The sequence below is a fragment of the Nissabacter archeti genome (genome assembly GCF_018257325.1).
Taxonomy (GTDB): domain Bacteria; phylum Pseudomonadota; class Gammaproteobacteria; order Enterobacterales; family Enterobacteriaceae; genus Chimaeribacter; species Chimaeribacter arupi.
In genome coordinates this window covers 1-57,671 of the sequence record NZ_JAERKB010000020.1, presented here as the reverse complement: position 1 = coordinate 57,671, position 57,671 = coordinate 1, and the positions used below count along the sequence as shown (strand labels likewise).

The following is a 57,671-nucleotide window of genomic DNA, read 5'->3' as shown; positions in this document are numbered from 1 at the left end:
CTCTTTGCGGATCACTTCCTGCGCCATAAACTGCCGTTCGCTGTCGTCCAGGAAAGTCTCGGTCGGCCGCAGGCCGATGCCGTCATGGCTGGCGAGGAAGTTGAAGAAGGTGGTCTCCGGGTAACGCGCTTCGGCGCTCAGCCCGTGCGCCCATTTGGTCAGCACGGTGGTGTCCTGGCGCAGGAAGGCGTGCAGCGTCAGCGGCGGCAGCGGGAACTGGTACACCATGTGCGCTTCGTCGCCGTGGCCGAAATAGCTGATGTTTTCATGGTGCGGCACGTTGGTTTCGGTAATCAGCCGGGTGCCGGGGATGGCGTAATCCAGCACCGTGCGCCACACCTTGATGATGTTATGCACCTGCGGCAGGTGGATGCAGCGCGTGCCCGGCTCTTTCCAGATGTAGCCGATGGCGTCGAGGCGAATCGACTGCCCGCCGCTGGCGGCGTATTGCAGCAGGATGTCGAGGCTCTCCAGCAGCACCTGCGGGTTATGGAAGTTGATGTCGATCTGGTCGTCGCTGAAGGTCGTCCAGAGGTAGACCATTTCGCCGTTGGCTTTGGTCATCGGCGTCAGCAGGCGGGAGGAGCGGGGGCGCACCACGCGGCTGTAATCCAGTGCCGGGTTGGCAGCAATCAGGTAACCAGCATAGTTCGGGTCATCATGCATAAAACCGCGCACCCACTCGCTGGAGCGGGAGACGTGGTTGATCACGCAGTCAAACATCAGGTTAAACCCTTTCGACAGGGTTTTCAGGTCGCCCCAGCCGCCCAGATGCTCATCGATCAGGCGGTAGTCGATCACACTGAAACCATCATCCGAGCTGTAGGGGTACATCGGCAGGATATGGATGTCAGTGATGATTTCGTCAAAGTATTTGTGGGCGAACTGGTTCAGCGTCGCCAAAGGCTTCTCATCGGCATGGTGGATGCTGTCACCATAGGTGATCAGATACACGGTGTTGCCGTCCACCCAGTGCGGATTGGGGTGTTTACCGTATTGCCATTTGGCGACCAACCGGAAGATTTGCCGCAACACATCGCCGATGTGTTCACGCGGGTAGACGTAGCCAAGCAGTTTCTCTAACCGTTGCGCAAATTCCAGTTTGTTGGCGCTCATAACCCTTCCTTTTTTCGGCTGGTATCAAAAAAAGGGTAGTCGAAAAATAAGCGCAGCGGCGGCAAAAGCAGCGGAAAAGTGCAAGCTGATGTGAAGGGCGGCGGCATAAAAAGTGCCGCCGCCGGGGGGATTACGCGTCAGGTGAGAGGGTGGCCACCATCACCGCTTTGATGGTGTGCAGGCGGTTTTCCGCCTGGTCAAACACCACGCTGTGCGCCGATTCAAACACCTCATCGGTGACTTCCATGCCGCCGTGCAAACCATACTGCGCCGCCATCTGTTTGCCGAGCACGGTCTGGTCATCATGGAAGGCCGGCAGGCAGTGCAGGAATTTCACCTGCGGGTTACCGGTTTGCTTCACCAGCGCCATGTTGACCTGGTAATCACGCAGCAGGGCGATGCGTTCCGGCCAGCTCTCTTTTGGTTCGCCCATCGACACCCAGACGTCAGTGTAGAGGAAATCCGCCTGTGCCACCCCGGCCTCGCACGATTCCGTGAGGGTGATGTCGCCGCCGTTCTGCTGCGCCAGCGTTTTGCACTGGGCCACCAGCGCGGCATCCGGCCAGCAGGCGGTCGGGGCCACCAGCCGCAAGTCCAGCCCGACCAGCGCCGCCGCTTCCAGCAGCGAGTTGCCCATGTTGTTACGCGCATCACCGAGATACGCCAGCTTCACCCCCTGTAACGGCCGCCCCGGCAGATGCTCCCGGATGGTCAGCAAATCCGCCAGTAACTGGGTCGGGTGGAACTCGTCGGTCAGGCCGTTCCACACCGGCACCCCGGCCTGTTGTGCCAGCGTGGTGACAATCGCCTGGCCGTAGCCGCGGTACTGGATGCCGTCATACATGCGGCCCAGCACGCGCGCCGTGTCCTTGATCGACTCTTTGTGGCCGATCTGGCTGCCGCTGGGGCCGAGGTAAGTCACCCGTGCGCCCTGGTCAAACGCGGCAACTTCGAAAGAGCATCGGGTACGGGTCGAGTCTTTTTCGAAGATGAGCGCGATATTTTTGCCGGTGAGGCGGGGCGTTTCAGTCCCTTGTTTTTTCTGGGCTTTCAGGGAGGCCGCGAGATCCAGCAGGGTGGTAATCTCGGCCGGGGTAAAATCCAGTAATCTGAGGAAATGACGTTTATAGAAGGCGCTCATCGCACGGTTCTCCTGGCATTCAATCGGTTTAAGGTGAATTAAAATTCACATTATATGTATGAATATGCAATTGCAACCCTGCCTGACAAATCTTTCATGTTTGTTGTGGAGGCGATGGCGGTGCTGTGGGAGAATGCGCACAGATACGCCCACTGACTGAGGACTTAGGCATGGCAAACCGCGAATTGCTGGACGAACAGCGTGAAGAAACCCGTCTGATCATCGAAGAACTGCTGGATGATGGCAGCGATCCCGATGCGCTTTACACTATTGAACACCATCTCTCGGCAGAGAAGTTTGAGGTGCTGGAGCAGGCCGCCGTTGAAGCCTTCAAGCTGGGTTATGAAGTGACCGACGCCGAAGAGCTGGAAATTGAAGACGGCACCAAGCTGATGTGCTGTGACGTGGTCAGCGAAGTGGCGCTGAAGCCGGAAATCATTGACGCGCAGGTTGAGCAGCTGGTGGCGCTGGCCGAGCGCTGCAACGTGAATTACGACGGCTGGGGCACCTACTTTGAAGACCCGGACGGCGAAGAGGGCGATGAGTACGATGAAGACGACGACATCATCGACGAAGATGATGACGGCAAACGTCATTAATTGCTGAGCCGCACAAAAAAGCCCCGTAAAGGGGCTTTTTTTATGGCCGCGCGGTTACAGCGTGTCGCCGTTGCTGGCGATCACCTGTTTGTACCAGTCAAAGCTGGCTTTGCGGGAACGTGCCAGGGTGCCGGTGCCGTCGTCATGTTTGTCGACGTAGATAAAGCCGTAACGCTTGCTGTACTGGCCGGTGGTGAAGGAGACGCAGTCGATGCAGCCCCACGGCGTGTAGCCCATCAGTTCGACGCCATCTTCCGTGACCGCTTTCATCATCTGTTCAATGTGCGATTTCAGGTAAGCGATGCGGTAATCATCGTTGATGCTGCCGTCGGCCTGCGGTTTGTCGATGGCGCCGAAGCCGTTCTCCACAATAAACAGCGGTTTCTGGTAGCGCTCATAGAGCAGGTTCAGCGAGTAGCGCAGGCCCACCGGGTCAATCTGCCAGCCCCAGTCAGACGCCTTGACGTGCGGGTTCGGCACGCTGCCGGGGAAGCTGACGATGCTCTGGCTTTCACTGCTGATCTGGGTGGAGACGGCGTTGCTCATGTAGTAGCTCAGGCCGATGTAGTCGGTGCAGCCTTCACGCAGGGTTTGCTCGTCGCCCGGTTCCATCTGGATGGTGAAGCCGCGGCGTTCCCACTCTTTCAGGATGTAAGACGGGTAGTAGCCGCGTACCTGCACATCGGTAAACAGGAAGCGTTCACGCATCGCCTCTACCGAGTAGATCATGTCATCCGGGTGGCAGGAGTAGGGGTAGACCGGCACGCAGGCCAGCATACAGCCAATCTGGAACGCCGGGTTAATCGCGTGGCCCAGTTTCACCACCTGGGCGCTGGCGACAAACTGGTGGTGCAGCACCTGGTACATCGTCTCTTCCGGGTTTTCATGCTCGGTGAACACTACGCCGGAACAGCAGTAGCCAAACAACGGGTAACGCCAGTCACGCTGGTTGTTGATCTCGTTGAAGGTCATCCAGTATTTCACTTTGTGCTGGTAACGCTGCATCACCACTTCGCTGAAGCGCACAAAGAAATCCACCACTTTGCGGTTTTTCCAGCCGCCGTACTCTTTCACCAGATGCCACGGCATCTCGAAGTGCGACAGGGTAATCACCGGCTCGATGCCGTATTTCAGCAGCTCGTCGAACAGGTCATCATAGAATTGCAGGCCGGCTTCGTTCGGCTGGGCGTCGTCCCCGTTCGGGAAGATGCGCGTCCAGGCGATCGAGGTGCGGAAGCACTTGAAGCCCATCTCCGCAAACAGCGCCACGTCCTCTTTGTAGCGGCCGTAGAAATCCACCGCCTCGTGGTTCGGGTAGGAATAGCCTTCCTGAATGCCGTCCGTCATCACGCGATCTACGCCGTGCGCGCCGCCGGAGAGCACATCCGCGATGCTCACGCCTTTGCCGCCCTGATCCCAGCCGCCTTCAACCTGATGCGCCGCTACCGCGCCGCCCCACAGGAAGTTACCCGGTAAACCTTGCTTTGCCATGATGCTCTGCTCCCTTTCGGTAAATAAAAGTGAGTCTGGCAAAGCAGGCAAATAAAGTCACGTTATAACACCGCGCACGCCGCGTGATATGTCACCGGGAAATAACAGGCTGTTTTTCCGGGCGGCGCGGCGGGAATATTATAACGCGGGGATCTGGCGGGCCAGTTTCTTGCCCAGGGTCTCGAGGATATAGAGAACCGGGATCTGCGTGGTGATATTGTGATTGCCCGGCAGCAACACATACGGCATATGGTAAGGGATATTCAGGTCCGCCAGCCGCGCCAGCGACGAGTTGTCGCCGTTGGTTATGCTGATGATTTTGCACTGGTGCAGGTTAAACTGGCTGGCAATCCGCAGAATCTCCTGCGTCTCGCCGGAAACGGACAGGATAATCGCCACCGCTTTCCGGTACATGTCGCTGTTGACCGGATAATAAGGGTCATCAATATGGGTACTGAATTTCCCGACATTGGAAAAGAAACGCGCACCATATTTCCCCAGCGTGCCGGACGTCCCGGCGCCGACAAAAATAATCCGCTCGTTTTCGGCAATAATCGTCGCCGCGGCATTTAATTGCTGGTCAAACGCATCATTATTAATGCTGTGGAAATAGTGGATGATCTCACTGATGCCGAATTCCGGCACGGACGCCTGCGCCTGTTGCAAAAACAACTTGTAACGCACACGGAATTCCGAATATCCGGCATAGCCCATTTTTTTGCAGAACCGCAGCACGGTGGTGGTCGAGACGCCCACTTCCTCCGCCAGTTCGCGGATGGTCATGTAGATCACCTGTTGCCGGTGCTTCAGCACGTAATGGTAGACCAGCAGTTCCAGCTCGTTCAGGTGGGTAATTTCTTGGTAACTAAACATCACGGGCTTCCGGGGTGAAGGAGGGGGGGCGCACAGCCGCGCCCACGGGTTACAGCGTTTTCAGCATGGTGACTTCGCAGTCTACATGCCCAGTGTTGCCCAGCGGCCCGCTGATGTGCTCAAAGCCCAGGCGTTCATACAGCGCCACGGCCTGCGTCAGGCTGGCGGTGGTTTCCAGGTAGCAACGGGCAAAGCCCTGTTCGCGGGCGAACGCCATCGCCTGCAACGCCAGCTTTTTCGCCAGCCCCTGGCCGCGCAGGATCGGCAGGAAATACATTTTTTGCAGCTCACAGAGGTCAGCGTCTGCCCCTGCCAGCGGGGCGATGCCGCCGCCGCCGGCGATCGCGCCGTCGGCCTCGATCACCCAGTAGGCGCTGCGCGGCTGGCTGTAGAGATCATAGAGGTGGTCAAGGTTCGGGTCAGAAACGGTGTACCCTTTGTCTGCCGTCAGGCCAAATTCTGCGGAAACCCGGCGAATCACCTGCGCGATGGCGGCGTTGTCTGCGGCGGTCAGGGGGCGGATAACGACACGTGACGGCGTTGCAATGGTCATGATGGTGTACTCAGGCTGTTAAACGAAGCAATGGCGTGTGCCGCCGCGCACTGACGGTGCCGGGGTGGGCGGCCACAGGATCCGGTTACTATTACGCACTCTGTCACAAATGCAAAATAAAAAAGCCAGCCCGGAGGCTGGCTTTAGCGGCAGAACGTCGTGGTTACAGCGCGGCGATGGTCGCCTGCTGCTCCAGCAGTTTCACCTTGGCCTGAGCGCAGGCGTCGAGGCGCTCACGCTCTTTCGCCACCACGGCTTCCGGCGCGCGCGCCACAAAGCCTTCGTTAGAGAGCTTGGCTTCAATGCGGCTCACTTCCGCATCCAGCTTCGCCACTTCCTTCGCCAGACGATCCAGCTCGGCGGCTTTGTCCACCAGGCCGGCCATCGGGATCAGCAGTTCAGCGCCTTCCACCAGCTTGGTCACCGACACCGGGCCTTTGTCGCCGTCGGCCAGCAGCGTGATGCTGTCGAGGCGCGCCAGTGATTTGATGAAGCTCAGGTTTTCGGTCACGCGGCGTTGCGCGTTGGCGTCCGCCCCGCGCAGCAGCACGTCGAGCGGTTTGCCCGGCGCGATGTTCATCTCAGCGCGGATGTTACGCACCGCGATGATCGCCTGCTTGATCCACTCCAGATCGGCCAGCGCCTGCGCGTCAACCTGCTCTGCGTCATACGCCGGGAACGGCTGAAGCATGATGGTGTCGGCAGTGATGCCTTTCAGGGTTTTCACGCGCTGCCAGATGGTTTCCGTGATAAACGGAATGATCGGGTGCGCCAGGCGCAGCAGCGCTTCCAGCACCGTCACCAGCGTGTGGCGGGTGCCGCGCAGTTCAGCCTCGGTGCCGCCGTTCATCACCGGCTTGGCGAGTTCCAGGTACCAGTCACAGAACTGGTTCCAGGTGAACTCATAGAGGATACCGGCGGCCAGGTCGAAGCGGTAGCTGTCCAGCGCTTCACGGTAGGCTTTCACCGTCTGGTTGAACTCCGCCAGGATCCAGCGATCCGCCAGCGAGAGTTGCATCTCGCCGCCGTTCTGGCCGCAATCCTGATCTTCGGTGTTCATCAGCACAAAGCGGCTGGCGTTCCACAGCTTGTTACAGAAGTTGCGGTAGCCTTCCAGGCGCTTCATGTCCCAGTTGATGTCGCGGCCGGTGGAGGCCAGCGCCGCCAGCGTGAAGCGCAGGGCGTCGGTGCCGTGCGGTTCGATGCCGTTCGGGAACTGCTTCTCGGTACGCTTGCGGATCTTCTCTGCCAGCTGCGGCTGCATCATGTTGCCGGTGCGCTTCTCCAGCAGGTCTTCCAGCGAGATGCCGTCGATCATGTCCAGCGGGTCAATCACGTTGCCCTTGGACTTGGACATCTTCTGACCTTCGTCGTCACGGATAAGGCCGGTCATGTAGACGGTATGGAACGGCACCTGCGGCTTGCCGTTTTCGTCTTTCACGAAGTGCATGGTCATCATGATCATGCGGGCGATCCAGAAGAAGATGATGTCGAAGCCGCTCACCACCACGCTGGAGGGGTGGAACGCTTTCAGGTCAGCGGTCTGATCCGGCCAGCCCAGGGTAGAGAAGGTCCACAGCCCGGAGGAGAACCAGGTGTCCAGCACGTCTTCGTCCTGGCTCAGCGCCACGGTGGCGTCAAGGTTGTTCTCGCGGCGCACTTCTTCTTCGTCACGGCCGACGTAGACGTTACCCGCCTCGTCATACCAGGCCGGGATGCGGTGGCCCCACCAGAGCTGGCGGGAGATGCACCAGTCCTGGATGTCACGCATCCAGCTGAAGTACATGTTTTCGTACTGCTTCGGCACGAACTGGATTTCGCCCTGTTCCACCGCTTCCACTGCCACTTTCGCCAGCGGGGCAGTGCGCACGTACCACTGGTCGGTGAGCATCGGCTCAATCACCACGCCGCCGCGGTCGCCATACGGCACCGTCAGGTCATGCGGTTTGATTTCGTCCAGCAGGCCCTGCGCGTCGAAGGCAGCCACCACGGCTTTACGCGCGGCAAAGCGCTCCAGGCCCTGGAATTCCGCCGGGATGGCGTTGCTCCACTCGCTGCTTTCACGGCCGTTGGTGTCGAACACTTCCGCCACGTTGCGCACGTCGCCGTCGAAGGTCAGGATGTTGATCATCGGCAGGCCGTGGCGCTTACCGACCTCATAGTCGTTGAAGTCGTGCGCCGGGGTGATTTTCACGCAACCGGTGCCTTTCTCCATATCAGCATGTTCGTCGCCGACGATCGGGATGCGGCGGCCTACCAGCGGCAGGATGATCTCTTTGCCGATCAGGTCTTTGTAGCGCGGGTCTTCCGGGTTCACCGCCACGCCGGTATCACCCAGCACGGTTTCCGGGCGGGTGGTGGCGACCACCAGGTAGTCTTTGCCTTCGGCGGTTTTCGCGCCGTCGGCCAGCGGGTAGCGCAGGTGCCACATGGAGCCTTTGGACTCGCGGTTCTCCACTTCCAGGTCAGAAATCGCGGTGCGCAGTTTCGGGTCCCAGTTCACCAGGCGTTTGCCGCGGTAGATCAGGTCTTCCTTATAGAGGCGGACAAACACCTCTTTCACGGCCAGCGACAGGTTCTCGTCCATGGTGAAGCGCTCGCGCTCCCAGTCCACGGAGTCACCGAGGCGGCGCATCTGGCGGGTGATGGTGCCGCCTGATTCCGCTTTCCACTGCCAGATTTTGTCGATGAAGGCATCACGGCCGTAGTCGTGGCGGGTTTTGCCCTCTTCGGCGGCAATTTTGCGCTCTACCACCATCTGCGTGGCGATACCGGCATGGTCGGTGCCCGCCTGCCACAGGGTGTTTTTCCCCTGCATACGCTGGTAGCGGATCATGGTGTCCATGATGGTTTGCTGGAAGGCGTGACCCATGTGCAAGCTGCCGGTGACATTCGGCGGCGGGATCATGATGCAGTAGCTCTCCTGGCTCTCGTCGCCGTTCGGCTTGAAGTAGCCCTGCTGTTCCCAGTGCTCGTAGAGCGGCTGTTCGATGTCTTGCGGGTTGTATGTTTTTTCCATTTCGCTTTGATATCAGTAAGTTGGCGGCTTGGCCGTGGTCAGATGAAAGCCGACGCTGCGATAGGCTTTATAGCGGTCGCGCGCCAACTGTTTCAGGGTGTCCGGGTAAGGGACGAAGTCTATCACTTCATGGAAAGCAGTGGCAAAATCTGCGAACTGCGGCAGCAGGCTTATCAGCAGGTCACGCGGGGCGTTGCCGCGTTTGCCGGGCCAGCAGATCTCCACCGGCGCGCCGTACCGCGGCCCTTCACCTGCCAGATTGTGCGGCACGAACGCGTCGGGTTCGCGCTGCCACAGCGCATCATCCAGCCGTTGCGCCTGCTGTTGATCCTCACAGGCGATCAGCACCCGTTTACCGGCCCGCCAGCGGGCAGCGGCCAGATCACAGGCCAGGGCTTCATGGGCGATCATCCCGTTCGCGTCGGTGTCACTCTCCAGAAGGTAGAACGTTGCGTTTTTCATAGAAGTGCCATTGGTCAATCGATAAAGCGGGTGCCGGAATAGCGAGGGCGGCCGCAGCCGCCCCGGTACGCCGCACTGCCGCCGGGAAAGGTGCCCCGGCGGCGGGAAGGGCGGTTACTCGTCGCCGCTCATGCCGGCGCGGTTCAGCAGGAACTGGGTCAGCAGCGCCACCGGGCGGCCGGTCGCGCCTTTGGCCTTGCCGGAGCGCCAGCCGGTGCCGGCGATGTCCAGGTGCGCCCACGAATATTTGCGGGTAAAGCGGGACAGGAAGCACCCGGCGGTGATGGCGCCACCGGCACGGCCGCCGATGTTGGCCATGTCCGCGAAGTTGGAGTCCAGCAGCTCCTGGTACTCCTCATGCAGCGGCAAACGCCAGGCACGGTCGCCCGCCTGTTCAGAGGCGCTGATCAGCTCATGCGCCAGCGGGTTATGGTTGGACATCAGCCCGGTCAGCTGATGGCCGAGGGCCACCACGCAGGCACCGGTCAGCGTCGCCACGTCAATCACCAGCTCCGGGTCGAAACGCTCAACGTAGGTCAGTGCGTCACACAATACCAGGCGGCCTTCGGCATCGGTGTTCAGCACTTCCACCGTCTGGCCGGACATGGTGGTCAGGATGTCGCCCGGCCGGAACGCGCGCCCGCCCGGCATGTTTTCACAGCCTGCCAGCACGCCGACCACGTTCAGCGGCAGGTTCAGCTCTGCCACCACGCGCATCACGCCATACACGGAGGCCGCGCCGCACATGTCATATTTCATCTCGTCCATGCTGTCGGCAGGCTTGATGGAGATACCGCCGGAGTCAAAGGTCAGCCCTTTGCCGACCAGCACAATCGGCTTAGCGTCGGGGTTTGGATTGCCTTTATATTCCATCACTGACATCAATGATTCGTTCTGCGAACCCTGGCCCACCGCCAGATAGGCGTTCATGCCCAGCTCTTTCATCTGCTGTTCGCCGATGACGCGGGTGGTGATGTTGGTGCTGAAGGCGTCAGCCAGCTGGCGCGCCTGCGAGGCGAGGTAAGCGGCGTTACAGATGTTCGGCGGCATGTTGCCGAGGTCTTTGGCGGCCTTCACCCCGGCGGCAATGGCCAGCCCGTGCTGGATGGCGCGCTCGCCGCTGGTCAGCTCACGGCGGGTCGGCACGTTGAACACCATTTTGCGCAGCGGGCGGCGCGGCTCAACTTTGTTACTTTTGAGCTGGTCGAAGGTGTAGAGCGACTCTTTGGCTGTTTCCACTGCCTGGCGCACTTTCCAGTAAGTATTGCGGCCTTTGACGTGCAGCTCGGTTAAAAAGCAGACCGCTTCCATCGACCCGGTATCGTTCAGGGTATTGATGGTCTTCTGGATCACCTGCTTGTACTGGCGTTCATCAAGCTCGCGCTCTTTGCCGCAGCCGATAAGCAGGATCCGCTCGGAGAGGATATTCGGCACATGGTGCAGCAATAACGTCTGGCCTACTTTGCCTTCCAGTTCGCCGCGGCGGAGCAGGGCACTGATGTAGCCATCGCTGATTTTATCGAGTTGCTCGGCAATCGGCGACAGGCGGCGAGGTTCGAAAACCCCGACTACAATACAGGCGCTGCGCTGCTTTTCCGGGCTACCGCTTTTTACACTGAACTCCATGCACTCTCCTGAATCTTAAAGACAACGACGGGAGCTGCGGCTAGAATGACGCACTCCGCAACAAACCTTCGTCATTGTGTTAACTGCGGATGTTAACCTGAACGGCGTAATTTATTCTGTTTTCGGCGGCTATAGGCATGTTCCTATAGGGCACCCTAACACGAGATGTTTTAATGCTATTTTAGCTATGAAGGTGGCCATATGATGAGAATAAATGGCGCATTAGCGAAGAAACTAGCGATTTTCCTGCAAAAAGACAAGTTTTCACAGGCGTATTAAGCGTGATCATCATTAGATATCTGGTACGGGAAACCTTCAAAAGCCAGGTTGCGATTCTGTTCATCCTGCTGCTGATCTTCTTCTGTCAGAAGCTGGTCAGGGTACTGGGCGCAGCCGTCGATGGCGATATCCCAACAAATCTGGTCCTCTCCCTGATGGGGCTGGGCGTGCCTGAAATGGCACAACTCATTTTGCCGCTCAGCCTGTTCCTTGGGTTGTTGATGACGTTCGGCAAACTCTATACGGAAAGTGAAATCACCGTGATGCACGCCTGTGGGCTGGGCAAGAAAGTGCTGATTGTCTCTGCGCTGCTGCTGGCGTTGCTGACGGCGGTGATGGCGGCGGGCAACGCGTTCTGGCTTGGGCCGTGGTCATCAAAACATCAGGACGAAGTGCTGGCGGAGGCCAAGGCCAACCCGAGCATGGCGGCGCTGGTGGAAGGGCAGTTCCAGCCCTCGCAGGACGGCAACGCGGTGCTGTTTGTCGGCAGTGTGAAGGGCAAGGAGTTCCATAATGTCTTCCTGGCGCAGTTACGGCCGAACGGCAACCAGCGCCCGTCAGTGGTGGTGGCGGATCGCGGCCACATGGAGCAGCGCGCGGACGGCTCGCAGACCGTGACCTTAAACCAGGGCACGCGTTACGAAGGCACCGCGATGCTGCGTGATTTCCGGGTGACGGATTTCAACAACTACCTGGCGGTGGTCGGCCACCAGACCGTGAGCCTGGACAACACCACCGAAGCGGAGCAGATGAGCATGGGCCAGCTGTGGCAGGCGACCACGCCGGACGCGCGCGCCGAGTTCCACTGGCGGCTGACGCTGGTGTTCTCCGTGCTGCTGATGGCGCTGATGGTGGTGCCGCTCAGCGTGGTGAACCCGCGCCAGGGCCGGGTGCTGAGTATGCTGCCGGCGATGCTGCTTTACCTGATCTTCTTCCTGCTGCAAAGCTCGCTGCGCTCCAACGGCGCAAAAGGCAAGTTCGACCCGATGGTGTGGATGTGGGCGACCAACGCCGCCTACTTCGTGCTGGCGCTGGTGCTGAACGCCTGGGATACGGTGCCGGTGCGCCGCCTGCGCGCGCGTTTTAAAGGAGCCGCGTAATGTTTGGCGTATTGGATCGCTATATCGGGAAAACCATCTTTAACACCATCATGATGACGCTGTTCATGCTGGTGTCGCTGTCCGGCATTATCAAGTTTGTCGATCAGTTGCGCAAAGTGGGGCAGGGTGCCTACTCCGCCACCGGCGCGGGGCTGTACACGCTGCTCAGCGTGCCGAAAGACATCGAGATTTTCTTCCCGATGGCGGCGCTGCTGGGTGCGCTGCTGGGGCTGGGCGCACTGGCGACCCGCAGCGAGCTGGTGGTGATGCAGGCTTCCGGCTTTACGCGGATGCAGATTGCCGCGTCAGTGATGAAGACCGCGATCCCGTTGGTGCTGCTGACGATGGCGATTGGCGAGTGGGTCGCGCCGCAGGGCGAGCAGATGGCGCGTAACTACCGGGCGCAGATGATGTACGGCGGTTCGCTGCTTTCGACCCAGAGCGGCCTGTGGGCGAAAGATGGCCCGGACTTTATCTTTATTGAGCGCCTGTCCGGCGAGAATGAGCTGTCCGGCGTCAATATTTACCACTTTGACAAAGAGAACCATTTGTTGTCAGTACGTTACGCGGCCAGCGCCACTTTTGATGCTGACGCGCGCGAGTGGAAGCTGTCGCAGGTAGACGAATCCGGTCTGGGCGGGAAATTTATCACCGGCCACCAGACGCTGAACGGCGTATGGAAAACCAACCTGACGCCGGACAAGCTGGGCGTGGTGGCGCTCGACCCGGATGCGTTGTCGATCAGCGGCCTGCGCAATTACATCAAATACCTGAGCCAGAGCGGGCAGGAGTCGAACCGTTACCAGCTGAACATGTGGAGTAAGATTTTCTCCCCATTGTCAGTGGCGGTGATGATGCTGATGGCGCTGTCGTTCATTTTCGGCCCGCTGCGCAGTGTGCCGATGGGCGTGCGGGTGGTGACCGGGATCTGTTTCGGTTTCCTGTTCTACGTACTGGATCAGATTTTTGGGCCGTTAAGCCTGGTGTATAACATTCCGCCGGTTCTCGGCGCATTGTTGCCGAGTTTGCTGTTTTTGCTGATAAGTGTGTTTTTGTTATTGAAGCGGAGATAGTTTTTTTCTGCCAAAGTAGAAAGAAGCCCCAATATGGGGCTTTTTTGTTTTTATGGGGGAGGTATGTTGCGTTGGCAGACGCCTGCCGTCTTTCTGCGGCTTCGTGGCCGCCACCGGGCGTGAAGTGGCTTGTTTCGGTTGCTCATGTGTAATTGTCTACCCGGCTCCCCGAGCCTCAACCGAGCAGGGCCTGCCGGCGCGCCGGCCCTGCACCCGCGCGCTGTCGGTGCCCTGGCTGAATCATTGCACGCTCCCGCGTGTCCCCTCATTTCGCCTACGGGCTAATCGGGCCGCCGCAGACACGCTCCCGGCGTGGCTGCGACTCTCGCACACATCCTTGTGTGCTCGCCCGGCCCTGCGGCTCCACTCGGCAATGATTTTTACGCCCCCACCGCCCTGCAAATCAAAGGGTATGTAAGGAAATAGTAGGTGGAGGATTATTGGATGGTCGGTGTGTTCGCCCGGCCCTGCGGCTCCATTCGGCAATGATTTTTACGCCCCCACCACTTTTGCAAACTAATAAGTCTGTGAGGAAATAATAGGGGGAGGTTTTAAGTCGCTCGGCGTGTTTGCTCTCATACCGAATTTTCATGCGGCAACGTGTCTGCATTCTTCACAAATTTTAAAAAAGCCTTATCTACTCTTTCCTTACATAGCCAAGAATTTGCAGTCTGGTGGGGGCATTAAATTATTGCCGACGAGGACGCAGGGCCGGGTGAGCGGGCAGGACGCCCGCGAGAGGGACAGCCACGCTGGGAGCGTGTCTGTCCCGGCCCGATTAGCCCGGAGGCCGAAGGAGGGAACCCGCTACGCGGGCAATAATTCTGCCGGATCACCCAAGGCGCGGGGATGCAAGGGGCGCGCGCTTACGCGCCCCTTGCGCGGTGGCGGCAGCGGAGCCGCAGAAGGAATGCAGGCGTTTGCCAACGCAACACACCTCGATCAAAAAGAACTCATCCACCGCACATAAACAACCGAAACAAGCCACCTTATCAACAACCGAAACAATCCACTTCACACCCAGTGGCGGCAGCAGGGCCGCCTTAGCCCTGCCGCGAAAACACCGCTATCACCGCATCGAGGTGCGCTTTCATCGCCCGCCGCGCCCCCGCGGCATCCCCCGCCTCGATGGCGTCGAGGATCGCCCGGTGCTCCTGCTCGGAGCGGTGCGGCATATCCTCCGGCGTGTAATTACGCTGCAACACCCGGAACATGCTGCCGTAACGGTGGCCGAGCAAGTGGCCGATGATAAACGCGTAAGCCGGGTTGCCGCTGGCCTGGGCAATGCGGATGTGGAACAGCCGGTCACCGGGGTGGGTTTCCGAGCCGGCGCGGTTATCCTCGCAGTTGCGCAGGTAAGCAGCGCGGATGGCGGCGCGCTCGTCTGCACTGGCGTAACGCGCGGCCAGCGCGGCAGTTTCCGGCTCGATCAGGCGGCGGGTCTGTAACAGCGAAAAAGGCGGCAGCTCGCTGTTCAGGTCGAGGTCAATCCCCAGCTCCTCGTCCAGCTCGCCCCACTGGCCGCGCCCGGCCTGCGCCATCACCGGCTCCGGTGAGGCCGCCACCGGCGGGTGGCGCACGATCACGCCGTTGCCGACCTTCACATCCACCAGCCCCACCACTTCCAGCGCAATCAGCGCCTCCCGCACCGAGGCGCGGCTCACCTGCATTTGCGCCGCCAGATCGCGCTCCGACGGCAACCGGCTGCCGGGCGGAAATTCCCCTTTCTCAATCAACCCGCGCAACTGATCGGCTATCTGCCGGTAAAGCCGCGGGTTTTCCAGTCTGGTAATCGGCATGGTGGCCCGTCTCCCTGTGGTCGGTTAAGCGATTCAGCCACCAATTCCCGGTTGTCGCCCTTGAGGAATTGTTATCGGCGTGTAAAAACTGAATCCGCGTTGATGATGTTTTGTGCAGCCGGTGCCCATTTTAGCAAACCCCGCCGCCGGGTAAGCAATAACATTTCCAACCAAATTGGCCTGACCTTCAGGCTCTTTTTAGCCGGTCAGTGGCCTGACCATTAGACCTGAAAGCGAGGCACCCATGACCCAGTTTACCGCCCTGCGCGTTGAAGATATCCGCTTTCCCACCTCGCAGGCGCTGGATGGCTCCGACGCCATGAACCCGGACCCGGACTACTCCGCCGCCTATGTGATTCTGGAAACCGATGACCCAACGCTGAGCGGCCACGGCCTGACGTTTACCATCGGCCGCGGCAATGAGATCTGCTGTGCCGCCATCCGGGCGCTGGAGCACCAGATCGTCGGGCAGTCTCTGGAGGCGATCACGGCGGACATGGGCGCGTTCTGGCGGCGTTTCACCAGTGACAGCCAGCTGCGCTGGATCGGGCCGGACAAGGGCGCGATCCATCTGGCGACCGGCGCGGTGATCAACGCCGTGTGGGATGCATGGGCGAAATCCTGCGGCAAGCCGCTGTGGCAACTGGTGGCGGATATGTCGCCGGAGGAGCTGGTGCGCTGCATCGATTTCCGTTACCTCACCGACTGCATCACGCCGGAGCAGGCGCTGCGTCTGCTGACCGAGCGCGCCGAAGGACAGGCGCAACGGCGCGAAACGTTGCTGGCGGAAGGTTACCCCTGTTACACCACCTCGGCGGGCTGGCTCGGCTACCCGGATGAGAAGCTGCGCCGCCTCTGCCAACAGGCGGTGGACGCCGGCTTCTCCTTCCTCAAACTCAAGGTCGGGCGCGACCTGGAGGATGACATCCGCCGGGTGCGCATCGCCCGTGAGGTGATTGGCCCCGACCGACAGTTGATGATTGACGCCAACCAGGTGTGGGAAGTGGATGAGGCGATCGACTGGGTCAACAAGCTGGCGTTCGCCCGGCCGTGGTTTATTGAGGAGCCGACCAGCCCGGATGACATCGAAGGCCACCGCAAAATCCGTGAGGCCGTCGCGCCGGTGAAAGTGGCGACCGGCGAGATGTGCCAGAACCGCATTATGTTCAAGCAGTTCATCATGCGCGGCGCGATTGACGTGGTGCAGATCGACGCCTGCCGGATGGGGGGCGTGAATGAGGTGCTGGCGGTGATGCTGATGGCCGCGCGCTATAACCTGCCGGTCTGCCCCCATGCGGGCGGCGTCGGGCTGTGCGAGTACGTGCAGCACCTGTCGATGATCGACTACCTCTGCATCGCCGGGACGCATGAAGGGCGGGTGATTGAGTATGTGGATCACCTGCATGAGCATTTCGTCACGCCGTGCGAGATCCGTGGCGCAGCCTATATGCCGCCGCACGCGCCGGGCTTCTCGATTGAGATGCACGCCGCCTCCCTCGACCAGTACCGCTTCCGGGGGTAACGATGCGCATCGACGCCCACCAGCACTTCTGGCGCTACCAGCCGCAGGAGTATGGCTGGATCAGTGACCAGATGGCCGTGCTGCAACGCGATTTCCTGCCCGGCGATCTGTTGCCGCTGCTGCAACAGCAGCGGATCGACGGCTGCATCGCGGTGCAGGCGCGCCAGAGCCTCGACGAGACGCTGAGCCTGCTGGCGATGGCCGACGCCAACCCGTTTATCCGGGGCGTGGTGGGCTGGCTGCCGCTCACCTCACCGGCGCTGGCCGAGGTGCTGGCCCCGTTGCAGGATCGCCCGGCGCTGCGCGGGGTGCGGCACCTGGTGCAGGATGAATCCGATCCGGCCGCGTGGCTGCAACAGCCGGCGCTGGCGGGCGGGATGCAGCGGATTCAGTCACGCGGCTATGTGTATGAGCTGCTGGTGACGCATCGCCACCTGGCGGACGCCACCACCTTTGCGGCGCGTCATGACGATCACTGGCTGGTGCTGGACCACCTCGGCAAACCAGACATCGCCCGCGGCGCGGCGCACTGGGCGCGGCAGATTGCGCCGCTGGCCGCGTTGCCGCATGTCGCCTGCAAGCTCTCCGGCCTGATTACCGAAGCGCCCGGTTTCCGCTGGACGCCCGCGCTGCTGCAGCCGTTTATCGACGCAGCGCTGGAAGCGTTCGGCCCGGATCGGTTGCTGGCCGGGTCAGACTGGCCGGTCTGTTTGCTGGCCGGTGAGTATGCAGACGTCACTGATCTTTGCGAACAGGCGCTCACCACCCTCAGCGACGCCGAGCGCGCCGCCATCCTTGGCGGCAATGCCTGCCGCCTCTACGGCTTACAGGAGCCAGACTATGCACCTCAACCTCACTGATCAGGTCGTGATCGTTACCGGCGGCGGCTCCGGCATCGGCGCGGCGATCTCCACCACGCTGGCTGACGAAGGGGCGATCCCGGTGATCGTCACCAATACGCCGCCGGAGCCGGGCTTTCTGGCCCAGCTTCAGCAACAGCAACCGGCCGCCTGCGTGATCCTCGCCGATCTCTGCCAGGAAGCGGAGTGCCGCCGCGCGGTGGCAGAGGCGCTGGCCCGTTTCGGCCGCCTTGACGGGCTGATCAATAACGCCGGGGTAAATGACGGCGTCAGCCTGGAGGCGGGGCGCGAGGCGTTTGTGGCCTCGCTGGAGAAGAACCTCGTCCACTACTACCTGATGGCGCACTTCTGCCTGGACGCCCTGCGCGCCAGCCGCGGCAGCATCGTCAATATCAGCTCCAAAACCGCGCTGACCGGGCAGGGCAACACCAGTGGCTACACCGCCGCCAAAGGGGGCGTGCTGTCCCTGACGCGGGAGTGGGCGGTCTCGCTGCTGGAGGACGGCATCCGCGTGAACGCAGTGATCCCCGCCGAGGTGATGACGCCGCAGTATGAACGCTGGATCGACACCTTCGACCAGCCGCAACGCAAGCGCGACAGCATCACCGCGCGCATTCCGCTCGGCAAACGCATGACCACGCCGCAGGAGATCGCCGACACCGTGGTGTTCGCGCTCTCGCCGCGCTCGTCGCACACCACCGGCCAGTGGCTCTCGGTGGATGGCGGCTACACCCACCTCGACCGGGCAATCACATGAGGATCTGTCAGGCGCTCGATCTGGTCGACTCCCCGGCGCTGATTGCCGAGTATCAGGCGCACCACCAGCACATCTGGCCGGAAGTGGCGGCGCATTTACGGCAGCACGGCATCCTCGACATGGAGATTTACCGCCTCGGCACGCGGCTGTTTATGGTGATGGAGGTGAGTGACGCCTTCGACCCGGCCACGTTTGCTGAGGCAAGCAACGCTAACCCGCACATTCAGCGCTGGGAGGCGCTGATGTGGCAGTACCAGCTTCCCACCCCGTGGACGCCACCGGGTGATAAATGGGTGACGATGGACCGCCTGTTTTCCCTTGCGGATCAACCCGCAGCGCAGTAACCCGGCGCGCCGGACGCGCCAATGATGCGTTATCCAACCTGGATCAAGGAGTTAACATGCTAGTCAATAAAAGTGCGTCACTGTCGGCCAATACCGGCCAACTGGCCACCAGCGGGCGCTGGGCGCTGATGCTGGTCACCAGTCTGTTCTTTATGTGGGGGTTGTCGTATGGGCTGCTGGATGTGTTGAACAAACACTTTCAGGAGACGTTGCACGTCACCAAGGCGCAGTCCGGCCTGTTGCAGGCGGCCTATTTCGGTGCCTATTTCCTGGTGGCGCTGCCCGCCGGGCTGTTTATGGACCGCAAAGGCTATAAAGCGGGGATTCTGGTCGGGCTGTGCCTGTATGCCGTGGGCGCCCTGCTGTTTGTGCCTGCTGCGTCCGCCAACAGTTTTGCACTGTTCCTGCTGGCGTTGTTTGTGATCGCCAGCGGCCTGGGCTGTCTGGAGACGGCGGCGAACCCGTACGCCACGGTGCTGGGTGACCCGGCCGGGGCGGAGCGGCGGCTGAACCTGGCGCAGTCGTTTAACGGGCTGGGGCAGTTTATCGGCCCGATGATCGGCGGCACGCTGTTTTTCTCCGCCACCCAGGCGCAGGGCAGCGGGCAGGAGTCGGTGAAGATTACCTATGTGGCGATTGCCGGGCTGGTGTTGGTGATCGCCTTCCTGTTCAGCCGCACCCGGCTGCCGGACATCCGTGAGAGCGGCGACGCACCGGGGGAAGCACCGCGCGGCCTGTGGCAGCACCGGCACTTCGTCGGCGGCGTGGTGGCGCAGTTCTTCTACGTGGCGGCGCAGGTTGGCGTTGGGGCGTTCTTTATCAACTACGCAACCGAGCACTGGCATAACGTCTCGAACCAGAGCGCCTCATATCTGCTGTCGGTGGCGATGATCAGCTTTATGGTCGGGCGGTTCTTCAGCACCTGGCTGATGGGGCGCGTGGCGGCCACCACGTTGCTGATGCTGTATGCGCTGGTGAATATCGTGCTGTGCGGGCTGGTGGTGCTGAGTATTGAGAACGTGTCAGTGATTGCGCTGGTGGCGGTGTTCTTCTTTATGTCGATTATGTTCCCGACCATTTTCGCTTTGGGCGTGAAGAACATGGGCGTCCACACCAAGCGCGCCAGTTCGTTTATGATCATGGCGATTGTCGGCGGCGCGATTATGCCGTACTTCATGGGCGCGCTGGCGGACCATTACCACACGGCGATCTCCTACCTGCTGCCGATGGCCTGTTTCGCCGTGGTGTTTGTCTACGGGCTGAGCCAGCGCCGGGCGCAGAAGGCGGGGCATTAACCGGCACGACCTGCTGCCAGCTCAGCGATACCTGGGGCGTGATGGGGTGCTGTGGATGGCGTCGCGGTAAGTCTGGAGACTCACGGGGCGACCAGCGGGCGAGGCATCCCTCCGGGAACCTCGTCCACTGTTTCCCCTGTTATTGGGCGTTGTGCGTTGCTGTGAGAGATGTCGCGACAGGGCTGAAGTTTCACGAGACGTTATGGGCGCTGTGAATAACGTTGCGATAAGTTCTGAGACTCACGGGGCGACCAGCGGGCGAGGCGTCCTTCCGGGAACCTCGTCCACTGTTTCCCCTGTTATTGGGCGTTGCGAGTTGCTGTGAGAGATGTCGCGACAGGGCTGAGGTTTCACAGGGCGTTATGGGCGCTGTTTCCCCCGTTAATGAGCGTTGTGGGTAGCTGTAAAAGGTGTCGTGACAGGGTTGAAGTTTCACGGGGCGTTATGGGCGCTGTGAATGACGTTGCGATAAGTTCTGAGACTGACGGGGCGACCAGCGGGCGAGGCGTCCCTCCGGGAACCTCGTCCGCTGTTTCCCCTGTTAATGGGCGTTGTGAGTTGCTGTCAGAAGCGTTTGTGACTGTCAGTCATGGCTGTTGTTATTCACCAGCGCTGTGACCAGATCATTTACCCCGTCACTCATATTGGTGAAGCGCGTCAGTTCGGTGCGCGTCACCACCACGAACACGCCGATATTCTTCTTCGGCACCATCGCCATATAGGTAATGAACCCGCCACCGCCGCCGGTTTTCTGGATAATGGTCGGGCGGCCGTTTTTCGCGGCCATCGTCACCCAGCCTAGCCCGAGCGCATCCGCCTGGCCCGGCACGTCCATACCTTTCAATGAGACCAGTTCACTGCGGCGGAAGTACATGGTCTGGTCACGCGTAGCAACAACCGACGGCGCACGGCCGTTGGAGGCTAAGAACTGCTGCATCCAGCGTTGCATATCTTCCGGCGTGGAGTAGACGCCGCCACTGCCCGCCGCCGCGACGGTGCTGCGGCAGGCGCTGCTGCCTTTGCCGACCATCAGCCGGGCGCATTGTGCCGCCGTGGGCGTGAAGGTGGTGTTGACCATGCCGAGCGGGCCGGTGACTTTCTCACGCAGCAGCGTGGGGTAGGGCTTACCGGTGGCGTTGGAGAGCGCATCGGCCAGCAGGTCATACCCCAGGTTTGAGTAAGCGGCATGGACGCCCGGCGGTACGGTGATTTTGGCAGAGCGCAGGTATTGCCAGCGGTTGGCCTCGGTCGGCCAGGTGAACACCGTGCGCCCGGCCTTTCCGCCCGGCTGCTCACGCGGCAGGCCGCTGGTGTGGGTGGCGAGGTTCAGCAGGGTAATCGGCTGGCGCGCATTATAGGCGGGCACCCGGGCGCCGGGTGGTGCATATTTTTTCAGCGGATCCACCAGCCGGACTTTACCTTCGGCGGCCAGTTTCACCATCACTTCGCCGGTCATCAGCTTGGTCAGCGAGGCGATGCGGATCATCGTGTCCGGCCGCGGGCGCAGGTCGTTACCCGGCTGGGTTTCCCCATAACTGCGGAACACCTGCTGGTTGTTATCAATCACCACCAGCGCCATGCCCATCGCACCGCTGTTATAGAAAATGTGCTCTGCAAAGCTGTCCACAACCTGTGAGGTCAGCTGCGCCTGGGCAAAGCCGCGCACCGGCAGCGCCGCCACGGCCAGCCCGAGCAATAAAGAGGGGAGTAATTTAGCCAATCTGGTTTCCATGAGAGGCAAGAGACAAGTGGCGAATATCATAATGGCAACCGCCGCATCTGGCAGGCAGAAAATGCGGCCGATACTAAAAAAAGTGTGAACAATCCTCACGCCCGCGCTGCGCAGGCCTGATAGGGCAGGGTGATGAAGTGCTGATTTTTTCGTCACTTAAGCGGAGACAAAAGGGATAACAGTTGCATGGCGATCGTGGGCAGGTATAATGCACCCGTTTTCCGCATACTACTTCAGTGCCGAAGTGGCGAAATCGGTAGACGCAGTTGATTCAAAATCAACCGCCGCAAGGCGTGCCGGTTCGATTCCGGCCTTCGGCACCATCGAGTATGAACAATCAAACCACCGCGAGGTGGTTTTTTTGTTTTTGTTTTTGTTTTTGGGGAAGGATTTCCTCTCGCTTTTCAGGGTATTATCTAATCAACTCTGATTGAGGCTATCTCAACTAACGATTTCGGATTCTTGGCAATGTTTCTGACAGTTGATCTGTGGTTGCGAGTTGTCATTCAAACCAGACTTTGTGTTAAGTTCTTTTTAAATTAAAATTAAATATCTGAATGCGTAAGTTTAAGGGTAAATCGCTAAGGATAGTTAAAATTAAGATAAGTAATTATTTTCCTGAATCATTATTTTATAAAAATCATTAACATTTCTACAGAAAAATAATTATTTTCATAGTGTTTTATTTTAATAATAAATGATTGAAGATAAGAGATAATATATGATAAGGCTTGATGAAAAAAATCACCTTTTATAATGATGTTATCAAAATATTAGTTTATTAAATAAGCTGGATTTTTAACAAGAAATAAAATTAAAGCAACGCAGTATTAATGAGATATAACATTTTATTTTCAACTTCTTTGTAAAATCTTACGTTGTAATGATGGAATTTAACAACAGGCAACTTATTTTTCCTAAGACGCAAGAGTGAAGGTCTTTAATTTGTAGGTAAGTTAATTTAAGAAGAAATAAATTTTTTATAAAATGGCTTTTGAATATAGGAGCGTTTTAATATTATGGATTTATTTGAAATAAAATTACCTAGAAAACGGCTACATCCATATTTCAAGTCACTCATTGATGAAGAGCATCTTTCTCCTGTCCGAGATGTAATTCAATCTTGGGGTACCGGTTTACTTGATAGAAAAAATGAGCAAGAAAAATTTGTTAATGAATTTCAAATAACTTTTAATTCAGCATTTTGGGAGCTGTATTTAAATAAAGTTTTTATGTCTCTAAATATGGTGGTTAACTACACCAAAGAAAGCCCTGATTTCCATGTGACAACAGCTGACGGTTATAGCTTTAATGTTGAGGCTGTAGTAGCTGATCCAACAATCAATGATGCTCCCCAATTTGAAATTAGCGATGAAGAAGATTTTATAGATGATTGTACAATCAAACTTTTAGGGAAAATAAAGCAAAAATTAGATCTTTTCAATGGAACTAAAGGGAAACGATATCCATATAGCTCTCTTTCACATGTAGATGGAAAGCCATTTATTATTGCTGTAGCTCCTTTCAATAGAAATTATGCGTTCTCACAAAATAACATAGCAATTAATCGAGTGCTTTTTGGTATTGATCGTCCAATGCCAGACGGAAAAATTCCTTTAATGGAGACAATTTCTAAGCCAAATGGGACGAAGTTAGATTTGGGTATCTTTACAAATGACTCATTTAAGGAGATCAGTGCTATAATTTTCTCAACTACAGGAATGCTTGGTAAAGCTATTATTGAAAGTAGAATTCCCTGTAGTATTAGAGCTACACGATATCGACAAATTTATCAGTATGATTTCCTCAAAGAAGAGGGCCTTGAAAACCTGGGTATGAAATATCATAAAATTTCACCAACCCATGAGATTTTTACTAATCGTTTCGAAATAGGAAAATTTATTTGTGGTTCGGATGTCCATCTTTGCCATTCGAGTGAATATCAAGAATCTCATGTTGATGGCTTACATGTTTATTTTAATCCATATGCATTAATCCCTCTTGAAGAAAATGTATTCGATGACTTCGCTATTACCCATAATTTCTATGATATTGATCGTAAAGAGTGCATTATGGTACACCATGATAATTCTTTAGTTTCTAGGCAGGTATTTAATTATTAAATAAAAATTAATTACTCAATAAAAAAGTAATTTTTTCATCATCCAACCATCCCGGCCTTCGGCCGGGACACCCCCACCTCACCAACACCACCCCTTACCCCCGCCTGCAACTCCCGGAGACCCCATCAATAAACGCCCACACCTGCTTCTGTTTCCGCTTTGAAAGCCTCTCCACCCGGCGCAGGGCCTGCATCAGCTCCGGTTCCGTTTCCGCTTCTTCCTGCGGTTTCTCTTCCGGCACCTCTTTCGCCATCAGCACAATGCACCCTTTCATCACACGCACATCCACCTCAGTGCCGGTGTCAAACCCTGCTGCTTTTAGCCATTTGCCTTTCATGATCACCGCCGGAATACGGGTGTAATCTGGATAACGGCTCGCATAACTGACTTTTAAACGGCGAATCGTGTCCTGGGTGGCTTCTGTTACTGAATTTTCTGCAATACAATCCTGTGCAGCCATTTTGACTACCTCGATTAGTTATCATGGTCAGCGGTAAAGGTGTGTTCCCGCACATCTTTACCGCGCTTAATTACCCTGTAAAAATAGCCAGTTACGTGATGAAAAGCCAGATGAAAATAAATGAAAATCATCGGAGGAATAATGCGATGTGCATTCCTTTTTTATCAGGGTAAATAAAGGAACTCTGGAGGGCTTAAATATAATAAGGCACGCAATAAACGCGTGCCTTATTATTTTAACTCAAATCATGCAGCGTTTTATCCAGCGGCGGGGTGAGCGCCATATCCAAGAACTCGACCTCTAATCCCTGGCGTTCCGGGGTACAGCACATTACACCGACTTTTACAGATACTGCCGGGAAATAGCTTAAGCGCAGCAGCGGCCAGTGTCGGCCGTCGGTGGAGTACTGTAACCGCAGGCTGTCGCCTTTACGGGTCAGGCGGAGCCAGAAGGTGCGTGGGTCGCCGGGGAAAATGCCGGTCGCCCAGTCGGAGTGGCCGAGCGTCAGCACGCTGCCGATGGCGGGCGCGCCGTCGTTGTACTCAATGCCCGCTTTCAGCCAGTGCTGGTCGTCGGCCATCAGCATAATCCCGGCCTGATCGTAGAGCGTGTTGAAGTCGGCGCACACTTTCACCTGAAAGGTGAAATCGTCGGTGACTTCCGTAGCGTAAATATGCCCGGAAAAGCGTTCGAAGCCGTACCAGGTCTTGCGCCAGAAATCGGTGTGGTCATCCGTGACCACCGTTAATTTATCGTTCTGGTACTGCCACTGTTGCGGTTCGTTAATCCAGGAAAAAGCGTTGCGCATCGGTTCTCCGAGGTCAGGCATGGGTCGGGTCTACCGAGAATAGAAGATCTTATGCGCCTTCGCTGCTGCGCCGCGCAAAACTTGCGGACAGCCGATCAAGCAGGATCGCCATCAGCACCACCACAATGCCGCTCTGTAACCCCAGCCCGATATCAAGCTGCTGAATGCTGCTGAGAATGTCATTGCCCAGCCCACCGGCCCCTACCATCGAGGCGATAATCACCATCGACATCGCCATCATAATGGTCTGGTTCACCCCGGCCATAATCGCGGGCTGCGCGGCAGGCAGCTGCACTTTCCACAGCAACTGGCGCGGCGTACAGCCGAAAGCGAGGCCCGCCTCAATGCGGGCGGCGTTCACCTGGCGGATGCCCAGATCGGTCAGGCGTACCACCGGCGGCATCGAAAACAGGATGGTGGCGAAAATCCCCGGCGGGCGGCCAAGGCCAAACAGAATGGTGGCGGGGATCAGGTAAACAAACGCGGGCATGGTCTGCATAAAATCCATCAGCGTGCGCACCACGCTGCCCACCGTGGCGCGGCGCGCGCTCCAGATGCCGAGCGGAATGCCGAGCACCAGGCTGAAAAAGGTCGAAGAGAGCGTCAGCGCCAGCGTGATTGAGGCGTGTTCGCTGTAGCCGCTATAAACGATGTAAAGCGTCGCCAGCAGGGCAAACAGCGCAAACCCTTTACCGATGCGCCAGGCACCGATGCCGACCGCCAGCGCCACCAGCCCCCATGGGGTCAGCCAGCCGAGCAGTGTCTCCAGCCCGCCTGCGAAGGCGTCAATGCCTGCGGAAAGCCCGTCAAAAAAACCACCGGCATGCACCAGCAGCGCATGAATGCCGCTGTCGATCTGGCGGCTGAAATCTAAAGGATGTGACATACCGTTACCTGTTCAGACATGGCCGTAGCTCTCCGCCCACTGCCAGCGGGCGGTGTCCACGCCGGAGAAAAAGTGCCGCACATAGGGTGAGGCGGGCGTGTTGATGATGTGCTCCGGGGAACCGACCTGCACCAGCCGCCCCTCCTGCATAATCGCGATGCGCGTGCCGAGCCGCAGCGCCTCTTCCATATCATGGGTGACGAACACCACCGTGCGTTGCTGCTCCTCCTGCAACGCCAGCAGCAGCGACTGCATCTCACGGCGGATAATCGGGTCGAGCGCTGAAAAGGCCTCATCCATCAACAGCACCGCCGGGTTCACCACCAGCGCCCGCGCCAGCCCGACCCGTTGCTGCATCCCGCCGGAAAGCTGGTGCGGATAGTGTGCCGCCACCTGCGCCAGCCCGACCTTCTCCAGCATCGCGTGCGCCCGCTGGTGCCGCGCCTCCCGGCCAACCCCAGCTACCTCCAGCCCGAACGCGACGTTATCCAGCACCGTGCGCTCCTCAAACAGCGCGAAAGACTGGAACACCATACCGATCTGCTGCCGTCTCAGGGCGATCATCTCTGCGGTGGTCAGCGAGCCGAGCGGCTTCCCCTGAAAGTGCACTTCACCGCGGGTCGGGGCGATCAGGAAGTTCAGGGTGCGCAGCAGCGTCGATTTACCCGAACCGGAAAGCCCGACAATCACGAAAATCTCACCAGGGAAAATCTCCAGGTTAATCTGGCTTAACGCATTGGCCGTGGGCGTGGTATCCGGCCGGGAAAATAACCGCTTCCCCGGCGGGGAAGAATAATTTTTATCAACGTCGCGTAATTCAATGATAGGTTGTGGCATAGCAGCATTACCTATTATTCGGGAAGCTATTCACGCTAACCTAAAATAAACGGCGTCAGGTAAATATTTTACGCAGGCAGATAGACATATTTCGCATTTGCTTATTTATAATCCGGCAATGCAGCGGGTTGATGATGGAAATTCCAGGCCTCATTTAATAACCAGTGGGAAACTTTCTCCTGCTGTGCAGAGGCAGGTTTACCGCTGGCGGAAATCAGGTAATAGCCCCGTTCAGTACGGACTTCCGGGCCACAGACTACCAGCTGTTTTGACGCCAGCAATGAGGAGATCAGCGGCCGCCAGCCGAGCGCGATCCCTTGCCCCTCCACCGCCGCCTGAATCACCAGCGAGTAGGCGTTAAAAGTGCGTGACCCGGCGTGCGCATGGGCGGGCACCCGCTGAAAACGGAACCAGTCTTCCCAGTTCAGCCAGCGTTGCGGGCGCGTCTCCGGCAGCTTCAGCAGCGGGAAGTTCAGCAGCTCGCCGGGCGTGGGTGTGATGCTCATTTTGCGGATAAGTGACTGATTACACACCGGCACCACATCCTCCGGGAACAGCTTCTGCGCCTGGGTTCCCGGCCAGTTGCCGTGGCCGAAATAGATCGCCAGGTGGGCGTGGCTGTCGCGGAAATCGTAGTCATTGGGGGAGGTGGAAACCTGCACCTCCACGCCGGGGATCAGCGCCTGAATGGCGTCCATCCGCGGCAGTAACCAGTAGCTGGCAAAGCCCATATCGGTGTCGATGCGCAGGGTGCTGCGCTGGTGCCGGGTGCGCTCAATCTGCTCGCTGATCTCCGTCAGGCTGGCGCGGACAATCTGGTAAAGCGCATTGCCGGACTCGGTGAGTTGCACCCCCCGGTGACGCCGTTCAAACAGCGGGCCGTTGAGTAAATTTTCCAGAGCCTGAATACGCTGGCTCACCGCCGGTTGCGACAAGCCTAATTCATTTCCGGCGGCGGTAAAATTACCGTGGCGCGCGGCCGCCTCAAATACCACCAGCATTTGTAACGGAGGTAACGCTAATTTCCCTGCCATAAGCCTGCCTTATACCATGATAATTTATCCGCCCCTTCACAGAAAGAAACCGGCGTGAGATAAAAATATCACGGATCGTTTATTTACTTTATCACCGGATGAATCATGCTTATAAATAAACCGAATATCGTTATTCTGATGGCAGATCAGTTAACCGCCGGGGCATTACGCACGTATGGAAATAACGTCAGCCTGACGCCTAATATTGATAAGCTGGCGGAAGAGGGCGTGGTATTTGACTCCGCCTATTGCAACAGCCCGCTGTGCGCCCCGGCCCGCGCCTCGCTGATGACCGGGCAACTGCTCTCCAAAAACGGCGTTTTTGATAATGCCGCGGAGTTCCGGGCGGATTCGCCGACCTTCTGCCACTACCTGCGTGAGCAGGGCTACCGCACCTGGCTCTCCGGCAAGATGCACTTCTGCGGGCCGGACCAGCTGCACGGCTTTGATGAGCGCCTGACCACGGACATCTACCCGGCGGATTTCGGCTGGACGCCGGACTGGGCGCACCCGGAGCGCCGGCTCGACTGGTTCCACAACATGAGTTCGGTGCTGGAGGCGGGGGAGTGTGTGCGCACCAACCAACTCGACTTCGATGACGAGGCGCTGTTTATGGCGCGCCAGCGCCTGTATGACGCCGCCCGCCGCCCGGATGAGCAGCCGTTCCTGCTGCTGCTGTCGCTGACCCATTCGCACGATCCGTTTGCCATTCCGCGCCGTTACCTCGACCGCTTTAACGAAGAGGATATCGATTTGCCGCACACCACGGCGGCGGAGGTGGAAAACGATCCGCACTCAGCGCGCCTGCGTGCTATGTATCAGCTGGAAGAGGGGCTGCTGAGCGACGCGCAGATCCGCCGGGCGCGCCACGCCTATTACGGCGCGATGGCCTACGTCGATGACTGCTTCGGGGAGGTGATTCGCACCCTGGAAGAGACCGGGCTGGCGGAAGACACCATCGTGTTCGTGGTGGCGGACCATGGCGAAATGCTGGGCGAGCGCGGGCTCTGGTACAAAATGACCTTTTTCGAGGGGGCGGTACGGATCCCGTTTATCGTCCATAACCCGAAACGCTTTGCCCCGCACCGGGTGGCGGAGAGCGTGTCACTGGTGGATCTGCTGCCGACCTTCACTGACCTGGCGGGCGGCGGGGCGCGTCTGCGGCAGCCGGTTGCGCCGCTGGACGGCCACAGCCTGGTGCCGCACCTGAAGGGCGACGCCGGGCCGGATGAGGCCTGCGGGGAGTATCTGGCCGAGGGCGCGATCGAGCCGATCGTGATGATCCGCCGTGGCCCGTGGAAATATATCCACTCACTCACCGAAGCCCCGCAGCTTTACCATCTTCAGCAAGATCCGCACGAGCGGCAGAACCTGGCCGCGCAGCCCGCGTATCAGGCACAGGCTCAGGCGTTCGCTGAGGAGGTGGCCGCCCGCTGGAACCTGGCGGATCTGGATAAGCAGGTGCGCGCCAGCCAGCAAAAACGCCTTTTCCTTACTGAGATTGCCGGGCGCGACGCCATCCCGAAATGGGATTTCCAGCCGCACCAGCCCGCGTCCCAGCGCTATATCCGTAACCACCAGACACTGGATGAGCAGGAAGCTTTCTCCCGCTATCCACGCCCACACCAGCACACGCCCGGGAAACCCTTATGAAAAAATCGACGACCTTTATGCTGCTGGCCGCCTCCGGCCTGCTCCCGCTCACCAGTATGGCGGCGGAACAGGCGCGCTGCGCCACCGTGAACCAGTCCGATCCCGGCTGGACGGACATCGCCGCCACCAATGCGCTCTCCGGGGTGGTGTTAAACGCCCTTGGCTACGAGCAAAAGGTGCAGAACCTCTCGGTGGCGCTGGCGTTCCAGGGGCTGAAGACCGGGCAACTGGACGTGTTCCTCGGAAACTGGATGCCGGCACAGGCCCCGGTCATCGGCAAATACAGTAGTGACGGCGCGATTCATGTCATCGGGGCGAACTTACCGGCAGCGAAATTTACGCTGGCGGTGCCGGATTACGTGGCAGCGGCCGGGGTGAAGGATTTCGCTGATCTGCAAAAGTACGCCGACAAATTCGGCCATAAAATCTACGGCATTGCGCCGGGCGCGCCCGCCAACCAGAACATCAAAAAGATGCTGGATAAACATGACTTCGGGTTACAGGGCTGGAGCCTGGTGGAGTCGAGCGAAAGCGGGATGCTGGCGCAGGTGACGCGCGCCGTCAGCCGCCAGCAGTGGGTGGTATTTTTGGGCTGGGAACCGCACGCGATGAATACCCGTTTCAAACTCACCTACCTCAGCGGCGGTGACGCCTGGTTTGGCCCGAACTACGGCAGCGCCACGGTCAATACCGTCACCCGCAAGGATTTCGCCGCCGAGTGCCCGAACCTCAACCGGCTGTTCACCCAGCTGAAATTTGATGTGCCGCTGGAGAACGCCATCATCACCCGCATATTGGATGACAAACAAAGCCCGGCCGACGCCGCCCGCGCCGAACTGGCCAAACGCCCGGCGTTGCTCACCGGCTGGCTGAACGGCGTCACCACCCGCGAGGGCCAACCGGCAGAGCCCGCCGTGAAGAAAGCGCTGGGCATCTAAGCGCGTCAGCAACCTTAAAACAGGTGCCGCCACGGCAGGGCGACACCTGTTTTCGTTTGTTATTGGGTCTTGTTTTTTATTCGTGGAAGGCATGGTGCTGGTGGATGGCGATCGTCTGGTGCACCTGATGATCGATAACGGCGTGGGGGTCTCTTCACGCCGTATCAATGTGCCGAAGCTGGACATGGATTATTTCGAATAACCTGCCCGCCTTCCGGCGGGCAGGCGTTCACCTTTATTTAAAACCCCAAAATCACCCAAACCGTTCCGCGCGGAAGGTAGAGAGCATCGGGTGTTTGTCGCCGGTCATGATCTCATCGGCCAGCAGTTCGCCGACGATCAGCGCCAGGGTTGCGCCGGAGTGGGTGAAGGCCACGAAGCAGCCGGGTACGCGCGCCAGTTCGCCGAGCACCGGGTTGCCGTCGCCGGGGATCGGTTTGGGGCCGAGTTTCCAGCCCGCGGCCTGGAGCGCGGCACCGTTGCCAACCAGCGCGCCCGCTTCCTGCATCAGCTTGTCCACCACGCTTTCGGCGATGGTGTAGCGGCCGTCCGGTTGCTGCACGATCTCCTCTTCATACCAGTCGTGGTCTGCCGCCAGCGTGCTGCCGGGGTTCGGGCGGATGGCGGCGCGCGGCGTGTTCATCACCACTTTCAGGCCGTGCGCGGTGGGCTGGCTGATGACCAGCATCGACACCGGCGAGCCGTTAGGGATGGTGACGCCGAGCGGCGCGACCACGTCCGGCGTCCAGGGGCCGCAGGCCACCAGCACCGCGTCGGCGCGCAGTTCACCTTTATCGGCGCTGCGGATGCCGCAGGCGCGCCCGTTCTCCGTCAGCACGTCCGCTTTCCCGGCGTGCTCCACAATCTCACCGCCCAGGTCGCGGAACTGCTGGGCGAGGAATTCGATTAAATGCGGCAGGCTCACCCAGCCTTCGCCGGGGTTGAAGATCGCGGCGTCCGCCACCGCGCGCGGGTTGACGCGGCTGTCCACCGCTGTCACGCCGTCGGCATCCACCAGATGCGAATCGTAGCCGTGCGCCTTCTCGTAAGCGTGGCGGGCGCGGGTGCCGGCGGTGTCATTCGCGGCCCAGCAGAGGCCGCCGTCAAAGCGCAGCCAGTCACGCGTTGGGTCTTGCGCGAACAGCGTGCGATAGCGGTCGATGCCCGCCATCCGCAGCGCGTGGTAGGGCAGGGTGCGTTCGCCCGCCGAGTTCAGCCACGACAGCGACCGGCCGGACGCGCCGGAGCAGAGTTCCGCTTCCGTCACCAGCGTCACCTGCGCGCCGCGTTTCGCCAGCTCCAGCGCCGTGGAGACGCCCAGCACGCCGCCGCCCAGTACCGCCACTTTTTTAGTCGAGTTCACAGACATCGTTCTGTTCCTTGCAATAAGAGGAGAAGGGAACGCCGTTCAGGCGTTGCGCACCGTGAAGCGCGCATGGAGATCGTCAATCAGCCGCAGCACCGCCAGCGCCTCGCGGGCGTCCACCGGGGCGGGTGCGCCGTCATGCAGGGCGTGCGCCAGTTGCTGATAAAAAGCCGGATAGTTGCCGCGCTCATGGGGCACCGGCTGGTGGTTATCACCCTCGCCGAGCGCGCCCCACTGGGCGGCAGGCGTTACGCCGTAAGCCGCATCAGTGGGCGTCATCCCCGCCGCCAGCGATGGTTCCTGGTTATCCAGCCCCCAACTGGTAAAGGCGGCACGGCTGCCGAGCAGGTGGAAACGCGGGGCCGGGCGCGCTGCCTGGCCGTTCATCCACAACCGGGAGCGCACGCCGCTCTCATGCAGCAGCGAGACGAAGGTGTCTTCGTCGCTGTCCGAGATCGCCGGGGAGCCGTAACGCGCCAGCTCCGCGCTGCTCTCACGCACCGGGCCGAACAGCTGGATCGCCTGATCGATTAAATGGCTGCCGAGATCCAGCAGCAGCCCGCCGCCCTCTGCCAGGGTCACGCGGTCGCGCCAGTTGCCGAACCCCTCCGGCCGCCACCACTCAAAGCGGGACTCAAAACTGCGCACCCGCCCCAGTTGCTCCTCCGCCAGCAGGCGCTTCAGCGTCAAGAAATCGCCGTCCCAGCGGCGGTTATGGAACACCGTCAGCAGCGTGTTGTTGGCCTGCGCCTCGGCGATCATTTTCCCCGCTTCAATGGCATTGGCGGCGAACGGTTTATCCACCACCAGGTGAAGGCCGCGGCGGCTGGCGTCATGCGCCTGTTGGGCGTGCTGCGCAGGCGGCGTACCGAGTACGATCAAGTCAATGGCCAGCGCGCCGCTGTCGATCTGCTGCATCAGGGCATCCCAGTCGGTGATCAGGCGCGCCTGCGGGTAGCGCTGTTGCGCGGCGTGGCGACGTTCCGCGTTGCCGGTGACAATCGCTGCCAGGCTGAACTGCGGATCGGCGGCCAGCAGCGGGGCGTGGAACACCTGCCCGGAGATGCCGAAGCCCACCAGCGCGGTGCGGATAACCGGGGATGAAACCCGTTGATGCGTCATGACAGAACCTCCGAAAGAAAACGTTGCAGGCGCGGCGACTGCGGCCGGTCAAAAATCGCGTCCGGCGGGCCGGACTCGACGATCTCGCCCTCATCCATAAACACCACCTGGTCGGCGACCCGGCGGGCAAAGCCCATCTCATGCGTCACCACCGCCATCGTCATGCCGCGCTTGCAGAGATCCGCCATCAGTGACAGCACGCCCTTGACCAGCTCCGGGTCGAGCGCCGAGGTCGCTTCATCAAACAGCATCACTTCCGGGTCCATCGCCAGCGCGCGGGCAATGGCGACGCGCTGCTGCTGGCCGCCGGAGAGGTCACGCGGCCGGTGGTCGGCCCGCTGGCCTAACCCCACCTCCTCAAGCCGCTGGCGGGCGATCGCCATCGCGCTGGCTTTCGGCATCCCTTTGACTTTCCAGGGGGCGAGCGCCACGTTCTCCAGCGCGCTGTGGTCGGGGAACAGGTTGAAATGCTGGAACACCATGCCGATGCGCAGCCGCAGCGCGTCCGGCTGGTCCCGCAGTACCGATTTGCCCGCCAGCAGCACATCGCCGGACTGCGGTTCATGCAGCCGGTTGATGCCGCGCAACAGCGTCGACTTGCCCGAGCCGGACGGGCCGATGATGCAGGTGGTGGTGCCGGGCGCGATAGTGAGCGACACCTTGCGCAGCACCTGGATCGGGCCGTAGGCCAGCGTTAAATCGCGCAGCTCCAGGCTGGCACCGTGGTAGGCGGCGGCCGTCGCGTGTGGTTGGTTCATCTTATTGCCCTCGCTCGGTGATCAGCGGGTTAATCGCGCCGCCGGTCAGGGCCGGGGCGGGCTTTTGCTGCACTTCGTCCACCTCTTTCAGGCCGCTTTGTGGGGCGGTCATCCGACGGCGGCCGGTGCGGTAGCGCACATCAACGTGGTTCACGGCGTGGGTCAGCGGCACGGTGATGATCAGGTAGAACAGGCCCGCCAGCAGCAGCGGCGAGAGGTTGCCGGTGAGCACGGCGGCATCCTGGCCGACGCGGAACAGCTCGCGCTGGCCGGTCATCAGCCCCAGCAGGTAGACCAGCGACGAGTCTTTGATGATGGCAATGAACTGGTTGACGATCGCCGGCAGCACGCGGCGGATGCCCTGCGGGATGATCACCAGCCGCATCGCCCGGCCGTAGCTCATGCCGAGCGCGCGGCAGGCTTCCATCTGGCCTTTCTCAATGCTCTGAATGCCGGCGCGGAAAATCTCCCCCATATAGGCGCTGGCGATCAAACTCAGGGCGAAAATGCCGAGCGGGTAGGGCGTCGGCCCGAAAATCTGGTAGCTGAAGCGGGCGAGGCCCTGACCAATCAGCAGGATGGTCAGAATCGACGGCAGGCCGCGGAACAAGTCGGTGTAGAGGCGCGCCGGGATGCGCAGCCAGCGCGAGGGGGAGATGCCCATCAGCGCCAGGATCAGGCCAAACAGCGTGCCGAGGATCGTGGCCGCCACGGAGATGATCACCGTGTTCACCAGCCCGGTGCTGAGCAGTTGCGGCAGCACCTCCAGCATCGACGGGATATCAAAAAAAGTGCGGGAAAGTACAGTTAACAGATCCATAGCCGTATCTCACTAAAAGCGGGTGACGGGGCGCGCCCATCACCTGTTGAGCGGACTGAACGCGGAACGTTCGCGGAGTTACTGGGGCAGGTACTGCTTCGGCAGCGGCGAGCCGGGGAACCACTTCTCGTAAAGCTGTTTCCAGGTGCCGTCCTGCATCGCGTCTTTGATCGCTTTATCCAGCGCGGCCTTGAACGCCGGTTTATCTTTGGCGATCGCCACGCCGGCCGGGGCATCAAAGGAGGGGATGTCAGCGGCGGTGACCAGCTTAAAGCGTTCGGCGTAACTTTTGGCGGCTTCGTTATCGAGGAAAATCGCGTCCAGCGTGCCGTTGTTCAGCGCCGAGACGGCGGCGTTGTTATCCGGGAAGCGCACCACGTCGGTCTGCTTGAAATGCTGGATCGCATAGGCTTCCTGCAAGGTGCCCTGCACCACGCCCAGGCGTTTTTGCGCCAGCGTCTCGACGTTCTTCACGCCGGAGTCGCTGCGCGTCAGCACCGTGAGGAAGCCCACCAGATAGCCGGTGGAGAAATCCACGGTCTTCGCGCGTGCTGGGGTGATGCCGATGGCGGCCACGCCCGCGTCATACTGGCCGTTCGCCACCGCCGGCAAAATGGCCGTGAAATCCTGGCCGATAAAATCAACCTGCTCGATGCCGAGGCGGTGGGCGACGTTCTTGAAAAACTCCACATCGAAGCCGGTAAACTGGCCGGTTTTGTCAGTAAAGGTGTAGGGTTTGGCGTCGCCGAGGCTGGCGACCCGCAGGTGGCCCGGCTCGATCAGGCCATAGGGGTTATTGTCAGCGGCGGCATAGGCACCGAAGGAACAGAACGCGGCCGATGCAAACAGCGTAGCGGCCAGGGCAGGCAGGCGGTTGTGCCGGGAGTTATGCAGATGTTTATGCGATGTCATAAGCTCGTCCGTTTTAGTCAGGTGTAAACATCAGAGTCTGTTGAACCGGCGGCGTTATGGTAGTATGAGACCGGTCTCAACGCAGGTGACTGTTTGGCCCTGTGACTCATGTGAGACCGGTCTCAAGCAGTTGTAGAGATAATAAGCACAGCGCTTTTAGAGCGTCAACATTCATGTTAACAACTTGTGATACAATTTCATTATGACCAACATTTTGCCTCCCATTAAAGCGCCGACCGTTGCCGATGTCGCAAGGGCTGCCAACGTTTCCAAAGCCCAGGCGGCGCGCGCACTGGGCGGCTATGGTGCGGTCAGCGAAGAGGTGCAGATCCGGGTTAACCGTGCGGCGGCGGAGCTGGGCTACCGGCCGAATGAGCTGGCGCGCAGCATGAACACCGGCCGCTCCAACACCATCGGCGTGATCGTCGGGGACATCGAGAACCCGCACTTTGGCCTGGCGTTGCGCGGCATGGCGGACGTAGCGCGGCTGGCGGGTTACCACCTGCTGCTGAGCAACAGCGACGAGCAGCTTCCGGCCGAGCAGGACGCGGTTCACGTGATGCTGGAGAAGCGCGTGGACGGCATCATCGTCGCGCCGTGCAGTTCGGCCGCCGATGATAACGCGCACCTGGCGCAGATCCTGGCGGCAGGGCGGGCGCTGGTGCTGTTTGACCGGGCGGTCGAGGGGCTGGAGGTGGAGGCGATCTGTGCTGAATTCACCCGGCCGGCGCGGGAAGCCACGCGCCAACTGTTAGCGGCCGGGCACCGGCGTATTGCGTACATCACCAGTATGCGCTGCGCGGAGCCGTGGCGTTACCCGGAAGATTTCGGGCTGACCCCGGTGGCCCAGCGCGTCGGCGGCATGGAGCAGGCCTTCACCGACGCCGGATTGCCGTTCGATCCTACGCTTATCAAAGCCAACGCCCTGGATGACGCCTCGATCGCGCGGATTGTCGACGATCTATGGCAACGTCCTGCGCCACCGACGGCGCTGATCGCTTCCGACAGCCTGATCGCCATGTCACTGCTGCGTGAACTGAGCCAGCGCGGCCTGCGCATCCCGCAGGATCTCTCATTCGTGATGTACGACAACTTCCCCTGGACGGAGATCGTCAACCCGCCGCTGACTGTGGTCGCCCAGCCGGTCTACGAGATGGGCCGCGAAGCCGCCCGCCGCCTGATCGCCCGCATCAAAGGCGAAGAAACCGGGCCGATGCCGCCCTTTACCGCAGAGCTGCTGGTCAGGGGGTCGATTGGGGTGGTGTGAGGGGAAAATTAAACTAGGGAAGCCACATTTACTATAGGCTCCCCGCCAATGAATTGGTCAGCTTTAGCTAGGGAGATATATACCCAAGGCCAATGCGACTTACGCTAGTTCCAACACGTTGAATATAATTTAATGCATATTCATATCTTAGTTTAGCAACTACCTCCGCTTCTTTACGGTCACTTCTAATTTTCGGATCATCAAGTTCGAGCTGAAGTTCTAATAAAGATAATTTACCGCGTTTAATCACCCCACCGTTTTCAGCAACGAAAGCACACCAATCGACTTTTTGAATAGCTGGGTTATTCGAGTCGTCTTTTGGTGATTTTATACCGAGACCCAATATTTCACCATTATGTTCAACATAGCAATAAGATCCGCTATTGATATGTAGATCACTTAGTGAATTTGGATTGGAAGGATGCAGCTTTATTGCGGTAAAAGGACGTAAAGTTGTATTAGTGCCTTTTTTAAAAGCTATCGTGTTTTGCCCTGGTTGCAAATCACAAGCAGGAGTTGCACATACCCACCATGTACCATCCAATATAAAAATATGCCCGCTATCTAACTGTTCAGAAGAGTCTTCTATCAGTTTCTCTTTTGTCGGCAAACAACAAATATAGCGGTTATATTGGTTGACAGCTTTTTTTCTGTCAGCAGAACTGTTTAAATTCACTTTGTAATGCTCTTGGAAAGTGAACCCACTTAATTCATCAGCCGAATAAATTTTTTGGCCAAAATTTGCAATTTTATCTTCTACCAGAAATGAAAGCATTTCAGATAGACGAGATACATGATCTTTCAGTTTATATGAGCGAAGCATTTTAATCTGTTCTAAGGGAAGGCCCTCCATACCAGGCTTGCGTATTGTTTCATAAAATTTAGCAAATGCATGTTTCTGCTGTAAAGACGTATCTTCAACATCTGCTCCAAAACGGCTGATTTCATCACGATACTTCGCAGAAAGTAATCGAGAAGGAGTTGGTTTCCAATCAATAAGAGCATTTTCAAGTTCTGCTAAAAGATTATCAGGCCCTTTACTCACAAAGCATACAAAACCACGAGGAGTATGCAACCATTTACAAGACTCAGATATATTCCAAGATAGCATTTGGGGAGGTGATTCTGTGAAGTCAGCAGTATATCTTGATTCAAATTCTTTAATAGCCCAATAAAAAAAATATTTTTTTTTCTTAGTCTCTAAATTTAAACATTCAGCCCAAGTGCAAAGAGCCGAAAAAGAGCCAATCCCTTGCATAAAGTCACCTAAGGCTTTCTGTAGCCCGCCTTCTGGATGGCGAACTTTAAAATAGGTTGCCATGTCAATATGTTCAGTGATAAGACTACGATCAAATTCTTGAGCATCTTCTTTATCCTCAATCAATAGTTCTATTTCACTAACTTCATCACTACAGGCATTGTCATATTGAGAAGTGCAGCTTTTCATTAGGGAGCGAAGGCATTCATATATAACATTATCAAGATTTTCGCTTGTATGAACTACTACTAAGTTGAAATGCTGATTCCTTAAAACAGAAGCAAGAATTTTCCTGGCGATATCACCACCAGTCCCTCCCTCGGCACCTTCTAAGTTATAATCTAAAACCAATAAATCAGATTGGTGTAAATGGTCTGCCAACTCTTTTGGAGTTTCACTACCAGCGCTTTTCTCTGCAAAGTTGGTTGAAATTCCGTCATGAATGTCAATAATGAAACCGGGTTTTTTGTTTCTAAACTCTTTGATCAACTTCATGACTTCATTAGAAATATTGGGATCTTTCCATGACTTTTTAAGGCAATGCTGATTTATTAAAGAGCTACTTTCATTATCTGCTATATAAAAAGAAAAAATCTCTTCCCAGGTTGGATATTGGTCATCAACGATCAATACCGAACGGAGAGGCGCTATAAATGCTTCATGAACCAGATCTTTAAAAGTAGTTGCCTCAGCCATAATAAGCCCCCTTGAAATTTATTACAAAGTTAGCGCCTGATAATTTTTTGAATTTATTCTCTGTAGCGTATTCGATAGAATGGCCGCCTGCGATTAAATTCGCTCGACAAAGGTATAATCCAATACCTCTACCACCACTAGATTTACGAGTAAAGAACATCTTGAATAAATTTTCCTGATCTACTGGATTAATGCCAGGACCATTATCGGAAATAATGATCTTGTCATCAAAGACCGAGAGGAGAATTTCCGGCCCAGGTGTGTGGGAAGTTACAAGCCAATAGACGCTATTATTTACTAGGTTTACAAAAACTGGATACAAGCGTGACGGCTGTTCATATATCGAGAACAAATTAAAACTTTCAGAGGCATGTATTTTAATAGCTCTATTCCTAGTAACAGTTTCAAAAAATCTAACTAAATATTTTACAATTTCACTCCCGAAAATTTGCCGGCGAGTTTTACTTCCAGAAACCTTTAACGGCGCGAGAAACTCAAGCTGTTGGCTGATAGCCTCAAAACCTTCTACAACAAGGTTAGTTCCGGGAGCCTCTCCAGCTTCTCTTATTCGCCTAATACCTTCCCTGACCATTCTTTCATTATTGGTTAATTCATGGCCCAATATTTCTACTGTGATGCCTAGTTGAGCGACTTGATTCAGTCGATTCAAATCCTCACGTAAAGTAATATTTTCTGCTGACCCCTGTCGAGCGATAAGCTCAATATTTATATTTTCGCTCATTAGTTCAAGAGCATCCAAATAGGATTGAAATGTATCTTCATTATCCGTATCAAGCTTGGTATAAATCGCTTTCATCTGTTCTAACGCTTCATCAAGACCAAGAAGTTTTAATCTGACTTGATTAATTAAAGGCATAGCTTCATAATGAAAAGCTTTACTACGTTCATCAAAGAGTGCTAACACTCGATTTCTTTCAGCTTCTTGTAATGCGTCTATTGATTTACGCCAGGATCGTAATCGGCCTTGAAGCCTGCCGGCATGGCTATTAAGCTGCTTCTGAGCAATATCTTCAGGTTTTGAAGGATTAATTTTTTGAATAGCAATTGCTCGCTTTTCCTCAAGGGCACGGATAAGATCCATCGCTCTAGCATACATGGCTCTGAAGCTGCGATAATCATCTTCCATTGATCCAAGTTTTGCCGGCGCTCCAGTCATCCGTAAATCGCTCAATCGGATGCTTAACTCGCTAATCAATACTTGAGTATTAATAAGGTCCTGCTCATCGCTTATATAAAGGTTAGAGGATATATCATCTATCTCATTAAAAAGAATGTTCAAAATCGGTAGATTTGTTTTTAGGTTAGCGCGAAATCTTTTTGCGTTCATTTTCGCAAATGCTTTACGTTCTTTCTCAGCTTTCTCCTTTAAATTCTGTACCTGTATTTCAGGAAGAAGCTCTTTCCGAAGATCTGAATTACTTCCAAAATATTCGTAAGCAGCGCGTTTTAAAATGTTTTTAACAATCTCTCGTAACACTTTAGTTGCACGGTTATCGATAAAACCTTCACGGCCAGCCTTATCTCGTAGGTTCGGATTCATCTCTCTAGAGATGGCAATACGGCCGAACATGCGCCTAGCATTCCAAAATTCACGTCCTGCATTAATGCTACGCTGTTTTTCAATTTCAAAAAAGTCATTACTTTCTCGACCATAAGGTAGAACGCGTAATCCATTGCGAAATATTAAAAATCCACTATGTTGCTGAGCAAGATTATTAAAGCGTGTGAAATCTTCATTTGACAAAGTTGAATTATTTCTTGTTTGTTCAAAGGTAGCAAGATGTAGGCCAAATGGGCCAATGAATGTGGTTGGCCCTTTAGGGATAGTTAGGTCTTTAGGGGGATAAATTTCATAATCAATTCCTAATTTTTGCCATTCTCCAAATGCTTTAACTTGTCCCCTAAAGATGCCATCTGAATCAACATTTCCTGATAAAACATGCTCCATTTCTTCTGTAATTTCACGATTTATAGCTTCTCGATCATTTTCTATGATGGACGAAGAAACCGCTCCAGACCATACCCTTACTTCACAGGAAAAGTCAGGATCAAATGCATTAAACTCGCTAGAGTCTATCCCAACATATGGATCTGTAAATACAGAAAGAGTGCTGAAAAAAGCATTTCTTATATTCTTGATGTTTGAGTCAAGATCAATGGATGGCAATTGTGCTTTAAGATCATAGTTAATATCAGATACAATCAATGCGGTACCATGTTCTTTTATGCCGCGCCAAACTGACCACGGTTCAAAATGGTGTTCTTCAAATCGTGCATTAATGATTGTATTAGCAATGAGTTCAGAGGGTTTTCTCACTTTTGGGTCATTATCCAGTATCACCCGATCATAAGTATCCCATGCAAGTTTTAGGCGGTCAGTTCGTTTTTCATCTGAAGCATCACCCAAAATATTTTTAGCTAAACGCTCAAATAATTGTGGAATTAAATGAAAAACTTCTGATTTATTGGAGAACTGTGTTACCGGAATCTCAATGTCTGATAATATCAAATATGGGTTTTCAAAAATTCGCCAATCAATAAGTGCAGCGACAAAATCTGCATCTTTCCTCTTGCTAACAATAAGCAGAAGCGGGCCAAGGTTCGCTGATGACAGCCGACCAATCCCTTTTTGACCTTGCCTGGTCCGCTTTGGTAAACCATCTCTATCACTCTCGTCTGAAGTACTTTTGTCGTATTTCGAATCAGTTCCAACAACAAGCCACCGATTAATGAACTGATCATAGTTCATGCCGTGTCCATCATCAAAAACAGCTGCTACCGGCTCTTGGTCGTCAAAAATGTGGAGGCTTACATTACGTGCGTAAGCATCATAGGCGTTTTTCCAGAGCTCTGAAATGGCCGTAGGGCAGTCAGCAATTTGCTCACGCCCTAAATGGTCAATTGTTCTGGCCTGGGTACGAAAAGCAAGTGTTTCAATCATACTTTCTCAACTTCATTTTCTTTGACGTCGGTAACTACATCTACAGGCGCCTGGTTAAATGGTCTATCAATTAAATTACTTTTTATATATTGAATCAAGTATCTGCCAAGCTCAACGGGTACTGCATTGCCAATTTGACGGCCAGCAGCAGTTAGTCCACCTTCAAAAACAAAACTGTCCGGGAATGTTTGAATCCTTGCCGCTTGTCGTAGCGTAATACCATGATGCTCTGTCGGATGCACAAAGCGGCCCTTCGATGGATTAATACATGCAGTAGTCATCGTCGGCGCTGGCTCACTTGGATTAATTCGGCCATATACATCTTTATGTCCATCATGTTTTTTATGGCAAGGAAGAACACGGCCTGAATCTTTGCGACTTCCGCCATTTATAGGAGTATTACGAAATGTATTTACTAAATCAGGGCCATGATTCATGTGGATATCATTTACATCGTTTTCTGGAGCAGGTTTAAAAACGTCTGCACATGAAACCCAGTCTTTCTGCCCCATCTTCGCCTTTTCCGATGCTACGTGAGTTGCTTTTGGTGGCCATATAAACCCCTGAGCATCGGCATGATCTCTAATTCCTAAGATAAAGACTCGCTTCCTTCTTTGTGGAACACCAAAATCTCGGGCATCTAATACCACGGGATCAAGTACTTGATAACCAGCCTTCATTCCTTCCTCATAAAATTGCTCAAGGTAAGATTTGTGGCGGTCCCAAAGTATTCCAGGAACATTTTCCATTAGAAAAACACGTGGACGGAATGCCTTAACGAAGCGAAAGTATGCAAGAACTAATTCATTACGAGGATCATCGACGCCTGCATCTAATATTCGGTGAGTCGAAAAACCTTGACATGGCGGCCCACCGAGAAGTAGATCACATTCAGCATCTCCAAGATGTTCAGAACGTACTATCTCAGGAATGTAATCTAATATGCTGTTATCTAAGACTTTTACTTTTTTTGCCTTTTTATATTTTAACAAGTTGGCTTTATAAGTTTTTACTGCATAAGGGTCATTTTCAATAGCAACTGCGACCGAACAGCCTGCCAAAACTGCTGCAAGTGAAAAACCTCCCGCGCCCGCAAACAAATCAACAACAACAGGGTCAACTTCAAGAATTTTTTTATCCATTTTAATTCCGAGCACTCAGATAAGGTTAATTTTAAAACAAATCAATAAGATGCCTTATGATTCATGCCAGTTTTAATGTATATAGTAGGTTGAGCTACCTATCCATTGAAGTGCTGGCGTATACATCATGACCTCAATAATGATTACAATACAATATGTTACCGTATGCTCCCATCGAGAAAAACCCAAGCAGCCGGTCTATGTAATGAAAGCAACTATGGAAATTCAAACCCTATAGTTTACTATGGACTTTCTTTATGCGAAAGAGTCACTGAACATCCATAAGCTCGCAAGAGCCCCTAAAGGAGAGTTATTTAAATATTTCATTTAATGATTTTTAACGCTAAAAGCCTACAAGCTATCTATAAAAATTTTTTTTCGATGAAAATCTAAGTGCGAACTGCAAGGCGAAAACTGAGCAGAGTGACGAATTTTTACCCCTTCATACTTTAAAAAATTATTCTGCGCTGCAATGCTTTTTAAGTTTTTAAGGTGGACAGATAATACAAGCTCTAAATTTTCATTAAAGGTAATAAGCCCTTGGTCAAATGCACGATCATGAAGATTAGAAAGACACAAACCATTTCTGGGGTCTAAACGATACTGCGCATCTTCCTTCCATGGTCTAATATGGCTGGCAACGAGTAATATGGGGTCTTCTAAGCCTGTTATACAGCAGCGATACTCATATGCTTCAAGAACACGTTTACGAAAGAGCTGCTGGCCGATACGTGTTTTAACATTAACAATTTTTTCTTTTCCTATGAAATCTATAGGCTTCGCAATAGGTTTTACTACATCAGGCTTTCCAAAGGTTGCTATTGCTGCTTGAAACTTATGCTCGAATATATCAGGATCTTGATTCATCTCCAGCCATAAGCTTTGATCTGCTTTAGAAGCGCCGGTTAATCCACTGCGGCCGGTATTTGTGATCGAAGGGTCTAAGCTGGCTATGTTGACCAACTTCATGGCAAGCGCTGAAGGTGTCCGTCCGATTAGGTCAGCATAATATATAATATCAGGATTACGCGAGTGCATTTTACCAAAGGGCATTTGAGTGTATAGGGCAAAAGCAACTAACAGTTGTTCACGAGTCCAAAGTTTTGTGGATGACATATGCTTACCTGGTAATTTAGAATTTATAAAATATTATGACACTAAAGTTAACATTTTATCCAGCATGAATAAAGTAAGTTATAAATACATATAACTATTTGATTTAATGGCAATATCTTTTCGAAAAAGCATAATAACGTAAAGTTACTATCTTAAGGGGGGCTACATAGAAGTGTTTTTATCTATTAATTGTATTCCTATATTGGTAACTTAACTTTTTGGGTGTTATTTTTTTACAAAATAGTTTATTTATATAACCAAGATTAAATTAAAAGAATATTATGAATTTTAGCAAGAAGTAAGGAAAGTTCTTAAGTCATGATCATCAGCTGATATGTTTTTAGAAGGGGTGGCAAGTGTCTGATATACATAATACAAAAGTGCGTAGCTTGAATATGGCTGCTGTTCATTCAAAAAATACGGCTCCGGAGCTATGGCTGCGACATCGTTTACATGCGGCAGGATATCGCTATCGCATTCATGTTAAGGGGTTGCCTGGCAGCCCTGATTTAGTTTTCCCAAAATATAAATGTGTTATTTTTGTTCATGGCTGTTTTTGGCATATGCACCTCTGTTCACGTTTCTCATGGCCGATTAACCGAGGGGAATGGTGGAAAAATAAAATACAAGGAAACTACCGCCGGGATTTACAAGACCAAGATAAACTGAGAGAGTTAGGTTGGCGTGTTTTGATAGTATGGCAATGTGCGATAAAAGGGAAAGACAGGATTCCTGAAATTGAATTATTAGGAAGAGTATCAACTTGGCTGGAAAGTGGAGATTCTTTACGGGAGATTCCTGCTTTTCCTTGTGTCACGAATCCAAAATTATTTTGCTAGCAACTTTTTTCTAAGATGGATTCATATGGTTTTTAGAAATCTAAAAAGCAACTACATTAACTTAAGTAAATGCTTCATAGTAAAATTATGAAATATTTTATCAGTAAAAAACAATTGTCAGCCCGCACATTCTAAATTGCGGGCTGATATGAATAATTACCCCTGCTTCTTCAACTCTGCCAGCACGTCGGCGCGGCATTTGGCCGGGTCTTTGGCCAGGGCGCTGCGCTGCTCTTCGCTGAGGTCCATAAACGCGTCGACCACGTCTTCGGCTTCGTCGTCCTGGAACTCTGGTTTGTTCATCGCGGAAGAGGAAACGCCTTTGCCGGCGTGGGCTTTCAGCTGGTCGAGGTAGTGATCGCTGTCGCCTTTGCCGCTGTCCGCTTTTACCTCTTCACACAGGTTATCGATATATACCCCCGTATGGCTGTGGGCATCGTCTGCGGCATGGGCGAAGGCCGAGGCCGCCAGCAGGGCGGAAAAGAGTAATGTTTTTTTCATTGTTGTTGCTCCTGTTGATACCGGGGCCGCCCGTCCGGCAGGCACCCCGTGGAAACGGTGAGGTCATCAAAAACATACTTGGTGAAGCGTCTGTTAAGTATCGGACAAATCGGCAAAACAGGGAGATGAAAAGGCGGATTTTTCAAAGACGGGGGCAGGCGAGGGCGGTCTGCCCCTTGCCGCCGGTAAACGGCAAGGGGAGAGTGACCTTTAACGCGCTTTTTGCTGAGGCAGGGCCGCACCAAGACGATTGAAATAGGGCTTGTTGAGCCAGACATCCGGGTCGCCGATGATGAAGATATTTTTCTGGGCGCGGGTCAGGGCGACGTTAAGCAGGTTGGGTTTACCAGACGCCCAGACAGCGCCGCCGTCATTGTCCGGGTCGCAGCCCAGGACCAGAATCACTGTGTGGTTCTCCTTGCCCTGGAAGGTATGCACGGTGCCGACATGGGTGCTGAGCCAGGCATGGAATGTTTTGGTATTCATGCCGAACCGGGAGGCGCAGGGTGCCAGCAGTTCATGCAGCTTGTTTTTCACCGCTTTGAAAGGCGTGATGACGTATACCTGCTCCAGCTTCTGGCCCTGCTGCACTAAAGCCGCCAGCATCGCCAGTGTCTGTTCACCCAGTTGCGCTTTATATTGCCGGTAAGTACAGCTTCCCTGAGAAACTTGCCAGTGATTGGCCCCCAGCACCGGATGCAGCTGCGGCGCAATCCGTTCCGGCGGGGCACCGTGGATCATGCGGTTGTCATAGGCGATCTGGTTTGCCAGCGAAAACATTGGTTCGATGCAGCGGCGATGCACCCAAAGCGGAATCCCGATCCAGACCGGTTGATCCGTGCCCATCACCGGCAACGTACAACCATAGGGGTTAACGCGGTCGGCCAGTTGCTGGATAGACCAGCGCGACGGGTTCCACGCGTCGCTCCGTTCATGCAGCATCCGCTCACTGAGGTAGTTCACCAGCTTAGGCGGCGTGGTGAAGACCGGCTCAATCTGTAACGGGTCACCGACTACCAGCGCACGGCGGCTGCGCATCAGCCCGCCGACAGCGGCCTGCGGGATCGCCTGCCCGGCTTCATCAATCAGCAGCCAGCCCAGCGCATCCTGGTCAACGCCGTGGAACATCCGGCCCAGTGAAGCAAACGTTGTGGAGATCACCGGCACAATCATAAACAGCAGTTGCCACAGCGGCAGCGGCGCCTGACTGTTACCTTTCATCAGTTCGCCCATCCCGTAGATCTGTTTGGTGGGCCACGCCTCATATAACCAGGCCTGATGCAGCTCCATCGCCGCGACAAACAGCTCGGAACGCAGCGTATTAATGGTTTTATCCTGCCAGAAGGCGTTGCGTTGCAGCGCCGGGTCAGTAATGTCATCGCCCGTGGGCAGGCTGAGATCGGGGTGCTGGGAAGTAAACGCCGTCAGGGTGGTACGGCGAAGATCGTACTGTCGTTGTTGTTCTTCCAGCGTCCCTGCCAGGGACTGCAGCTGTTCCCGGCAACGCGTATGCGCACTTTGCGCAGCAGACAGCGTCTGCTGCAGCGGCCGGCGGGCTTTTTTCAGGGACAGCTGCTGCTCAACCAATGCGGCTAATTTCGCCCGGTACTCACGTGTACCACGGCGATCGAACAGCCGGCTGAAAAAGCCCGGCTGTCTCAGCTCCTGCTGTTTGATTTCCAGCACCACCAGCTCACTCTCTTCATCATGCTGCTGTAGGGCAGCCTGCCGGGCCGTCAGCGCCTGTTGTGCCTGCCGTTCGCTGCGCTGCGCATCGGCATGATGCTGACGTGCCGCAGCCAGAAACGCCTCGCGGGGCGTGGTGCGCAGGTAGTCAGCCAGTTCACTCATCTGTTGCAGGTAGGCCAGGCGATCGTCTACCTGCCGCCGCTTCTCCAGGTAGGCCTTTTTGGCGGCGCTAAACCCCGGCCCCTGATGGAGCGGTTTCCAGCGCCAGATCCGCAGAAAGTCCTCAGCCCCCGGGCGCTCGCGCTCCTGTTCACTGTTTTCTTTATGATGGGTATGACCGGCAAGACGCCACGAAAATTTGGTGCGGTTACTTTTTTTGCCGAGCACGGCTGAGATGGTACCCCAACACTGCGCTTCCGGCGCAAGCGGCAGCAGGTACTCCTCCTCTTCGCCCTGTTTATTGCGGCGTTTGGCTGATTTTGCATTGAGCTGATTCGCCACCGGTTTGAGGTAATCCAGCGTCCGGAACGCCTCACCCAGCGTTTTCACCAGCGGCAGTTCACGGGAGATGTTCTCTACCGCCGCATTATTGGAGGAGGCGACCACCATCTCAAACCCGGTCAGCGCCGGGATCAGTTGCCCTTGCTTGTCCAGCGCATCGGCTGCTGTGTTCAGCGTTGCCAGTACGGCAGCACGTTCCACCAGATTATGGGCGATGATGTCCCGCAGCAGGGTGGTTTTACCGGTGCCGGGCGGCCCGTTGACCGACAGCAGCCCTCCCGCTTGCAGCTCGTGCACCGCAGTATTGATGGCAAACTGCTGCATCAGGGACATGTTATAGGCCGGTTCCGACGGCCAGCGCCCGGCGGGCGTCCCGGCCGGGGCCAGGCGGCTGATAATCAGCGGCAGCCCGTCCCTGCTGTAGAGATCGGCATGTTTCTGCACATGCGGTGTCAGGTAAGTGAGCAGCGTGCGGTTGCCCCGGCCGGTATGTAACAGCCGGATAGCCTGTTCGAGATCGTCAATATAGAAGCTGTTGAGGATCGGTATTTTCCGTTCCTGATCAGCGCCGCCGCTCTCCTCTTCTTCCGGGTCATCGGTAATGTCCTGCTCTTTAGCCGCCGTTTTGCCCGCAATCCGTTTTTTATCAGGGAGCTCCCGCCAGTCCAGGGCAAAAGCAAAAGAGGGCGGCGGCGTGCCTTTGATCTCAGAGGGCGAGAAGGCGGCCCACTGCTCAAGCTGATTCAGCAGAATGAGCAGGGTATTGGCGTCCAGTGTGCAGTGTTCCGGTTCATCCGGGTGAGCCGGCAGGTGAGAAACCAGGCGCATCAGGGCTTCAGAGAGCAGATCACAACGTGAATTAAACGCGGCGGCCGTGAGCTGATCTTCCTGCCCACGCATAAACTGGCCCAGCGCCCAGGGCAGGGTGCTGACTGAGATCCCTTCAAAATCGGGGGTACCGTGTTTATCCAGTTGCAGCTTGGCAAAACAGGTCGGCCCTTCCTGATCCAGACGTTCTTCCAGATCAGTTTTATCCAGCTCACTTAACTCTCCGGCAATACGTTGATCGGTGATATGAGAAATCAGCGACTTATCAAACAACCCAAGATAAAGGGTATAGACGGCCTTGCCCGACGTAATGCCCAGTTGGCGGCAGGCTCCCGCACTTAACCAGGGAAAGAGTGCATTACCGCGCGTGGTTAGTTCCTGTACGGTGATGAAAACCCGGCTGGGTGGCTTACGTTCATCAGGGAGCGAATAGGGTTGGAAAAATTCGATCTGTTGCCAGCTGCGGAGAATGTCCGCGGCCTCCTGTTGCGCGTCAGGCATAGCATCATGTCCTTATGAGAAGGGGTAACGGCAGACGGCACGGCGTCTGAGAACCTGTGAGGCGTTCAGCTTACCATGTGAACAAAAGGTGATGCACTTTTCACCCATGGCTGCCGCACTACTTTTCAGACCCTTTCCCCACGTTCTCCACCACGGGCGGGGCGCGCGCTGTGCTATGGTCGGAGAGGGTTATACTTCGTGATGATGTTTTCATCCGTTCACCAATAAGGGACTGAAAGGTATGTCTAAATTTTTTATGAACGACCGTAAGAACCTGATTAATGACGCTATCGACGGCGTGATCCTCAGTGCGCCGCATGGCAATCTGGCGCGGCTGGAGGTCGATCCGGCGATCCGTATCGTGGTGCGCCGTGACTGGGACAAGCAGCAGGTCGCGCTGATTTCCGGCGGCGGCTCCGGCCATGAACCGGCGCATGTCGGCTTCGTCGGCAAAGGGATGCTGACTGCGGCAGTCTGCGGGGATGTGTTCGCCTCGCCGAGCGTGGATGCGGTGCTGAATGCCATCGTGGCGGTAACGGGTGACGCGGGTTGCCTGCTGATCGTGAAAAACTACACCGGCGACCGGCTGAACTTCGGGCTGGCGGCCGAGCGCGCCAAAAGCCTGGGGTATCAGGTCGATCTGGTGATGGTCGGCGATGATATTTCGCTGCCGGACAACAAACAGCCGCGCGGCATCGCCGGCACGGCGCTGGTGCACAAGATTGCCGGTTACGCGGCGGCGCAGGGGCAGTCACTGGCAGAGGTCAAAGCGCTGGCGCAGCAGGCGATCGACGCGACCGCCAGCATCGGCGTGGCGATGGCAGGCTGTAACCTGCCGGGCGAAGGCGATGAGGAGTCTGAGCGCATCGCGCCGGGCACCGTAGAGCTGGGGCTGGGCATCCACGGCGAACCGGGCGTCAGCACGCTGGAGACGCAAAACAGCCGCGAAATCGTCGCGACGCTGGTGGAAAACCTGCAACGTGTGGTGGATAAGCAGGCGCGGCTGGCGGTGCTTATCAATAACCTCGGCGGCACCTCGCCGCTGGAGATGGCGCAAATCACCAAAGAGCTGGTGCACTCCCGGCTCGGTGACGCCATCGACTACCTGATCGGCCCGGCGCCGCTGGTGAGCGCGCTGGACATGAAAGGCTTCTCGCTCTCCGCCATCGCGCTGAATGAGACGTTCGACACTGCCCTGAAGGCTGAGGTGGAAGTGGCCGGCTGGCAGCCGCTGGTGAAACTGGCGCCGGTGCCGCAGCAGAAAGCGGAGAAAGTCAGCCGGCACGTGAGCGCGGAACCCTCCGATAACCCGCAGGTGAAGCAGGTGGTCGCGACCGTCACCCAAACGCTGGTTGACCTGGAAAGTGCGCTGAACAAGCTGGATGCGCAGGTGGGTGACGGCGACACCGGCTCGACCTTTGCGTCGGGCGCGAAAGCGATCGCCGAGCTGAATGAGGCCGGTAAGCTGCCGCTGGCGGATCTCGCGGCGCTGTTCGCGCTGGTCGGCGACCGCCTGGCGGTGGTGATGGGCGGATCCAGCGGTGTGCTGATGTCGATCTTCTTTACTGCGGCCGGCAAGCAGATCGAAGAGGATCAGGACGTGGCGAAGGCGTTACTCGCCGGGTTGCAGCAGATGAAACATTATGGCGGCGCGGATCTCGGTGATCGCACATTGATCGACGCGCTGCAACCGGCGCTGGAAGCGTTGGATGCCAGGGGTGACCTGGCGGCCGCGGCGAAAGCGGCGAAAGAGGGGGCAGAAGCCACGGCAAAAATGCAGAAAGCCAACGCCGGGCGCTCGGCCTACCTCAGCAGCAACAGCCTGGACGGCATTAAAGATCCAGGTGCCGTGGCGATCGAAAAGGTGTTTGACGCGCTGGCCCGGCAGTAAATCTTCAGCAATACCAGGCGCATGATCACCGGCTGGGGCAACCCGGCCGGTTTTACGATCCCCTTCCCAGACCCTCTCCCCGTGATGCAACCGATTTACCATTTCTATGTTACCGGTATCACAAAAAACAGGAATCGTAATAGCTAAAAGAAATCTGAGAATCGTTATTGCCGTCGTGCTGGCCTATAACCTCAGTTCCCACGGCGCAGCGGGCGCTGCCGTGCTTCACTCACTGGAGCGAACATGACTCAGAGACTTCTTCCCCAACGGCTCTCGGTAAAAGAAAAAGTCGGCTACGGCCTTGGTGATATGGCGAGCCATATCGGGCTGGATAACGTCATCATTTTTCTGACCTTTTACTACACCGACGTGGTCGGGCTGCCTGCGGTGTTTATCGGCACCATGTTTTTGCTGGCGCGCATCGGCGATGCGGTGATTGACCCGGTCATGGGCCTGCTGGCGGACCGCACCTCGTCACGCTGGGGCAAGTTCCGCCCCTATCTGCTGTGGCTGGCGGTGCCGTTTGGGGTGAGCTGTATGCTGACCTATGCGGTGCCGGAATCGCTGTCACTCGGGGCGAAAATGGTGTTCGCCACCGTGACCTACTGCTTCATGATGCTGATGTACACCGCCATCAATATCCCGTACTGCTCGATGGGCGCAGTGATCACCGCCGATAACGAGCAGCGCATCTCGCTGCAATCTTACCGCTTCTTTTTAGCCACGGTGGGCGGCGCGCTCTCGACCTTCTTTATGCTGCCGCTGGCACAGTATCTGGGCGGCGATGACAAGCTGATGGGGTACCGCTGGGCGATGGCGATCATGGCGACGGCGGCGATCGTGATGTTCCTGATCTGCTTCTGGACAACGCGGGAGCGCATTCAGGCCAAACCTTCCCACGCGCACTTTATGACGGATTTGCGTGACCTGTGGCAAAACGACCAGTGGCGGGTGGTGGCGGTGCTGGTGCTTACCAACATCGCGTTCGGCGTGATCCGCTTAGGCGCGCTGATGTACTACGTCACCTATGCGTTGGGGGATGCCGCGCTGTTCTCCTGGCTGCTGGGCGCGCACATCGCCGGGAAAGGGGCGGGCAGCGCGCTGTCAAAAGTGCTGACGCGTGGGCGCAGCAAAATCACGGTCTTCGCCGGGGCGGCCACGATGGCGGGAGTGCTCAGCATCGCGATTTTCTTTATGCCGCCGTCGCTGGCGCTGCTGGTCGGCATGATGTTCCTGGTCTCCACCTTCTACCAAATCACCACCACGCTGATGTGGGTGATGATGGCGGACGTCGCGGACTACGGCGAGTGGAAGCAGGGCAAACGCATGGACGGCACCATCTTCTCCACGCTGCTGGCGGTGCTGAAAATGGGCATGGCCATCAGCGGCGCGGTGGTCGGCTGGACGCTGGGCCTCAGCGGCTACGTCCCTCATGCGGCGGAGCAGAACCCGCAGGCACTGTTCAGCATCATCGCGCTGTTCAGCCTGGTGCCCGGCGTGCTTTCGTTTATCAGCGTGGTCGCACTGCGCTGGTACCGGCTTAACGATGCCACCATGAGTGACATTAACCTGCATAAAGCCGTTTTACAGGGTGACAATTAAAGGAGCGACGATGAGTTTACAGACGCAAGAGAACCGGATCCTGTGGCAATTTGATAACCAGACGCTGGTGGTGGAACCGTGGGGGCGCAACAGCCTGCGGGTGCGCGCCACCTGCCAGCCACGGCTGGATGACGAACCCTGGGCGCTGTTGCCGCCGGAAGCCGTGGAGGGCGTGACCATTGAACAGGGCAACGACTCGCTGACGCTGCGTAACGGCAAGGCAAAAGCGGTGCTGAACAGCCAGGGGCGGCTGGCGTTCTACAATCAGCATGACGAGCTGATCCTTGAGGAGTTCTGGCGGCAGCGCGGCAGTGTCGGCGTCGGTGCCGTGGAGAAGGCGCAGGATAAGTACATCAGCGCGCTGAAACTGGATGCACGGGCGTTCCGGCCGATCCCCGGCGGCAAGCACCAGTTGACGGTGCGTTTTGAGGCGCGCCCGGACGAGAAGATCTACGGCATGGGGCAGTACCAGCAACCGGTGCTGGACCTCAAAGGCTGCGTGCTGGAGCTGGCGCAGCGTAACTCACAGGCCAGCGTGCCGTTTATGGTCTCGAGCCTGGGCTATGGCCTGTTGTGGAATAACCCGGCGGTGGGCGAGGTGCATTTCGCCAAAAACCTCACCGAATGGCGTGCGCAGGTCACGGCACAGATGGATTACTGGCTGACCGTCGGCGATACGCCCTCTGAGATCACCCGCCAGTACGGCACCGCCACCGGCACTGCGCCGCTGATGCCGGAATTTGCCACCGGTTTCTGGCAGTGCAAATTGCGCTACCGCACGCAGGAGGAGCTGCTGTCTGTGGCGCGTGAATACAAACGCCGCGCGTTGCCGATTTCGGTGATAGTCATCGATTTCTTCCACTGGCCGAAGCAGGGCACCTTCTGTTTTGACGAACGTGACTGGCCCGACCCGAAAGCGATGGTCAGCGAGCTGAAGGCGATGGGCATTGAGCTGATGGTCTCCATCTGGCCCACCATTGACGCCACCACCGACAACTACAAACAGATGAAGGCGAAAGGTTACCTGGTCAACAGCGACCGCGGCGTGTCGGTGAACCTCGATTTCCTCGGCAATACCACCTTCTTTGATGCCACCCATCCCGGCGCGCGGCAGTATGTCTGGGATCAGGTGAAACAGAACTACCACGCACACGGCGTGCGTCATTTCTGGCTGGATGAGGCCGAGCCGGAGTACCGCGCTTACGATTTCGACAACTACCGCTACCATCGCGGCCCGGTGCTGGAAGTCGGGAATATCTATCCGCGTGATTTCGCCCAGGCCTTCTGGGATGGCCTGCGCGCGGAGGGCGAACAGGACATCATCAACCTGGTGCGCTGTTCATGGGCCGGCAGCCAGCGCTACGGCGTGCTGGCGTGGTCAGGGGATGTGCATTCGTCGTTTGGATCACTGCGTAACCAACTGGCAGCCGGGCTGAACATGGGCATGGCCGGGATGCCGTGGTGGACCACCGACATCGGCGGTTTCCAGGGCGGCCATGTGGAGGATCCGGCGTTCCGGGAATTGCTGCTGCGCTGGTTCCAGTGGGGCGTGTTCTGCCCGGTGATGCGGCTGCATGGCTACCGTGAACCGCATGTGGCTCCGGCGCAACGTTTTGACAGCAACGGCGTGGCCCAGTGCGACAGCGGCGCGCCGAATGAAGTGTGGAGTTACGGCGAAGAGAATCTGGCGATCATGACGGCCGGGCTGCACCTGCGCGAGAAACTACGCCCCTATATCCAGCGCCAGATGGCGGCCGCCCATGAACATAATGACCCGGTGATGCGCCCGCTGTTCTTTGACTTCCCGCAGGAGGCACAAAGCTGGCAAGTGGAAGACCAGTATATGTTCGGGCCGGATATTCTGGTCGCGCCGGTGCTGTACGCCGGTGAGCGCCGCCGCCGCGTCTGGCTGCCGGCCGGGGCCAATTGGCAGGATCTTCAGGGAGAAACCTATTCCGGCGGCAACTGGATCGACGCGGACGCGCCGCTGGAGGCGATCCCGGTGTTCCTGCGCCAGGGATCGCCGGTGATTGAAGAATTACGGTGATGGCTGAGAGAGGGTGACAGGCACAGCCCCGTCGTCAGCCGGGGCTGATGTGGCGCGGTGCATTCTGTGGCGGGATGTGTCAGCACGTGGTGCAGGGCGGGTGCCCGCTTCCGGCACGTGGCACGTCTTGCTGTTATTCGCTGTGTAGCGGGCATGTCTGTCATCCGCTGTGCGTTGCGGGCATGTCTGTCACGCGCTGCGCGTTGCTGATATTTCTGTCACGCGCTGTGCTTTGCTATGCTGACCCCCTTACCCTTAGTCCGGAAGCTGCATGAAATCCTCCGCTGTGACCCTTGATGATGTCGCCCGCCAGGCCGGTGTCTCTTACCAGACCGTTTCCCGCGTGATCAATCAGGCGCCGCATGTGTCGGCCAAAACCCGGCAGCGGGTCGAGGCGGCGATGGCCGCGCTCAATTATGTGCCGAATCGGGTGGCGCAGCAGTTGGCGGGCAAACGCACGCAGGTATTGGGGCTGGCGACCAGTTCACTGGCACTGCATGCGCCGTCACAGATTGCCGCGGCGATTGAGCAACGCGCCGGGGAAGCAGGCTACAGCCTGGTGATGGCGATGGTACGCGGCAGCGGGCCGGACGCCTGCCGGCAGGCGTTGCAGGAGCTGCGCGCCCAGCGGGTGGACGGCGTGCTGATCAATGCCCCGCTGGGCAGCCGGGACGCCACCGCCCTGGCAGACGCGGCCGGGGCGTGGCCGTTGCTGTTTCTGGATACCGACCCCGCCGGAACGGTGCCGTCAGTGCTGTTTGACCCGGCCGAAGGGGCGCGCTGTGGGGTAAGCCATCTGCTGCAACACGGGCACCGGCAGATCGCACTGCTGGCCGGGGAGGCGCACTCTATTTCCGCACAACTGCGGTTACGGGGCTGGCGCGAGACGCTGGCCGCTGCCGGGCTTGAGCCGGTGGCGGTGGCGCACGGGGACTGGAGCGCGGCCGAGGGGTACCGGCAGACGCAACGCCTGCTGGCGGCCGGGACGCCGTTTACGGCGATGCTGGTGGCGAATGATCAGATGGCACTGGGCGTGCTGCGCGCCTTGCATGAAGCCGGGCGGCAGATCCCGCAACAGGTGTCGGTGGTGGGCTATGACGATACCGCCGACAGCGCCTTTTTCTATCCGCCGCTGACGACGGTACGGCAGGATTTCAGGTTGCTGGGAACGCAGGCAGTGGAAACGCTGCTGGCCGGCATGGAAGGCGGGATGCGCAGCCAGGTTTTACCGGTGACGCTGGTGACGCGCGGCACCACCGGGCGGTGCCGCTGACAGGCATCAGGCCAGCGAAGCCACCTGCTGTTCCTCAATAAGCGCCGGTTCTTCTGCAAATTCAATCGCGTTGCGGCCGTTGTGTTTGGCACGGTAGAGCGCATTGTCTGCCCGCGCCACGGCGGCCATCCAGTCACGATCGGTAAGCGGCGCAATGCCGGTGCTGAGCGTCACATGGGTGGAGACATCCTCACTGAACAAATGCGGGATCTCCAGCGCCAGCACTTCCTGCTGGATGCGCTGCGCCACTTTCATCGCATAGGCGTGCTCTACGTGGGTCAGCAGCACCATAAACTCCTCGCCGCCGTAACGCACCACGATGTCACGCGAGCGCACGTTGTCCCGGATAGCCGCCGCCACCCGCACCAGCGCCTGATCGCCCATCGAGTGGCCATAATTGTCGTTGTAGGCTTTGAAATGGTCGATGTCCATCAGCAGCACATAGTGGCTCTGCGGGCGCATTGGCGCGGTGATCGACGCCCAGCGGTTTTCCAGGCCCCGGCGGTTATAGAGGTTGGTCAGCGGGTCGAGCATGCTGAGATCGCTGAATTTTTCCCGCTCGATATAGAGGTTATCCACCAGCCGCCGCGTAAAGGCGTCGCTGCGTTTTTGCATCAGGTGATGCAGGGAGAACCCGGCCATCGGCAGCGCAATAGTGAATAAGATTCGAATAATATTATGGAATTGATCCAGGTATATCACCATGATCGCCGCCGGTAATACATGCAGGGTAAAGGCAATAAAGTTACCGGAGAGGGCAATAGCACTAATAAAAAATACGCTAAATAAACTCAGCAGCAGAAAGTTTTTATCATCCGGCGCAATCTGGTGGTATTTAAGCGTAATATGCCAGGCCCATAATATCCCGAGCGCAATTGAATAGATATTCAGCAACGTATCCAGCTTGCGCGCACGCAGCAGGGTAAACAGCAGGCCGGTCACGCCCAGCGCGGCGATGATCACCACCGGCATAGTAATCAGCTTCCGGTTGTCGACCGTAGTCAACATAGTAAAAATAGACGATGCAGTATTAAGGAATAAAAAGAGTAATAGGGAAAGCCGATGCCTACTTTTGACAAGCTCGTCATAGGAATGCAAATTCATATCATTTCACTCTGGTTAAACGCTATCATTTTGAAAACAATATTAAAATAATAAAATGTCTGGCTACAAATGCCTGCCGCCGATCTATAATTAACCGGCGTGACTATTTGCTTAATAATTATTTAGTTGGTGCTAAGAAAGCAAATTACCATTTTTGTATAGCAGTGTCATCCTTGTACAAGAATTCTCAGAAAAGGGTGAAAAAACGGCATTGATGCTATATGATATTAATTCTCATTATCACTTCATTGTTTAGGGAATTAAAATGGTGGCAGCGATGATTACCGTGTGCGGGATGTGGAGCCTGGTGTGGTGCCTGGGGCGGAAGCTCTCTGGGGCGTGGGGTGTTCTGGTGCCGTGCGCGCTGTTGCCGGTGCTGGCGATGATGGAGATAAGCCTGGATACGCTGCGGCTGTTGGTAATGGGGGCGATGCTGGTAACGCTGGGGATGCTGTTCAACCGGCATTTGCGCCACTATATCCTGGTGCCGTCCTGCATGGCGCTGGCGGGCGGGCTGGCTGCGATGTCACTGAATTTTAACCTGTTGAATTAAAAGTAAAAAGCAAAACGGGAAACGGCAGTTTCCTGGGCTTTTTTGTTTAATGCGGGGTTAAGGCTGTTTCAGCGCAAGAACGCTAAGGAAAAACAATGCGGGATAATGATACGGGTTAAAGCGGGAAAAGAGTGCGATGGATAACGACACAAGATGAGACAACGACAGGGGAGAAACGTGGGGGAGATAACTCAGCGGGGGAATCATGTGGTGCGAAGAGAGGGACTTGAACCCTCACGTCCGTAAGAACACTAACACCTGAAGCTAGCGCGTCTACCAATTCCGCCACCTTCGCACAGATGATTCTGCTGCTTTACTCGGTTTAATTCACATCGCATGGTGCGAAGAGAGGGACTTGAACCCTCACGTCCGTAAGAACACTAACACCTGAAGCTAGCGCGTCTACCAATTCCGCCACCTTCGCACAGATGATTCTGCTGCTTTACTCGGTTTAATTCACATCGCATGGTGCGAAGAGAGGGACTTGAACCCTCACGTCCGTAAGAACACTAACACCTGAAGCTAGCGCGTCTACCAATTCCG

Annotated in this window: 45 protein-coding genes, 3 tRNA genes and 1 pseudogene (1 of these 49 running past the window's edge); 20 read left to right on the top strand and 29 right to left on the bottom strand. The window is 56.5% G+C overall.

The window, feature by feature from the left end; translation table 11 throughout:
• Both JK232_RS21460 and argF read right to left on the bottom strand, forming a co-directional pair.
• Positions 1-1,116: the 5' portion of a sugar phosphorylase gene (locus JK232_RS21460; protein WP_072931810.1), read on the bottom strand. It extends 585 nt beyond the left edge of the window; 1,116 of the gene's 1,701 nt are visible here — the first part of the coding sequence; the start codon lies at positions 1,114-1,116; the stop codon falls past the left edge of the window.
• 130 nt (positions 1,117-1,246) lie between these two features.
• The gene (argF, locus tag JK232_RS21455) at positions 1,247-2,257 is read right to left on the bottom strand and encodes an ornithine carbamoyltransferase (protein ID WP_072931812.1); all 1,011 of its coding nucleotides are present in this window, start codon (positions 2,255-2,257) and stop codon (positions 1,247-1,249) included.
• 170 nt (positions 2,258-2,427) lie between these two features.
• Between argF and rraB the strand changes: the two genes are divergently transcribed.
• Entirely contained in the window at positions 2,428-2,856 is a 429-nt protein-coding gene (gene rraB, locus JK232_RS21450; RefSeq protein ID WP_072931814.1) for a ribonuclease E inhibitor RraB, read from the top strand.
• 54 nt (positions 2,857-2,910) lie between these two features.
• Here rraB and JK232_RS21445 read toward each other — a convergent pair whose 3' ends face one another.
• The 6 genes from JK232_RS21445 to pepA form a co-directional block, all read right to left on the bottom strand.
• A complete protein-coding gene (locus tag JK232_RS21445; protein WP_212589686.1) occupies positions 2,911-4,347 on the bottom strand; it encodes a 6-phospho-beta-glucosidase in 1,437 nt (478 codons plus the stop codon).
• A 138-nt stretch (positions 4,348-4,485) separates the two neighbouring features.
• The gene (locus JK232_RS21440) at positions 4,486-5,220 is read right to left on the bottom strand and encodes a MurR/RpiR family transcriptional regulator (protein WP_212589685.1); all 735 of its coding nucleotides are present in this window, start codon (positions 5,218-5,220) and stop codon (positions 4,486-4,488) included.
• A 49-nt stretch (positions 5,221-5,269) separates the two neighbouring features.
• A complete protein-coding gene (locus tag JK232_RS21435; RefSeq protein ID WP_072931820.1) occupies positions 5,270-5,773 on the bottom strand; it encodes a GNAT family N-acetyltransferase in 504 nt (167 codons plus the stop codon).
• Positions 5,774-5,936: 163 nt separating this feature from the next.
• Positions 5,937-8,792: a valine--tRNA ligase gene (locus JK232_RS21430; RefSeq protein WP_101828796.1), complete on the bottom strand. Its 2,856-nt coding sequence runs from the start codon at positions 8,790-8,792 to the stop codon at positions 5,937-5,939.
• 12 nt (positions 8,793-8,804) lie between these two features.
• On the bottom strand, positions 8,805-9,254 hold the full coding sequence (locus JK232_RS21425; RefSeq protein WP_072931824.1) for a DNA polymerase III subunit chi: 450 nt from the start codon (positions 9,252-9,254) through the stop codon (positions 8,805-8,807).
• A gap of 114 nt (positions 9,255-9,368) precedes the next feature.
• A complete protein-coding gene (gene pepA / locus JK232_RS21420; protein ID WP_072931826.1) occupies positions 9,369-10,880 on the bottom strand; it encodes a leucyl aminopeptidase in 1,512 nt (503 codons plus the stop codon).
• Positions 10,881-11,161: 281 nt separating this feature from the next.
• Between pepA and lptF the strand changes: the two genes are divergently transcribed.
• Entirely contained in the window at positions 11,162-12,259 is a 1,098-nt protein-coding gene (gene lptF / locus JK232_RS21415) for an LPS export ABC transporter permease LptF (protein WP_072931828.1), read from the top strand.
• The gene (gene lptG, locus JK232_RS21410) at positions 12,259-13,332 is read left to right on the top strand and encodes an LPS export ABC transporter permease LptG (protein WP_101828797.1); all 1,074 of its coding nucleotides are present in this window, start codon (positions 12,259-12,261) and stop codon (positions 13,330-13,332) included. Before lptF ends, lptG begins: the two co-directional genes overlap by 1 nt.
• Positions 13,333-14,375: 1,043 nt before the next feature.
• Here the strand turns inward: lptG and JK232_RS21405 are convergent.
• Positions 14,376-15,131, bottom strand: coding sequence for a FadR/GntR family transcriptional regulator (locus tag JK232_RS21405; protein WP_101829294.1), 756 nt, complete (start codon positions 15,129-15,131; stop codon positions 14,376-14,378).
• A gap of 244 nt (positions 15,132-15,375) precedes the next feature.
• Here JK232_RS21405 and JK232_RS21400 point away from each other — a divergent pair, with 244 nt between their 5' ends.
• Genes JK232_RS21400 through JK232_RS21380 form a run of 5 tightly spaced genes read left to right on the top strand, consistent with a single transcriptional unit; the run spans position 15,376 to position 19,909 of the window.
• Entirely contained in the window at positions 15,376-16,653 is a 1,278-nt protein-coding gene (locus tag JK232_RS21400; protein WP_101858033.1) for an L-fuconate dehydratase, read from the top strand.
• A 2-nt stretch (positions 16,654-16,655) separates the two neighbouring features.
• Positions 16,656-17,513, top strand: coding sequence for an amidohydrolase family protein (locus JK232_RS21395; protein WP_212589684.1), 858 nt, complete (start codon positions 16,656-16,658; stop codon positions 17,511-17,513).
• Complete coding sequence (locus JK232_RS21390) at positions 17,494-18,270, top strand: L-fucose dehydrogenase (protein WP_212589683.1); 777 nt, start codon at positions 17,494-17,496, stop codon at positions 18,268-18,270. Before JK232_RS21395 ends, JK232_RS21390 begins: the two co-directional genes overlap by 20 nt.
• Positions 18,267-18,614: an L-rhamnose mutarotase gene (locus JK232_RS21385; RefSeq protein ID WP_101854156.1), complete on the top strand. Its 348-nt coding sequence runs from the start codon at positions 18,267-18,269 to the stop codon at positions 18,612-18,614. Before JK232_RS21390 ends, JK232_RS21385 begins: the two co-directional genes overlap by 4 nt.
• A 56-nt stretch (positions 18,615-18,670) precedes the next feature.
• Complete coding sequence (locus JK232_RS21380) at positions 18,671-19,909, top strand: sugar MFS transporter (RefSeq protein ID WP_072931842.1); 1,239 nt, start codon at positions 18,671-18,673, stop codon at positions 19,907-19,909.
• A 583-nt stretch (positions 19,910-20,492) separates the two neighbouring features.
• Here JK232_RS21380 and ampH read toward each other — a convergent pair.
• On the bottom strand, positions 20,493-21,641 hold the full coding sequence (gene ampH, locus JK232_RS21375; RefSeq protein ID WP_072931844.1) for a D-alanyl-D-alanine-carboxypeptidase/endopeptidase AmpH: 1,149 nt from the start codon (positions 21,639-21,641) through the stop codon (positions 20,493-20,495).
• A 238-nt stretch (positions 21,642-21,879) separates the two neighbouring features.
• Between ampH and JK232_RS21370 the strand changes: the two genes are divergently transcribed.
• Together JK232_RS21370 and JK232_RS21365 are read left to right on the top strand one after the other, a co-directional pair.
• Positions 21,880-21,964, top strand: a tRNA-Leu gene (locus tag JK232_RS21370).
• A gap of 696 nt (positions 21,965-22,660) precedes the next feature.
• Complete coding sequence (locus JK232_RS21365; protein WP_212589682.1) at positions 22,661-23,764, top strand: hypothetical protein; 1,104 nt, start codon at positions 22,661-22,663, stop codon at positions 23,762-23,764.
• A gap of 94 nt (positions 23,765-23,858) precedes the next feature.
• Here the strand turns inward: JK232_RS21365 and symE are convergent, their stop codons facing one another.
• From symE to JK232_RS21340, 5 genes are all read right to left on the bottom strand, one after another.
• Positions 23,859-24,224, bottom strand: a complete 366-nt coding sequence (gene symE / locus JK232_RS21360) for an endoribonuclease SymE (RefSeq protein WP_212589681.1) — start codon at positions 24,222-24,224, stop codon at positions 23,859-23,861.
• Between the two features lie 235 nt (positions 24,225-24,459).
• Positions 24,460-25,032, bottom strand: a complete 573-nt coding sequence (locus JK232_RS21355) for a DUF1349 domain-containing protein (protein WP_212589680.1) — start codon at positions 25,030-25,032, stop codon at positions 24,460-24,462.
• Positions 25,033-25,081: 49 nt separating this feature from the next.
• On the bottom strand, positions 25,082-25,918 hold the full coding sequence (locus JK232_RS21350) for an ABC transporter permease (protein ID WP_072928612.1): 837 nt from the start codon (positions 25,916-25,918) through the stop codon (positions 25,082-25,084).
• Between the two features lie 12 nt (positions 25,919-25,930).
• A complete protein-coding gene (locus tag JK232_RS21345; RefSeq protein ID WP_212589679.1) occupies positions 25,931-26,755 on the bottom strand; it encodes an ATP-binding cassette domain-containing protein in 825 nt (274 codons plus the stop codon).
• A gap of 101 nt (positions 26,756-26,856) precedes the next feature.
• On the bottom strand, positions 26,857-27,789 hold the full coding sequence (locus JK232_RS21340; protein ID WP_072928614.1) for a LysR substrate-binding domain-containing protein: 933 nt from the start codon (positions 27,787-27,789) through the stop codon (positions 26,857-26,859).
• Positions 27,790-27,894: 105 nt separating this feature from the next.
• Between JK232_RS21340 and betC the strand changes: the two genes are divergently transcribed.
• The 3 genes and pseudogenes from betC to JK232_RS21325 form a co-directional block, all read left to right on the top strand.
• Positions 27,895-29,442, top strand: coding sequence for a choline-sulfatase (gene betC, locus JK232_RS21335; protein ID WP_212589678.1), 1,548 nt, complete (start codon positions 27,895-27,897; stop codon positions 29,440-29,442).
• Entirely contained in the window at positions 29,439-30,380 is a 942-nt protein-coding gene (gene choX / locus JK232_RS21330) for a choline ABC transporter substrate-binding protein (RefSeq protein WP_212589677.1), read from the top strand. Before betC ends, choX begins: the two co-directional genes overlap by 4 nt.
• Positions 30,381-30,462: 82 nt before the next feature.
• Positions 30,463-30,582, top strand: a pseudogene (locus tag JK232_RS21325) (restriction endonuclease); the annotation flags it as partial.
• A gap of 51 nt (positions 30,583-30,633) precedes the next feature.
• On the opposite strand, the gene JK232_RS21320 reads toward JK232_RS21325, so the two are convergent.
• The 5 genes from JK232_RS21320 to JK232_RS21300 form a co-directional block, all read right to left on the bottom strand.
• A complete protein-coding gene (locus tag JK232_RS21320) occupies positions 30,634-31,749 on the bottom strand; it encodes an NAD(P)/FAD-dependent oxidoreductase (protein WP_212589676.1) in 1,116 nt (371 codons plus the stop codon).
• 39 nt (positions 31,750-31,788) lie between these two features.
• The gene (locus tag JK232_RS21315) at positions 31,789-32,868 is read right to left on the bottom strand and encodes a Gfo/Idh/MocA family protein (protein ID WP_212589675.1); all 1,080 of its coding nucleotides are present in this window, start codon (positions 32,866-32,868) and stop codon (positions 31,789-31,791) included.
• Positions 32,865-33,626, bottom strand: coding sequence for an amino acid ABC transporter ATP-binding protein (locus JK232_RS21310; RefSeq protein ID WP_072928618.1), 762 nt, complete (start codon positions 33,624-33,626; stop codon positions 32,865-32,867). Before JK232_RS21310 ends, JK232_RS21315 begins: the two co-directional genes overlap by 4 nt.
• Position 33,627: 1 nt before the next feature.
• Positions 33,628-34,446 (bottom strand): amino acid ABC transporter permease, encoded by an 819-nt coding sequence (locus JK232_RS21305; protein ID WP_072928619.1) that lies wholly within the window; start codon positions 34,444-34,446, stop codon positions 33,628-33,630.
• Positions 34,447-34,524: 78 nt separating this feature from the next.
• On the bottom strand, positions 34,525-35,358 hold the full coding sequence (locus JK232_RS21300) for an ABC transporter substrate-binding protein (RefSeq protein ID WP_072928620.1): 834 nt from the start codon (positions 35,356-35,358) through the stop codon (positions 34,525-34,527).
• A gap of 202 nt (positions 35,359-35,560) precedes the next feature.
• Here JK232_RS21300 and JK232_RS21295 point away from each other — a divergent pair, with 202 nt between their 5' ends.
• Entirely contained in the window at positions 35,561-36,625 is a 1,065-nt protein-coding gene (locus JK232_RS21295) for a LacI family DNA-binding transcriptional regulator (RefSeq protein WP_101829275.1), read from the top strand.
• A gap of 67 nt (positions 36,626-36,692) precedes the next feature.
• Here the strand turns inward: JK232_RS21295 and JK232_RS21290 are convergent, their stop codons facing one another.
• The 4 genes from JK232_RS21290 to JK232_RS21275 all read right to left on the bottom strand — a co-directional run bounded on the left by JK232_RS21290 (position 36,693) and on the right by JK232_RS21275 (position 43,799).
• Entirely contained in the window at positions 36,693-38,579 is a 1,887-nt protein-coding gene (locus JK232_RS21290) for a response regulator receiver domain (RefSeq protein WP_212589674.1), read from the bottom strand.
• Complete coding sequence (locus JK232_RS21285) at positions 38,572-41,541, bottom strand: ATP-binding protein (RefSeq protein WP_212589673.1); 2,970 nt, start codon at positions 41,539-41,541, stop codon at positions 38,572-38,574. Before JK232_RS21285 ends, JK232_RS21290 begins: the two co-directional genes overlap by 8 nt.
• A complete protein-coding gene (locus JK232_RS21280) occupies positions 41,538-42,683 on the bottom strand; it encodes a DNA cytosine methyltransferase (protein WP_212589672.1) in 1,146 nt (381 codons plus the stop codon). The genes JK232_RS21285 and JK232_RS21280 overlap by 4 nt, the downstream gene beginning before the upstream one ends.
• Positions 42,684-43,034: 351 nt before the next feature.
• Positions 43,035-43,799, bottom strand: coding sequence for an HNH endonuclease (locus JK232_RS21275; protein ID WP_212589671.1), 765 nt, complete (start codon positions 43,797-43,799; stop codon positions 43,035-43,037).
• 356 nt (positions 43,800-44,155) lie between these two features.
• Between JK232_RS21275 and JK232_RS21270 the strand changes: the two genes are divergently transcribed.
• Positions 44,156-44,638, top strand: a complete 483-nt coding sequence (locus JK232_RS21270; RefSeq protein WP_212589670.1) for a very short patch repair endonuclease — start codon at positions 44,156-44,158, stop codon at positions 44,636-44,638.
• A gap of 156 nt (positions 44,639-44,794) precedes the next feature.
• Here JK232_RS21270 and JK232_RS21265 read toward each other — a convergent pair whose 3' ends face one another.
• Together JK232_RS21265 and JK232_RS21260 are read right to left on the bottom strand one after the other, a co-directional pair.
• Positions 44,795-45,139, bottom strand: coding sequence for a hypothetical protein (locus tag JK232_RS21265; protein ID WP_212589669.1), 345 nt, complete (start codon positions 45,137-45,139; stop codon positions 44,795-44,797).
• Between the two features lie 210 nt (positions 45,140-45,349).
• Positions 45,350-48,658 (bottom strand): DEAD/DEAH box helicase, encoded by a 3,309-nt coding sequence (locus JK232_RS21260; RefSeq protein WP_212589668.1) that lies wholly within the window; start codon positions 48,656-48,658, stop codon positions 45,350-45,352.
• Between the two features lie 241 nt (positions 48,659-48,899).
• Between JK232_RS21260 and JK232_RS21255 the strand changes: the two genes are divergently transcribed.
• The 4 genes from JK232_RS21255 to JK232_RS21240 all read left to right on the top strand — a co-directional run bounded on the left by JK232_RS21255 (position 48,900) and on the right by JK232_RS21240 (position 55,471).
• The gene (locus JK232_RS21255) at positions 48,900-50,549 is read left to right on the top strand and encodes a dihydroxyacetone kinase subunit DhaK (RefSeq protein WP_101829273.1); all 1,650 of its coding nucleotides are present in this window, start codon (positions 48,900-48,902) and stop codon (positions 50,547-50,549) included.
• A gap of 243 nt (positions 50,550-50,792) precedes the next feature.
• A complete protein-coding gene (locus JK232_RS21250) occupies positions 50,793-52,151 on the top strand; it encodes a glycoside-pentoside-hexuronide (GPH):cation symporter (protein ID WP_101829272.1) in 1,359 nt (452 codons plus the stop codon).
• 10 nt (positions 52,152-52,161) lie between these two features.
• Positions 52,162-54,198, top strand: coding sequence for a glycoside hydrolase family 31 protein (locus tag JK232_RS21245; protein WP_212589667.1), 2,037 nt, complete (start codon positions 52,162-52,164; stop codon positions 54,196-54,198).
• Positions 54,199-54,469: 271 nt separating this feature from the next.
• Positions 54,470-55,471: a LacI family DNA-binding transcriptional regulator gene (locus tag JK232_RS21240; RefSeq protein WP_101829270.1), complete on the top strand. Its 1,002-nt coding sequence runs from the start codon at positions 54,470-54,472 to the stop codon at positions 55,469-55,471.
• 6 nt (positions 55,472-55,477) lie between these two features.
• Here JK232_RS21240 and JK232_RS21235 read toward each other — a convergent pair whose 3' ends face one another.
• Positions 55,478-56,575 carry a GGDEF domain-containing protein gene (locus JK232_RS21235; RefSeq protein WP_072928628.1) on the bottom strand — a complete coding sequence of 366 codons (1,098 nt, stop codon included), beginning with the start codon at positions 56,573-56,575 and terminating at the stop codon, positions 55,478-55,480.
• Between the two features lie 265 nt (positions 56,576-56,840).
• Here JK232_RS21235 and JK232_RS21230 point away from each other — a divergent pair, with 265 nt between their 5' ends.
• On the top strand, positions 56,841-57,128 hold the full coding sequence (locus JK232_RS21230; RefSeq protein WP_072928629.1) for a DUF1435 domain-containing protein: 288 nt from the start codon (positions 56,841-56,843) through the stop codon (positions 57,126-57,128).
• 208 nt (positions 57,129-57,336) lie between these two features.
• On the opposite strand, the gene JK232_RS21225 is transcribed toward JK232_RS21230, so the two are convergent.
• Positions 57,337-57,423: transfer RNA gene (locus tag JK232_RS21225), tRNA-Leu, on the bottom strand.
• A gap of 42 nt (positions 57,424-57,465) precedes the next feature.
• Positions 57,466-57,552 (bottom strand) — tRNA-Leu (locus JK232_RS21220).
• Between the last annotated feature and the right edge of the window lie 119 nt (positions 57,553-57,671).

Coding starts and splice junctions, on each gene's coding strand:
- argF (WP_072931812.1), bottom strand. CDS start 2,257: ATGAGCGCCTTCTATAAACGTCATTTCCTCAGATTACTGGATTTTACC.
- rraB (WP_072931814.1), top strand. CDS start 2,428: ATGGCAAACCGCGAATTGCTGGACGAACAGCGTGAAGAAACCCGTCTG.
- JK232_RS21445 (WP_212589686.1), bottom strand. CDS start 4,347: ATGGCAAAGCAAGGTTTACCGGGTAACTTCCTGTGGGGCGGCGCGGTA.
- JK232_RS21440 (WP_212589685.1), bottom strand. CDS start 5,220: ATGTTTAGTTACCAAGAAATTACCCACCTGAACGAGCTGGAACTGCTG.
- JK232_RS21435 (WP_072931820.1), bottom strand. CDS start 5,773: ATGACCATTGCAACGCCGTCACGTGTCGTTATCCGCCCCCTGACCGCC.
- JK232_RS21430 (WP_101828796.1), bottom strand. CDS start 8,792: ATGGAAAAAACATACAACCCGCAAGACATCGAACAGCCGCTCTACGAG.
- JK232_RS21425 (WP_072931824.1), bottom strand. CDS start 9,254: ATGAAAAACGCAACGTTCTACCTTCTGGAGAGTGACACCGACGCGAAC.
- pepA (WP_072931826.1), bottom strand. CDS start 10,880: ATGGAGTTCAGTGTAAAAAGCGGTAGCCCGGAAAAGCAGCGCAGCGCC.
- lptG (WP_101828797.1), top strand. CDS start 12,259: ATGTTTGGCGTATTGGATCGCTATATCGGGAAAACCATCTTTAACACC.
- JK232_RS21405 (WP_101829294.1), bottom strand. CDS start 15,131: ATGCCGATTACCAGACTGGAAAACCCGCGGCTTTACCGGCAGATAGCC.
- JK232_RS21400 (WP_101858033.1), top strand. CDS start 15,376: ATGACCCAGTTTACCGCCCTGCGCGTTGAAGATATCCGCTTTCCCACC.
- JK232_RS21395 (WP_212589684.1), top strand. CDS start 16,656: ATGCGCATCGACGCCCACCAGCACTTCTGGCGCTACCAGCCGCAGGAG.
- JK232_RS21390 (WP_212589683.1), top strand. CDS start 17,494: ATGCACCTCAACCTCACTGATCAGGTCGTGATCGTTACCGGCGGCGGC.
- JK232_RS21385 (WP_101854156.1), top strand. CDS start 18,267: ATGAGGATCTGTCAGGCGCTCGATCTGGTCGACTCCCCGGCGCTGATT.
- JK232_RS21380 (WP_072931842.1), top strand. CDS start 18,671: ATGCTAGTCAATAAAAGTGCGTCACTGTCGGCCAATACCGGCCAACTG.
- ampH (WP_072931844.1), bottom strand. CDS start 21,641: ATGGAAACCAGATTGGCTAAATTACTCCCCTCTTTATTGCTCGGGCTG.
- JK232_RS21365 (WP_212589682.1), top strand. CDS start 22,661: ATGGATTTATTTGAAATAAAATTACCTAGAAAACGGCTACATCCATAT.
- symE (WP_212589681.1), bottom strand. CDS start 24,224: ATGGCTGCACAGGATTGTATTGCAGAAAATTCAGTAACAGAAGCCACC.
- JK232_RS21355 (WP_212589680.1), bottom strand. CDS start 25,032: ATGCGCAACGCTTTTTCCTGGATTAACGAACCGCAACAGTGGCAGTAC.
- JK232_RS21350 (WP_072928612.1), bottom strand. CDS start 25,918: ATGTCACATCCTTTAGATTTCAGCCGCCAGATCGACAGCGGCATTCAT.
- JK232_RS21345 (WP_212589679.1), bottom strand. CDS start 26,755: ATGCCACAACCTATCATTGAATTACGCGACGTTGATAAAAATTATTCT.
- JK232_RS21340 (WP_072928614.1), bottom strand. CDS start 27,789: ATGGCAGGGAAATTAGCGTTACCTCCGTTACAAATGCTGGTGGTATTT.
- betC (WP_212589678.1), top strand. CDS start 27,895: ATGCTTATAAATAAACCGAATATCGTTATTCTGATGGCAGATCAGTTA.
- choX (WP_212589677.1), top strand. CDS start 29,439: ATGAAAAAATCGACGACCTTTATGCTGCTGGCCGCCTCCGGCCTGCTC.
- JK232_RS21320 (WP_212589676.1), bottom strand. CDS start 31,749: ATGTCTGTGAACTCGACTAAAAAAGTGGCGGTACTGGGCGGCGGCGTG.
- JK232_RS21315 (WP_212589675.1), bottom strand. CDS start 32,868: ATGACGCATCAACGGGTTTCATCCCCGGTTATCCGCACCGCGCTGGTG.
- JK232_RS21310 (WP_072928618.1), bottom strand. CDS start 33,626: ATGAACCAACCACACGCGACGGCCGCCGCCTACCACGGTGCCAGCCTG.
- JK232_RS21305 (WP_072928619.1), bottom strand. CDS start 34,446: ATGGATCTGTTAACTGTACTTTCCCGCACTTTTTTTGATATCCCGTCG.
- JK232_RS21300 (WP_072928620.1), bottom strand. CDS start 35,358: ATGACATCGCATAAACATCTGCATAACTCCCGGCACAACCGCCTGCCT.
- JK232_RS21295 (WP_101829275.1), top strand. CDS start 35,561: ATGACCAACATTTTGCCTCCCATTAAAGCGCCGACCGTTGCCGATGTC.
- JK232_RS21290 (WP_212589674.1), bottom strand. CDS start 38,579: ATGGCTGAGGCAACTACTTTTAAAGATCTGGTTCATGAAGCATTTATA.
- JK232_RS21285 (WP_212589673.1), bottom strand. CDS start 41,541: ATGATTGAAACACTTGCTTTTCGTACCCAGGCCAGAACAATTGACCAT.
- JK232_RS21280 (WP_212589672.1), bottom strand. CDS start 42,683: ATGGATAAAAAAATTCTTGAAGTTGACCCTGTTGTTGTTGATTTGTTT.
- JK232_RS21275 (WP_212589671.1), bottom strand. CDS start 43,799: ATGTCATCCACAAAACTTTGGACTCGTGAACAACTGTTAGTTGCTTTT.
- JK232_RS21265 (WP_212589669.1), bottom strand. CDS start 45,139: ATGAAAAAAACATTACTCTTTTCCGCCCTGCTGGCGGCCTCGGCCTTC.
- JK232_RS21260 (WP_212589668.1), bottom strand. CDS start 48,658: ATGCCTGACGCGCAACAGGAGGCCGCGGACATTCTCCGCAGCTGGCAA.
- JK232_RS21255 (WP_101829273.1), top strand. CDS start 48,900: ATGTCTAAATTTTTTATGAACGACCGTAAGAACCTGATTAATGACGCT.
- JK232_RS21250 (WP_101829272.1), top strand. CDS start 50,793: ATGACTCAGAGACTTCTTCCCCAACGGCTCTCGGTAAAAGAAAAAGTC.
- JK232_RS21245 (WP_212589667.1), top strand. CDS start 52,162: ATGAGTTTACAGACGCAAGAGAACCGGATCCTGTGGCAATTTGATAAC.
- JK232_RS21240 (WP_101829270.1), top strand. CDS start 54,470: ATGAAATCCTCCGCTGTGACCCTTGATGATGTCGCCCGCCAGGCCGGT.
- JK232_RS21235 (WP_072928628.1), bottom strand. CDS start 56,575: ATGAATTTGCATTCCTATGACGAGCTTGTCAAAAGTAGGCATCGGCTT.
- JK232_RS21230 (WP_072928629.1), top strand. CDS start 56,841: ATGGTGGCAGCGATGATTACCGTGTGCGGGATGTGGAGCCTGGTGTGG.